46 protein-coding genes and 2 pseudogenes (1 of these 48 running past the window's edge) are annotated in these 57,671 nt (G+C 44.2%); 18 read left to right on the forward strand and 30 right to left on the reverse strand.

Annotated elements, in window-relative coordinates; genetic code table 11:
• A partial coding sequence (locus AB6E52_RS09070; RefSeq protein ID WP_372189954.1) for a transposase family protein occupies nucleotides 1-128 on the reverse strand: 128 nt, incomplete at its 3' end.
• A 578-nt stretch (nucleotides 129-706) separates the two neighbouring features.
• On the opposite strand from AB6E52_RS09070, the gene AB6E52_RS09075 reads away from it, so the two are divergent.
• The 5 genes from AB6E52_RS09075 (at nucleotide 707) to AB6E52_RS09095 (ending at nucleotide 7,662) form a co-directional block, all read left to right on the forward strand.
• Nucleotides 707-2,842, forward strand: coding sequence for an LruC domain-containing protein (locus AB6E52_RS09075; RefSeq protein ID WP_102320318.1), 2,136 nt, complete (start codon nucleotides 707-709; stop codon nucleotides 2,840-2,842).
• An 11-nt stretch (nucleotides 2,843-2,853) separates the two neighbouring features.
• Entirely contained in the window at nucleotides 2,854-3,489 is a 636-nt protein-coding gene (locus AB6E52_RS09080; RefSeq protein ID WP_102320319.1) for a hypothetical protein, read from the forward strand.
• Between the two features lie 206 nt (nucleotides 3,490-3,695).
• Nucleotides 3,696-4,010, forward strand: coding sequence for a hypothetical protein (locus AB6E52_RS09085; protein ID WP_017061706.1), 315 nt, complete (start codon nucleotides 3,696-3,698; stop codon nucleotides 4,008-4,010).
• Between the two features lie 123 nt (nucleotides 4,011-4,133).
• Nucleotides 4,134-4,982, forward strand: a complete 849-nt coding sequence (locus AB6E52_RS09090) for a sulfurtransferase (protein ID WP_017065718.1) — start codon at nucleotides 4,134-4,136, stop codon at nucleotides 4,980-4,982.
• A 385-nt stretch (nucleotides 4,983-5,367) separates the two neighbouring features.
• Nucleotides 5,368-7,662 carry a bifunctional diguanylate cyclase/phosphodiesterase gene (locus AB6E52_RS09095; protein ID WP_017068242.1) on the forward strand — a complete coding sequence of 765 codons (2,295 nt, stop codon included), beginning with the start codon at nucleotides 5,368-5,370 and terminating at the stop codon, nucleotides 7,660-7,662.
• Nucleotides 7,663-7,740: 78 nt separating this feature from the next.
• Here the strand turns inward: AB6E52_RS09095 and AB6E52_RS09100 are convergent.
• Both AB6E52_RS09100 and AB6E52_RS09105 read right to left on the reverse strand, forming a co-directional pair.
• A pseudogene (locus AB6E52_RS09100) lies at nucleotides 7,741-9,107 on the reverse strand (glycoside hydrolase family 18 protein).
• Between the two features lie 168 nt (nucleotides 9,108-9,275).
• On the reverse strand, nucleotides 9,276-10,283 hold the full coding sequence (locus AB6E52_RS09105; RefSeq protein WP_017061711.1) for a sugar-binding transcriptional regulator: 1,008 nt from the start codon (nucleotides 10,281-10,283) through the stop codon (nucleotides 9,276-9,278).
• Nucleotides 10,284-10,742: 459 nt separating this feature from the next.
• Here AB6E52_RS09105 and tal point away from each other — a divergent pair, with 459 nt between their 5' ends.
• Nucleotides 10,743-11,693, forward strand: coding sequence for a transaldolase (gene tal, locus AB6E52_RS09110; RefSeq protein ID WP_009845571.1), 951 nt, complete (start codon nucleotides 10,743-10,745; stop codon nucleotides 11,691-11,693).
• An 87-nt stretch (nucleotides 11,694-11,780) separates the two neighbouring features.
• Nucleotides 11,781-13,772, forward strand: coding sequence for a transketolase (gene tkt, locus AB6E52_RS09115; protein ID WP_009845572.1), 1,992 nt, complete (start codon nucleotides 11,781-11,783; stop codon nucleotides 13,770-13,772).
• 108 nt (nucleotides 13,773-13,880) lie between these two features.
• Here tkt and AB6E52_RS09120 read toward each other — a convergent pair whose 3' ends face one another.
• Nucleotides 13,881-15,443: a PAS domain-containing methyl-accepting chemotaxis protein gene (locus AB6E52_RS09120; RefSeq protein ID WP_017071362.1), complete on the reverse strand. Its 1,563-nt coding sequence runs from the start codon at nucleotides 15,441-15,443 to the stop codon at nucleotides 13,881-13,883.
• Nucleotides 15,444-15,608: 165 nt separating this feature from the next.
• Nucleotides 15,609-16,013, reverse strand: a pseudogene (locus tag AB6E52_RS09125) (Lrp/AsnC family transcriptional regulator); the annotation flags it as partial.
• 409 nt (nucleotides 16,014-16,422) lie between these two features.
• Here AB6E52_RS09125 and AB6E52_RS09130 point away from each other — a divergent pair.
• Together AB6E52_RS09130 and AB6E52_RS09135 are read left to right on the forward strand one after the other, a co-directional pair.
• Nucleotides 16,423-16,749 carry a hypothetical protein gene (locus AB6E52_RS09130; RefSeq protein ID WP_029235426.1) on the forward strand — a complete coding sequence of 109 codons (327 nt, stop codon included), beginning with the start codon at nucleotides 16,423-16,425 and terminating at the stop codon, nucleotides 16,747-16,749.
• 47 nt (nucleotides 16,750-16,796) lie between these two features.
• Nucleotides 16,797-19,553 carry an immune inhibitor A domain-containing protein gene (locus AB6E52_RS09135; RefSeq protein WP_102320320.1) on the forward strand — a complete coding sequence of 919 codons (2,757 nt, stop codon included), beginning with the start codon at nucleotides 16,797-16,799 and terminating at the stop codon, nucleotides 19,551-19,553.
• A 213-nt stretch (nucleotides 19,554-19,766) separates the two neighbouring features.
• On the opposite strand, the gene AB6E52_RS09140 is transcribed toward AB6E52_RS09135, so the two are convergent.
• Entirely contained in the window at nucleotides 19,767-20,942 is a 1,176-nt protein-coding gene (locus AB6E52_RS09140) for an MFS transporter (protein ID WP_017064421.1), read from the reverse strand.
• Nucleotides 20,943-21,185: 243 nt separating this feature from the next.
• Between AB6E52_RS09140 and AB6E52_RS09145 the strand changes: the two genes are divergently transcribed.
• The gene (locus tag AB6E52_RS09145; RefSeq protein WP_017061891.1) at nucleotides 21,186-22,076 is read left to right on the forward strand and encodes a LysR family transcriptional regulator; all 891 of its coding nucleotides are present in this window, start codon (nucleotides 21,186-21,188) and stop codon (nucleotides 22,074-22,076) included.
• 94 nt (nucleotides 22,077-22,170) lie between these two features.
• Here the strand turns inward: AB6E52_RS09145 and AB6E52_RS09150 are convergent, their stop codons facing one another.
• The 6 genes from AB6E52_RS09150 to AB6E52_RS09175 all read right to left on the reverse strand — a co-directional run bounded on the left by AB6E52_RS09150 (nucleotide 22,171) and on the right by AB6E52_RS09175 (nucleotide 32,179).
• Complete coding sequence (locus AB6E52_RS09150) at nucleotides 22,171-27,066, reverse strand: ATP-binding protein (protein ID WP_372134457.1); 4,896 nt, start codon at nucleotides 27,064-27,066, stop codon at nucleotides 22,171-22,173.
• A 70-nt stretch (nucleotides 27,067-27,136) separates the two neighbouring features.
• Nucleotides 27,137-28,162: an HD-GYP domain-containing protein gene (locus AB6E52_RS09155; RefSeq protein WP_102320322.1), complete on the reverse strand. Its 1,026-nt coding sequence runs from the start codon at nucleotides 28,160-28,162 to the stop codon at nucleotides 27,137-27,139.
• A gap of 310 nt (nucleotides 28,163-28,472) precedes the next feature.
• Nucleotides 28,473-29,237, reverse strand: a complete 765-nt coding sequence (locus AB6E52_RS09160) for an ABC transporter ATP-binding protein (RefSeq protein ID WP_017061894.1) — start codon at nucleotides 29,235-29,237, stop codon at nucleotides 28,473-28,475.
• 12 nt (nucleotides 29,238-29,249) lie between these two features.
• Nucleotides 29,250-30,200: an iron chelate uptake ABC transporter family permease subunit gene (locus tag AB6E52_RS09165; protein ID WP_017061895.1), complete on the reverse strand. Its 951-nt coding sequence runs from the start codon at nucleotides 30,198-30,200 to the stop codon at nucleotides 29,250-29,252.
• On the reverse strand, nucleotides 30,193-31,146 hold the full coding sequence (locus AB6E52_RS09170; protein WP_102320323.1) for an ABC transporter permease: 954 nt from the start codon (nucleotides 31,144-31,146) through the stop codon (nucleotides 30,193-30,195). Before AB6E52_RS09170 ends, AB6E52_RS09165 begins: the two co-directional genes overlap by 8 nt.
• Nucleotides 31,147-31,246: 100 nt before the next feature.
• Entirely contained in the window at nucleotides 31,247-32,179 is a 933-nt protein-coding gene (locus AB6E52_RS09175; protein WP_017061897.1) for a siderophore ABC transporter substrate-binding protein, read from the reverse strand.
• Nucleotides 32,180-33,107: 928 nt separating this feature from the next.
• On the opposite strand from AB6E52_RS09175, the gene AB6E52_RS09180 reads away from it, so the two are divergent.
• Nucleotides 33,108-33,317 carry a hypothetical protein gene (locus tag AB6E52_RS09180; RefSeq protein ID WP_004731601.1) on the forward strand — a complete coding sequence of 70 codons (210 nt, stop codon included), beginning with the start codon at nucleotides 33,108-33,110 and terminating at the stop codon, nucleotides 33,315-33,317.
• Between the two features lie 230 nt (nucleotides 33,318-33,547).
• On the opposite strand, the gene AB6E52_RS09185 is transcribed toward AB6E52_RS09180, so the two are convergent.
• Nucleotides 33,548-34,141: a hypothetical protein gene (locus AB6E52_RS09185; protein WP_017061898.1), complete on the reverse strand. Its 594-nt coding sequence runs from the start codon at nucleotides 34,139-34,141 to the stop codon at nucleotides 33,548-33,550.
• A 265-nt stretch (nucleotides 34,142-34,406) separates the two neighbouring features.
• Here AB6E52_RS09185 and AB6E52_RS09190 point away from each other — a divergent pair, with 265 nt between their 5' ends.
• Together AB6E52_RS09190 and AB6E52_RS09195 are read left to right on the forward strand one after the other, a co-directional pair.
• Nucleotides 34,407-34,568 (forward strand): hypothetical protein, encoded by a 162-nt coding sequence (locus AB6E52_RS09190; RefSeq protein WP_170962358.1) that lies wholly within the window; start codon nucleotides 34,407-34,409, stop codon nucleotides 34,566-34,568.
• Nucleotides 34,569-34,793: 225 nt separating this feature from the next.
• Nucleotides 34,794-35,333 carry a DUF3332 domain-containing protein gene (locus AB6E52_RS09195; protein ID WP_017061899.1) on the forward strand — a complete coding sequence of 180 codons (540 nt, stop codon included), beginning with the start codon at nucleotides 34,794-34,796 and terminating at the stop codon, nucleotides 35,331-35,333.
• A 112-nt stretch (nucleotides 35,334-35,445) separates the two neighbouring features.
• Here AB6E52_RS09195 and AB6E52_RS09200 read toward each other — a convergent pair whose 3' ends face one another.
• The 4 genes from AB6E52_RS09200 to AB6E52_RS09215 are packed head-to-tail and all read right to left on the reverse strand — an operon-like array spanning nucleotide 35,446 to nucleotide 39,359.
• Entirely contained in the window at nucleotides 35,446-36,105 is a 660-nt protein-coding gene (locus AB6E52_RS09200; protein WP_102320324.1) for a potassium channel family protein, read from the reverse strand.
• Nucleotides 36,106-37,206, reverse strand: a complete 1,101-nt coding sequence (locus tag AB6E52_RS09205; RefSeq protein ID WP_017068458.1) for an AI-2E family transporter — start codon at nucleotides 37,204-37,206, stop codon at nucleotides 36,106-36,108.
• A 22-nt stretch (nucleotides 37,207-37,228) separates the two neighbouring features.
• Nucleotides 37,229-38,248, reverse strand: coding sequence for a DUF2955 domain-containing protein (locus tag AB6E52_RS09210; RefSeq protein ID WP_102320325.1), 1,020 nt, complete (start codon nucleotides 38,246-38,248; stop codon nucleotides 37,229-37,231).
• On the reverse strand, nucleotides 38,238-39,359 hold the full coding sequence (locus tag AB6E52_RS09215; protein WP_102320326.1) for an HlyD family secretion protein: 1,122 nt from the start codon (nucleotides 39,357-39,359) through the stop codon (nucleotides 38,238-38,240). Before AB6E52_RS09215 ends, AB6E52_RS09210 begins: the two co-directional genes overlap by 11 nt.
• A 159-nt stretch (nucleotides 39,360-39,518) precedes the next feature.
• On the opposite strand from AB6E52_RS09215, the gene AB6E52_RS09220 reads away from it, so the two are divergent.
• A complete protein-coding gene (locus tag AB6E52_RS09220) occupies nucleotides 39,519-40,514 on the forward strand; it encodes an AraC family transcriptional regulator (protein WP_102320327.1) in 996 nt (331 codons plus the stop codon).
• Nucleotides 40,515-40,550: 36 nt separating this feature from the next.
• On the opposite strand, the gene AB6E52_RS09225 is transcribed toward AB6E52_RS09220, so the two are convergent.
• Both AB6E52_RS09225 and AB6E52_RS09230 read right to left on the reverse strand, forming a co-directional pair.
• Nucleotides 40,551-41,612 carry a sensor domain-containing diguanylate cyclase gene (locus AB6E52_RS09225; RefSeq protein ID WP_102320328.1) on the reverse strand — a complete coding sequence of 354 codons (1,062 nt, stop codon included), beginning with the start codon at nucleotides 41,610-41,612 and terminating at the stop codon, nucleotides 40,551-40,553.
• Between the two features lie 118 nt (nucleotides 41,613-41,730).
• Nucleotides 41,731-42,735 (reverse strand): Solitary outer membrane autotransporter beta-barrel domain, encoded by a 1,005-nt coding sequence (locus AB6E52_RS09230; RefSeq protein ID WP_102320329.1) that lies wholly within the window; start codon nucleotides 42,733-42,735, stop codon nucleotides 41,731-41,733.
• A 343-nt stretch (nucleotides 42,736-43,078) separates the two neighbouring features.
• Here AB6E52_RS09230 and AB6E52_RS09235 point away from each other — a divergent pair, with 343 nt between their 5' ends.
• Complete coding sequence (locus tag AB6E52_RS09235) at nucleotides 43,079-43,546, forward strand: hypothetical protein (protein WP_004731619.1); 468 nt, start codon at nucleotides 43,079-43,081, stop codon at nucleotides 43,544-43,546.
• Nucleotides 43,547-43,642: 96 nt separating this feature from the next.
• Here AB6E52_RS09235 and AB6E52_RS09240 read toward each other — a convergent pair whose 3' ends face one another.
• The 5 genes from AB6E52_RS09240 to AB6E52_RS09260 form a co-directional block, all read right to left on the reverse strand.
• Nucleotides 43,643-44,842 carry a carbohydrate porin gene (locus AB6E52_RS09240; protein WP_102320363.1) on the reverse strand — a complete coding sequence of 400 codons (1,200 nt, stop codon included), beginning with the start codon at nucleotides 44,840-44,842 and terminating at the stop codon, nucleotides 43,643-43,645.
• 115 nt (nucleotides 44,843-44,957) lie between these two features.
• Nucleotides 44,958-45,617: a DUF3299 domain-containing protein gene (locus tag AB6E52_RS09245; protein ID WP_102320330.1), complete on the reverse strand. Its 660-nt coding sequence runs from the start codon at nucleotides 45,615-45,617 to the stop codon at nucleotides 44,958-44,960.
• 81 nt (nucleotides 45,618-45,698) lie between these two features.
• A complete protein-coding gene (locus tag AB6E52_RS09250; protein ID WP_102320331.1) occupies nucleotides 45,699-47,078 on the reverse strand; it encodes an amidohydrolase family protein in 1,380 nt (459 codons plus the stop codon).
• A 237-nt stretch (nucleotides 47,079-47,315) separates the two neighbouring features.
• On the reverse strand, nucleotides 47,316-48,296 hold the full coding sequence (locus AB6E52_RS09255; protein WP_102320332.1) for a helix-turn-helix transcriptional regulator: 981 nt from the start codon (nucleotides 48,294-48,296) through the stop codon (nucleotides 47,316-47,318).
• A gap of 180 nt (nucleotides 48,297-48,476) precedes the next feature.
• Complete coding sequence (locus AB6E52_RS09260; RefSeq protein ID WP_065681706.1) at nucleotides 48,477-48,905, reverse strand: PACE efflux transporter; 429 nt, start codon at nucleotides 48,903-48,905, stop codon at nucleotides 48,477-48,479.
• 138 nt (nucleotides 48,906-49,043) lie between these two features.
• On the opposite strand from AB6E52_RS09260, the gene AB6E52_RS09265 reads away from it, so the two are divergent.
• Together AB6E52_RS09265 and AB6E52_RS09270 are read left to right on the forward strand one after the other, a co-directional pair.
• Nucleotides 49,044-49,946: a LysR family transcriptional regulator gene (locus AB6E52_RS09265; RefSeq protein WP_102320333.1), complete on the forward strand. Its 903-nt coding sequence runs from the start codon at nucleotides 49,044-49,046 to the stop codon at nucleotides 49,944-49,946.
• A 419-nt stretch (nucleotides 49,947-50,365) separates the two neighbouring features.
• Entirely contained in the window at nucleotides 50,366-50,710 is a 345-nt protein-coding gene (locus AB6E52_RS09270; RefSeq protein WP_102320334.1) for a thiamine-phosphate diphosphorylase, read from the forward strand.
• 127 nt (nucleotides 50,711-50,837) lie between these two features.
• Here the strand turns inward: AB6E52_RS09270 and thiE are convergent, their stop codons facing one another.
• Nucleotides 50,838-51,455: a thiamine phosphate synthase gene (thiE, locus tag AB6E52_RS09275; RefSeq protein ID WP_102320335.1), complete on the reverse strand. Its 618-nt coding sequence runs from the start codon at nucleotides 51,453-51,455 to the stop codon at nucleotides 50,838-50,840.
• A 262-nt stretch (nucleotides 51,456-51,717) separates the two neighbouring features.
• Here thiE and AB6E52_RS09280 point away from each other — a divergent pair, with 262 nt between their 5' ends.
• The gene (locus tag AB6E52_RS09280; protein ID WP_102320336.1) at nucleotides 51,718-53,661 is read left to right on the forward strand and encodes a methyl-accepting chemotaxis protein; all 1,944 of its coding nucleotides are present in this window, start codon (nucleotides 51,718-51,720) and stop codon (nucleotides 53,659-53,661) included.
• Between the two features lie 123 nt (nucleotides 53,662-53,784).
• Here AB6E52_RS09280 and thiM read toward each other — a convergent pair whose 3' ends face one another.
• The 5 genes from thiM to AB6E52_RS09305 all read right to left on the reverse strand — a co-directional run.
• A complete protein-coding gene (gene thiM, locus AB6E52_RS09285) occupies nucleotides 53,785-54,570 on the reverse strand; it encodes a hydroxyethylthiazole kinase (protein WP_102320337.1) in 786 nt (261 codons plus the stop codon).
• 30 nt (nucleotides 54,571-54,600) lie between these two features.
• Nucleotides 54,601-55,281 carry a thiaminase II gene (gene tenA / locus AB6E52_RS09290; protein WP_102320338.1) on the reverse strand — a complete coding sequence of 227 codons (681 nt, stop codon included), beginning with the start codon at nucleotides 55,279-55,281 and terminating at the stop codon, nucleotides 54,601-54,603.
• An 8-nt stretch (nucleotides 55,282-55,289) separates the two neighbouring features.
• Nucleotides 55,290-56,246, reverse strand: coding sequence for an ABC transporter substrate-binding protein (locus tag AB6E52_RS09295; RefSeq protein ID WP_102320339.1), 957 nt, complete (start codon nucleotides 56,244-56,246; stop codon nucleotides 55,290-55,292).
• Between the two features lie 114 nt (nucleotides 56,247-56,360).
• On the reverse strand, nucleotides 56,361-57,176 hold the full coding sequence (locus AB6E52_RS09300; protein ID WP_102320340.1) for an ABC transporter permease: 816 nt from the start codon (nucleotides 57,174-57,176) through the stop codon (nucleotides 56,361-56,363).
• On the reverse strand, nucleotides 57,169-57,671 hold the 3' portion of the coding sequence (locus AB6E52_RS09305) for an ABC transporter ATP-binding protein (protein ID WP_102320341.1). The gene runs 256 nt beyond the window's last position; the window shows 503 of its 759 coding nt (coding positions 257-759); its start codon lies beyond the right edge, outside the window; the stop codon is at nucleotides 57,169-57,171. Before AB6E52_RS09305 ends, AB6E52_RS09300 begins: the two co-directional genes overlap by 8 nt.

Below are 57,671 nucleotides of genomic sequence, written 5' to 3' on the forward strand. Positions count from 1 at the left end.
CCTTCAGCACCAGCAATCACTGCTGCAATTGTTAAGAAGATAATGTCGGTTAGCGTGTGCTCTATTTTCCAAGCTTGGCGAGGGTCTCGAATAACTGAAATATGGTCCAAAAGGCTTAATCCATTCATTATGGCTAAATATCTGCTGTTAAAAAACAGTATATGATCACACCTAAATCTGATCATCAAATCGATCTTGAATGTATTGAATTTGTTGTGACTTCAGTGTACAAATTAGTGGAAACATCACTTCACGCTACCCCTTATTCCATATGGGTTTTTCATGATCTTGCCCTGGGGTATTCCCTTTATGAATCAAACTCAGATTGTGAATTGATTAACAAAGGAAAGAGTTTACCGTTTGGAGGAGTAAAGGTTTATGGCAAGCATTTTCGATATGTCAGAATAAAAGCTAACGCTGAAAGCATTTTAGCATCCAAAGTGGTCTCAGATATTGTTCCATTCACGAGTGAATACATACAGAGCCTATTAGACAATCACTCGTAATTACCGCCTAAGCTCTTGTATCCTTAGCTCTAATCAAATAGAAATATAAAGGCCTTTGGCTATTTGGATGGCACACTTTCATATTGACACTCAAATTGGAAACTGAACTCGATAAATAATAAAAACCCATTAAATCAAATACTTAAAACTGGCACGTAACTTGATTGAATATCTAGACCTTCCATCACAAGGATGTAGATATGAGAATTACAACGTTAAGTTTGCTATTAAGTGCCCCTCTAGTCGCCAACGCAGCGCCATTCGATACCTGCCCTAGTCAAGCATACCTCTTTCAGTCGAAACCCGTTGAAGTTTGGGGTGTAAACCTAGTAACAGGTTCAACCACACTGTTAGAAGACGATACGGGTATGAATGCCAATATCAATGGTGTCGGTTTCGACTTTCAAGACAGATATATTTATGGCTATGACACCACCAACAAACGTTTAGTGCGTCTTGGTCAAGACTTCCAAGCAGAAGTTATCAATACCAGTGGCTTACCAACCGATCACACTTTCTATGTCGGCGACGTCTATGACCATGTTTACTACTTGTATCGTACAGGTAAGGGACTATTTACTGTTGACCTCTCTCCTTTAGACTCTGATCCGAATGCGACCGTCACGGTCAACAAAATCGCAGGCAGCCCTGCAACTGTAAAACTGACTGATTTTGCTTTCCATCCAAGTGATGGCTCTTTATATGGTATCGACAATAACTCGGGTGGCTTGTACAGCTTCAACCCAACTACAGGTGCAGAAACCTATATTGGTGATACCGGAGAAACAGGGACGTTTGGCGCAGGTTATTTTGATGTAAACGGCTACTATTACGTATCTCGAAATCAAGACGGTAAGATCTACCGTATCAACCTATCCCCAGATAACGCTGCAAACATCGCTGCAGGTGTCGTTCCTGCTGTAGAGTTCGTATCGAATGGCCCTTCTTCGAATCAAAATGATGGTGCTCGCTGTGCGAATGCGCCTGTCGTAGATGAAGATTCCAACATCGACTTCGGTGACGCTCCAGATACCTATCTAACGTTATTAGCAAGTAACGGTCCTCGACATGAACTAGATGGCGTGACTTGGTTAGGTACAGACGCGCCCGACGCCGATCTTGACGGCTACGTAACACCGCAATCGGATGAAAGCGTGGGTATTGATGATGAGTGGGCAAACGGTGGTATCGGTTTTGTTACCGCACTTGAAGCAGGGCTTGATTCAAAAGTAGTAATTGAAGCTTCAACAACCGGTTACCTTTCAGCTTGGATAGACTGGAACCAAGATGGCAGCTTCGATGGCGCCAACGAGCAAGTGTTTACAGATTACGCGCTCGATGCTGGTGAAAACGATCTATTCCTAAATGTCGACATCAACGCACTAACCGGTACTACGTGGGCTAGATTTAGATTCAGTCAACAAACCAACCTAAGTTACTTTGGCGGTTCAACCTCTGGTGAGGTGGTCGATATTCAAGTCGATGTCCTTAACGATGGCGCCACCGCTCGTTACTTCCCAAGTGCTTCTGGCTACGCAACGCTCGCGTACGAAGATAACTGGCCTTATAAAGCCGACTACGACATGAACGATGCTGTTCTTATGTATCGCATTACTGAGATCCTTAAAGATGGAAAAGTCGTTAAGTCCACTATCGACGGCCGCCTAGCTGCTGTCGGGGCAACGTACAGAAATGGTTTTGCTGTTCGACTTCCTAACCTAGACCCGAGCTTGGTGAGTAGTGGTAGCTCTTACATGAAACACAACGGTGTATTCACTGACCTTGACCTAGAAGATGGACGTAGCGAAGCAATCTTTGTTATCGCCAATGACCTGACAGAAAAAATCAGCACTGGCTGTACCTTCTACCGCACCAGTAATGGATGTAAAGAGGATGAGCAGTTCTCATTCCAAATTGGTATTACTTTAGCCGGTGACGGTGTGAGTACTGGCAGTTGGACCGATATGCCTTACGACCCGTTCATTTTTGCAACGCCTGGGTATTATCACGGTGAAAACCTACCTCTACATCCAGGGCGCAGCTGGGAGGTTCACTTGCCAGACCAAGCTCCAACCGAGGCATTTGATACCACTAACCTCTTTGAAGCTGGATTAGGCGTCGATGACAGTAATCCATCAACAGGTAAATACTTCAAAACAGCAGAAAACCACCCTTGGGCTCTCATAGTAACTTCGGATGACGAATGGGAGTGGCCTCTAGAGTACGTCGATATTGTTACCGCTTACCCAGAGTTTAAAGAATACGCAGAATCCGGCGGTGACACGAACCAAACATGGTACCAATCACCTGCAGACAACCAACGTTACGAACCATAAGGAGAGACGTTATGACTATTCACACTAAACAATATCGAGACAATCATTGCGTTGATTCAAGCCGCAATCTCTCTGAGGAAGAACGTATGTCTGTACAAAGCACTTGGAACATGAAGAAGTCACTAGCCGTTATTTTAGCTGCAGCGCCATTAGTATTAGCCGGCTGTGGAGGCGGCGGCGGTGGGGGCGGAAGTACATCTACGGCATCACCATCTACACCCTCGACACCTGCAACTCCGTCGAATCCGGTAACAGCAACGACTCCGGTAACAGCAACACCATCGCCGTCTCCCGTGACAGGTGCGGTAGCAGCGCAAAGCTATACGATGAGTGATTTAGTGGTACCTGACGGCTTTGACTACAACTCTGTTGAACAGTTTGATCTCAACATTGACATCAGCAGCATGTCGACAGACCGTTCTTTTGTGACCGTTTATAGCCGCTTTAGTACAAGAGATGACTCAACCTTGAAGCCGGATTACTCCAGCAAGGTCATTGCGGGCCCACTAGATAACGGTGTGTTCGCCTCCAACTTTGCAGCACCAGTAAACCATGACGCACTCTTGATAGAGATTTGGTTTTACGATGGTCAACCTCCATTACAACAAGTGGTTTCTAGCGGCGACTCTCAGATTGTCTGGCAGTAAATTGTTTAACAGCAGGTAACTTGTCGTTAGCGAGATCTCTGACGAAACAGAGTCAAAATGGATTGTTTGTAAGTAGGAAGTGAGCAGAAATGCTCACTTTTTTATTTTCGTCGAAGAGCAGTTAATTCAGCTTTCTTAGCGAGTAGCATTCACTTTACCACCAACCTCACTTATATTTTCAACATAACCTTCAAAGACTTACTCTCATGAAACAGTTAAAAATAGGTCTATTTATCTTAATGTGTGGCGTAGGCGTGTTAGTTGCCCTTGCCTATTTCCCGCTAACATCAGAGACGGGGCAACGTATTCAAGCCAAAGTAATTTCGAACACGCTTACTCAATCCTTAGATGGGCACAGGCGTTATCTGACGGTTCAGACAAAAGATAATGACGTATTTCGGCTCTCTATTGCTCCTACCACAGACTGCCCTATTGATTCTGTGGTCGCGCTTGATACATTAAACAATCAAATAACCGGACAAAGCAGTTATCAGTTCATCCACTGTCGAGCTGCACAGTAGCCATCGATGCAACAACGGTATTCGTAAAGCAACTGTATTCGCAAAAGCAACAGTAATCGCTCTACCACTGTATTCGCTAAAACAGTAAGAATCGCTAAAACAACAAGAATGGATATAACAATAATGAATCAGCCACTCATCTCACCACAACAACTTCAACAACGTTTGCTAGCAGAAGACAATATCATCATCCTCGACGCCAGCATCGAGTTTCAAATTCCAAGCGAGTCAGAAAAGATCAAAGGACAAATGATTCCTGGTGCTATTCGTTTTGACTACGACAAAGACTTTTGTAACAAGCACACTCTGCTTCCTCACATGTTTCCGAGCGAAAAACACTTCAACACTCGCGCAAAAGAAATTGGCATCAATCAAGACAGTACGATTGTGGTTTACGATAACTCCGGAACCTTCGCTTCTCCTCGTGCGTGGTGGATGTTTATGGCAATGGGACACAACGACGTATTCATCTTAGATGGCGGTTTGCCAGCTTGGATCGAAGCCGGTTACGCGACCGAGACTGACTATCGCACCGAAGTAAAAGCGGGCAATTTTGAAGGCCATATTCAAGACAACTACTTTGTCAGTGCTCAGCAGATTGAAGGTTACTCAACTGACAAGAGCGCAAACATTGTAGATGCTCGTTCTCAAGCTCGTTTCGATTCAGAAGTTCCTGAACCACGTGAAGGCTTGCGTAGTGGCCATATACCGAATTCTATTTGCCTACCATTTGCCCAAGTACTCAAAAACGGCAAGTTAAAGTCCCAAGAAGAGCTTATTGATATCTTTTCAACGCTAGAATTAACGCCTTCTCAACCTATGTTCTTTAGCTGTGGCTCTGGCGTAACAGCTTGCATCATATTATTAGCCGCTAAACTCGCTGGCTATAACGGTGAAATGGGTGTTTACGATGGTTCATGGACGGAATGGGGTGCTAACGACAAACTCCCTATCGCCGTGACTAAAAAGTAATTCAACTTCGCTTAATGCAACTATTAGAATATACTGCGCATGCATAAAGAGCTTACTGATAATGATGGCTCCACGTCTCATGAAGTAAGCCTCTATGTCGCAGTTAACGCTATGTTCATTTGAGACCAAGACTCGATTCACGCCGTTTGATTTGTAACCCACATCAACTTGCTAACCATAATTCGTGATTAATCATAAACTAATCGTTATCGACGTTATGAATACTAATTTTTCACTCAAGAATCTCTGCTCGTAGTCGTTACACTATTTAATCATTAATACTTTCATCATTGATGTTTGTATTTTTCGTTGCATGAATCGCGCTGACAACCCAATAGTTTGTCACTTGCAGTCTGTTAAAAGTAGTAACCAACAAAGGCACCTCATGGCTCTATTTAAGCAAAATATCTGGTCGCTGTACGCGTTTGTCGTACTACTGACCCTGATACTTTTCGCCGCGTTGGGAATAACAAACTGGAAAGCAAACAGAGACGACTTCATAGAGCAGCAACACATTCAGGTTGAGCTTTTTTCTAGCTCCGTCAACTCGCTGCTGACCAGTCAAGAAGCCTTGTTAGAAGTGGTTGGCCATCAACTGGCTCAACAGTCTGATTTCACACGTACTGCATCTATCCAGATTAGGCCAATATTAGACAAGCTACTTGAGACCCACCCTGCGATAGCAGCGTTTGGCTTGTTGAACACCGACGGTGATTACCTCTCGATTAGCTCAAATCTCGAACTTGCGAATCAAAGGAACTTGCTGCAATACGCGCCAACCAGAGGCTCCTTCCTAGATGCCCTATCAAGCAGTAGCATGGTGCTTGGCCGTACCTATTTTCAAGATTCGTTGAATAGCTTAGTCATCCCGCTGAGAAAATCCATTTCAATCGATGGCAAGAAAACCGATGCAGTAATGACCGCAGGGCTACGATTAGACGCAACGATCGTATTTGAAAATAATGCTCACGCCGGAAGTTTCAATACACTAAGCCTGATCAGAAAAGACAGCTATCGCCAGTTTTATTCAAGTGATATTGAATCTGAGAGTGCCTATTCCTCTCCAGTCGGCAAAGATGTCATACAGCGTATTGCAAGTATCTTTACCGACCACTTCGGAATTAGCGTACAAGAAGCGATGAATGGGCAAGAAACCTATTCTTTTGTCGTCGACGATGAAGAGTACCACTCTTTGATGAGCGCGAAATACATCCCAAACTACAAATTATGGGTGGTAGGACGTACGGATCTAACTCACGTCGATAGTATATTCATACAAGAGTTCAGCATTCTTTTCGTTGCCTTTATTTTTCTTCAGTTTGGTTTCTACTTTTTGGTTAAGTCGATTGCCAAGAATGAACAACGGACTCGTAGCCAACTCATTTATCAGGCGAACCATGACCCTTTAACCTCTCTGCCAAACCGTTTGTACATGCGTAGAAACATTGGTAAATGGATTGACGATGAGTCAGAGCCGTTTTCGCTGTTGTTTATCGATATCGATAACTTTAAATGCGTCAATGACACCCACGGGCATGACTTTGGAGATAAGGTTCTCAAACAGATCGCTTTGCGTTTGATGAGGTTCCGATCTCGCCTCAGCCTATTGGTACGTGAATCCAGTGATGAGTTTTTGTTCTTGACGCCCTTGTCGAATGAAGCTGAAATTAAACGACTCGCCAAGCGCATTATTGAAGTGCTTTCTCAACCTTATGAAGTTGAAAGCGCTCAGTTTTTGTTAGGTTGCAGCATCGGCGTAGCGCGTTTCCCAGAACACGGAAAAGATCTGGATAGCCTGTTACGTTCTGCCGATATTTCAATGTACAAAGCGAAACAGCAGCAAAACTCGTACAGTATTTTCACAACGGAAATGCAAGATGCTCATCTCTACAAAATGAAAGTAGAACAAAGGCTACGCATCGCTATCGAGAAACAAACGCTGTTCATGGTTTTCCAACCGCTGGTTCGTGCAAATGAAAGTATTCATGGTGTAGAAGCACTCGTGCGCTGGATTGATGAGGAATTGGGTTTTGTTCCGCCAGATGTCTTTATACCGATAGCAGAGAACACGGGTTTAATGCAAAAACTGGGGACTTTTATTATTGAGTCCAGCATTATGCAGATCGCCCACTTGCACCGAACAACAGAACAAAAAATCGGGCTGTCGATCAACATATCAGTGCGTCAGTTTTCTCATCAATCCTTCTCTGAGCACTTGTTCGCGACACTAGAAAAGTATCAACTCTCTCCTAGCTGTTTAACGCTAGAAATTACCGAGAGCTTGTTCATTGAAGATGTGACTTTGGTGAAACCGACTTTTGAAGCCCTCAAAGAGAAGAATATAAAGATCTCTTTAGATGATTTCGGGACAGGTTATTCATCACTAAGTATGTTGAAAGCACTGCCTATCGATGAACTTAAAATCGATAAGAGCTTTATTGAGAACATTGCTGTCGATCAGCAGTCACTCACCATGGTGCAAAACATCATCGCAATCGGTAAGAACTTCGGCATGGTGGTATTAGCAGAAGGCGTAGAATCAAACGAACACTTCGCAATTCTAAAGGCATGTGGATGTGACTTAATGCAAGGCTATTACTTCTCTCGCCCTATTCCTTATGATGAGCTGGCTACTCACCTAAACAAGAAAGTGACCGAGCACGCGGAATGTTCTGTTTAAGAACGTGAGTTAAATAGACGAGCTAAATAAGGTAGGCGGCTAAACACCTACCTTATTTTCTAGGTATTTTCTGTTCAGTTATTTATTCATTTCACTATGCATAACATCGATCAACTGCCCGGAAGGATCTCCTGATAATTCCCAAGTAAAAATGCCGCCTAGGTCTGATTTCTTCGCCCATTCTGCCTTTGCTTTAATAGAACGCTGATCTTCAAAAGATATGAATACTTTTTTATCTGGGTTCCACAAATAAGGTGCTTGAGCTTGCTCATCATACTTATACTCATAACCTTGTTTACTGCTGTAGTTATTCATAAGATCCCAAAACATGAAGTAACCGTTTTCACCGGTACCAAACTGCGCCCCTTGTTCAGAAACTAGGTCACCTTTAGGCAGCTCTCCAGCAAAGTCTTTTGTCCCTTGCCAGCCTCGACCATAAAAAGCCGCCCCGATCACGAGCTTCTCGCTAGGAATACCTTGCTCTATCATCTGATTAATGAAGACATCAGCTCCCATTCCCCACCAACTGCGCTCTGTGGCATGTAAGTTTGTTGTGTGACCTGTTTGAGTTCCCCAGCCTCCGAGGAAGTCATACGTCATCGCAAACATGTTCGTCAAATATGGGCTAGCTGCGTTCCAATCAATTTGGGCAGCCTTAGCGCCAACACCGACAGCCGTTGAAAGCTCATAATCTCTTTGAGTCGTCTTTGATAGAGCGTCCAAATCACTTCTGATTGTTTTTACTAAAAGAGTAAAAGCTTCACGCTCTAGCGCTTTTTGCTCATCCGTTAGTTTCGTCTCTGGGTTCCAAGGCGAAGTGGTTAAGCCGCCGCCTCCTGGGTATTCCCAATCAAGATCAATACCATCAAAGAAGTCGTATTTTTGGATCAATTCAACAGCAGTTTTTGAAAAGTGCGCAATGGCTTGAGGATCTTTCGCCATCGCATGGAAAGGTTCAGACATTGTCCACCCTCCAAATGAGGGCAAAATTTTGATATTTTGATTGTCGGCCTTCAGTTGAGCTAACTGGGCAAAGTGACCTTTATAGGCGACATCAACACCCACGTCTCCGAAATCGACTTCTAACGCAGCTTCTTTATCCACAATAATCGCGGTATATGGTTGTTTGTCTGCACATTGCTGCTGAATTTGTTTTTGGACGGGCTCACCAGCACCGCTATGAGGACCACACATGCTCAAGAAGGCGTAAATAATATGTGAGAGCTTGTCTGCAGGTATGTCGTCAACGGTATAAGGGTTGTCTTTATTCAGATATTGCCAATCCGCAAATACCCTGCGACGACTTTATCATCGGCATGTGCCTCAGGTGTGAGCATACAAGCCGTGGTGATTAAGCTAAGCGCAATGACGGAATTAGATTTAAAGATAGAACTTGATTGGTCACTGTTGCTAGAAATAGCGCGTGTGATAAATGACAGTTTCATAATTATCTCCTTTAGTGTGGCTTAACATTAAAGAGTGATAATTCTTTCAACCGCTGAACAAATTCACTATTCGAGTCATGTCTAATAGTTATCCCCCTTATTGCACTGGTTTCATCAGGAGAATTTCTATGATTACTCAAATAGTGAATTCAACGAAGCTTAAGTATCTTACGATTCACTGCTGTTTGGTTTATTCACGCTAAGTTGTTCGTCCAAGTTAAGTACCGTCAAAGCATTACTTACGCTGGTCGCTATCACATCGACCACACCGGTTCTTAGTGCGCCTAATAGAGCTAATGGCTTACTGTTCTCCGCTGCAATGGCAATGACTTCCGCTATTGGGCGAAATTCTTCCAAGGCCAAACCAATCACACGGTCACTCATTACTGTGTTTGCTGTTTTACCGTGAACATCGAAAAAGTCATAACCCGCAAAGTCACCGACGACACCTTGTAATAAACGAGATTGAACGACCTCACCTGCGGTAAACCAGCCTAAGTCGACCATATAGCTGTTTTCGCTCATATCACCGATACCGACCAAAGCGACATCGGCTTTTCGAGCGAGATCGAGGGTCTGCTTAACGGTGCTGTTTTCCATGAATGCGGTTTTTTGCGCTTTATTCTCGGCATAAGCGGGCGCGTATAAGGTTTCAGAAGATCCACCGTACTTTTTGGCTAACTGCCTGCATATATGGTCGGCATTAAACATACCGCCTCTTGGGTGAATACCGCCGATACCACACACGAATTTGCAGTCTCGTGGCGTAATGACGCCAGTGTGATGAGCAACAGACGATACGTTTCGCCCTTGTCCTACTGTCACTACCATGCCGTTTTTCAGTGTACTGGTAAGGTAGTTAGACACTAAACCAGCAACCTGTAATCGCTGCTTCTCTTCATTTGGTTGGTCTAGTGCCACAAGCGCACGCTTTACACCAAATCGTTCGATCAAACGTTGCTCGATCTTCGCACTAAAGACGGGGTGATATTTCACGGTGATCTCAACAATGCCCTCATCTCGGGCTTGCTTGAGCATTCGACCAACCTTTGCACGGGAGATAGAGTACTTTTTAGATATCTCTTCTTGCGTGGCACCATCTTGATAATAAGCAACCGCTACTTCAGTGAGGAGATCAGTGTTTTCTTCGGAAACATCTTGGATATTCTTACTCATATACCACTTAACCAATATTTAACAATTATTTTACCTGCTTGAAGAACAAATGTTCGATGCTTAAGCAAGTGATACACAAGTTTACACCCCGAACATATGTAACAGCAAGGTACATTTGCTCATAGTCATAACCATGGTTTTGTTGTTGATTAATTCACCTCACTTTGCTCGTTAAACGTTTGCTTGCATAGCCCATGATTACTAGAGCGAAATATATTTGACTGAAGTCACCATACAGTACTATTTACCGTTGACTTTGGGGCTAGATCGGATAAATATGGCTACATCATTTACTCATCGAGCGATCAAATGTTCTGTGCAAATGTTCGTTCGGAGAAAAATTTAAATTAATGTAAGTTTGGCTCACTGGTACAACCATTGAGAACTTCATTAGTTAGCTTGCAAATGCCCACACCTCTCCCATTAATGAGGTGTTATGCGATACATAGGATGATCAAAATGAGCAATAAATTAGAGCAACTTCGTAAACTAACAACTGTTGTAGCTGACACTGGCGATATCGAAGCTATCAGCAAGTACACTCCTGAAGATGCAACAACTAACCCATCTCTAATTCTTAAAGCTGCTCAAATTGCTGAGTACGCTCCTCTAATCGATGCTTCTATCGAATACGCAAAAGCGCAAAGCGGTGATAAAGCACAGCAAGTTCAAGATACTTGCGACATGCTTAACGTGAACATCGGTAAAGAAATCCTAAAAGTTGTACCTGGCCGTATCTCTACTGAAGTCGATGCTCGTCTTTCTTACGACATGGAAGGCAGCGTTGCTAAAGCTCGTCAACTTATCAAAATGTACAACGACGCTGGTATCACTAACGACCGCATCCTTATCAAACTGGCTTCTACTTGGGAAGGCATCCGTGCTGCTGAAATCCTAGAGAAAGAAGGCATCAACTGTAACCTAACGCTTCTATTCTCTTTCGCTCAAGCTCGTGCTTGTGCTGAAGCTGGCGTATTCCTAATCTCTCCTTTCGTTGGTCGCATCATGGACTGGTACAAAGCGAAAGAAGGTCGTGATTTCGAAGCTTCAGAAGATCCAGGCGTAATCTCTGTTTCAGATATCTACAACTACTACAAAGACCACGGCTACAAAACTGTTGTTATGGGCGCAAGCTTCCGTAACATCGGCGAGATCCTTGAGCTTGCTGGTTGTGACCGTCTAACTATCGCTCCTCAACTTCTAGCAGACCTAGAAGCAGCAGAAGGCGAAGTAGTAGAGAAGCTTATCGACTCTAACGGTACTAAAGAGCGTCCAGCAGCGATGACTCACGCTGAGTTCCTATGGGACCACAACCAAGATGCAATGGCTGTTGAGAAACTGGCTGAAGGCATCCGCAACTTCGCCGTTGACCAAGGCAAACTAGAAGACATGATCGCAGCTAAGCTGTAATCACTCTTACCAAATTCAAATAGGGGAACGTTCAGTTCCCCTACTTTTATCAATTTTGTTTTTCTTAATTTTTATTCGGAAGTTCTTATGAATCGCAAACATCTAGCTAACGCTATTCGTGCTCTAAGCATGGACGGCGTACAACAAGCAAACTCTGGTCACCCAGGCGCACCTATGGGTATGGCAGACATCGCTGAAGTACTTTGGCGCTCTCACCTAAACCATAACCCAGCAAACCCAGAGTGGGCTGACCGCGACCGTTTTATCCTGTCTAACGGCCACGGCTCAATGCTGATTTACTCTCTGCTTCACCTAGCAGGTTACGAGCTTTCAATTGAAGATCTTAAAAACTTCCGTCAACTGCATTCTAAGACTCCAGGTCACCCAGAGTACGGCTACGCACCAGGCATCGAAACAACGACTGGTCCTCTAGGTCAAGGCATCACTAACGCTGTTGGTATGGCAATGGCTGAGAAAGCGCTTGCAGCACAGTTCAACAAAGAAGGCCACGACATCGTAGACCACTACACTTATGCATTCATGGGTGATGGCTGTCTGATGGAAGGTATTTCTCACGAAGCATGTTCTCTAGCAGGTACGCTTGGTCTTGGTAAGCTGGTTGCTTTCTGGGATGACAACGGTATCTCTATCGATGGCGAAGTTGAAGGTTGGTTCTCTGACGATACACCTAAGCGTTTCGAAGCTTACGGCTGGCACGTAATCCCAGCGGTAGATGGTCACGATTCTGACGCTATCAACGCAGCGATTGAAGCGGCTAAAGCAGACCCTCGCCCTACTCTAATCTGTACTAAAACAGTGATTGGCTTTGGTTCTCCAAACAAAGCAGGTACGCACGACTGTCACGGTGCTCCACTAGGCGCTGAAGAAATTGCAGCAACACGTAAAGAATTAGGTTGGGAGCACGGTCCTTTTGAAATTCCGTCGGAAGTTTACTCAGAGTGGGATGCGAAAGAAGCAGGCGCAGCTAAGGAAGCAGCGTGGAACGAGAAACTTGCAGCTTATGAAGCAGCATACCCTGAGCTGGCAGCTGAATTCAAACGCCGCGTAAACGGTGACCTACCAGCTGAGTGGGAAGAGAAAGCATCGGCAATCATCGCTGATCTTCAAGCTAACCCAGCAAACATCGCATCACGTAAAGCATCTCAAAATGCTCTAGAAGCGTTCGGTGCTATGCTACCAGAATTCATGGGCGGCTCTGCTGACCTTGCGCCTTCTAACCTAACTATGTGGTCTGGTTCTAAGTCTCTTGAAGCGAACGACTTCTCTGGTAACTACATCCATTACGGTGTACGTGAATTCGGTATGACGGCTATCATGAACGGTATCGCTCTACACGGTGGTTTCGTACCATACGGCGCAACGTTCCTAATGTTCATGGAATACGCGCGTAACGCTATGCGTATGGCTGCTCTGATGAAAACTCAGAACATCCAAGTTTACACGCATGACTCTATCGGTCTTGGCGAAGATGGTCCAACTCACCAACCAGTTGAGCAAATCGCTTCTCTACGTCTAACTCCAAACATGAGCACATGGCGCCCATGTGACCAAGTTGAGTCTGCTGTTGCTTGGAAACTAGCAATCGAGCGTAAAGATGGTCCTTCTGCACTTATCTTCTCTCGTCAAAACCTTGCACAACAAGATCGTGACGCTGAGCAAGTAGCAAACATCGCTAAGGGTGGTTACATCCTGAAAGATTGTGAAGGCAAGCCAGAGCTTATCCTTATCGCAACGGGTTCTGAAGTTGAGCTAGCGGTTAACGCTGCTGCTGAGCTAACGGCTGAAGGTAAGAAAGTACGCGTAGTTTCTATGCCTGCTACTGATGCGTTCGACAAACAAGACGCGCAGTACCGTGAGTCTGTACTTCCATCTGACGTAACGGCACGTATCGCTGTAGAAGCTGGCATCGCTGACTTCTGGTACAAGTACGTTGGTTTCGGTGGCAAGATCATCGGTATGACAACGTTCGGCGAGTCTGCACCTGCAGGTGAGCTATTCAAGATGTTCGGTTTCACTACTGAAAACGTAGTAAACACAGCGAAAGAGCTTCTAGCTTAATCTTGAATACATTGTCTCGCCCTTCAATGGGTTGATGCATACAGAAAGCCCCGCATGAAAATACGGGGCTTTTTTTGTCTTTTCTCTCATTCGGATTAAATCTAACGGCTATTTTTCTTCGAAACGCTTTGCCAGTTGGTAGAACTCATTGACTCGTTCTTTTAGCTCTGTGGAGTGGTCTTTCACAGAATGCGTTGCCACTAAGTTTTGTTCTGCGGTCGAGGCGATAGACTGCATATGCAGATTGACTTCACTCGACAGCTCACGTTGCTTATGAGCAGAACTTTCAACAGACTGCATGAGTTCATTCATGGATTGCATTAGGTTTTCGACTTCCGACAAGCGCTCTGCACTCACCTTCGCAACATCACCACATGCGTCCGTTTGCTTACGGTTCGCCAGAATATCTTTTTGCCACCCTTCAATCGTCGTTAGCATGGTATCGATGCTCTCTTTGATCTGAACCGTAGCCTTTGAGGTTCGACCCGACAATGCACGGACTTCGTCGGCAACAACTGCAAAGCCTCGTCCTTGCTCGCCCGCTCTCGCCGCTTCAATCGCAGCGTTCAGGGCCAACAAGTTGGTTTGTTCGGCGATTCCACCAATCTCTTCCATTATCTTGCTTACGCTCTGCGCTTGATCGCTCAGTTGGTAAGTCGTTTGAGTCGCCTTTTCAGCCTGAGAAGCTAGGCTCTCTAAGTTTTGATGAGTTTGATTAATGCTTTCTTTAGCGCCAGCACAGGTTTGCAAAGTCACATCAACAATCTGGTGCGCTTCTTCTGTGCGAGAAGAGACCTCATTGGCGGTGACTTCAACCTCTTCAGTCGCCTCTCGTACTTGAAGAATGTCTTTTGTTTGTTGATCTAAGGCTTCTGATACTTCAAATGACGTCGCATTTAGGTTGTCAGCCAAATCTTGTAACGGCTTGGCTGAGTCTGTCATGCGACCTAATACGGTGTGGATTCTTGCAGACAATAGTTTTAAGTGAAAATCGGCAATAGAGAACTGACTATTACCTGAATAAACAAGACGACTAACACTATCGAATTTAGATTGCAGCTTTTTCAACTGCAGTGGAGTATCAATCAGCTCTTGTCGGAAAAGCAGTGCTAATGCTGAAACAGGAAGTAGGCTCAACAACCATTGTGATACTTGCCCTACTTCAATGAGATTTGAAATTAACGGCGCAGCCAAAGAGCCTAGCAACACGGCGTAACGAACACTGTCACTGATCTTTAATGACCATTGGCGACCCGACTTTTCAGCCTTCAAGAGGCCTTGGTAAGCCTTATCTGCAACTTGTATCCATTCATTCTTTGGCTTAACACGAACAGATTGGTAGCCACTCACCTTACCATTGTCGTAAATTGGAGTTACATAAGCATCGACCCAGTAAAACCCACCAGATTTGGTTTTGTTTTTTACGATGCCACGCCAAGCTTTACCTTGCTTTAGGTTAACCCACATATCAGCAAAAGCGGCTTTCGGCATATCGTTATGCCTGACGATATTGTGGTGTTGCCCTAGCAATTCTTGTTGGCTGTATTCCGCTATGCGACAAAAAGCATCATTACTGTACGTAATCACGCCTTTTAAATCAGTGGTAGAGACAAGTTGTTCGTTTTCGCTGAGGAGCGTTTCACGAGATTGAGTAGATGAGCTGACAGTCATTATATTAACTTAGGTTAATTATTATTTTAGGCGAGGAATATATACAATTATTAAAGTTATGACAAAATGTGAACGTCACATTTTGTGTAAATGCCTGCTATTTATACAAATATGAGCTAAGTACCTCACAAAGCTAATAACTTCACTATCTTCTCATGCCAACAGTCACGACTCATCTAAGTTTACGGCAGTGGTAAATTTCACGGTTCTCATTGAGACAGAGGTATGGAATTTACGAATATTCAGATCTTTGCGTAGTACTCGCTCCACAAAGTCTTCGTAGGCTTGAATGTCTTTGACCGTCACAATCAGCATGAAATCAAAGCTGCCTGATATCTGATAGCACTGCGTGACCTCTTCTGCCTTTGAAATAGAATGGCGAAAGATTTGGTAAATATCCCCTCGATCACGCTCCATTTCCACGGACACAACCAAAGTCATCTTACTGCCGGTCAGTTCTGGATTAATGATGGACACACCACCGACAATCACGCCCTCTTCTCTCAGCCGTTTCACTCGCTTTAAGCAAGCAGGCGGTGACAACCCGACCAGCTCTGCTATTGTTAAATTTCACGTCATTTAAACACTGAAAGTTACTCTCAATACCCTAATTATTGATATTTTGAGTAAAAATAATTTGAGCATGGGTATTTACTAATGACTCAGTTATTACATGCGTATTTTAAAACACCGAGAATAAAAAATCATCTTATTAGTTAGAACCCAACGCCTTGTATAAAGCGCCCTCCAGAATAATAACCACGACCTAATCAATGTTATTAAACATCCAAACTATCAACTATTCATTCAACAAAACCCATTAAATAACTGACAATAGAATAAATAACACTCCTTATTTTATATTAACTCTAAATGTTGAAACCGGAACGAATAATTAATTGTAATAATTATCCATTTGATTGGTAAAATTTATAAATATATTTTGTTACATAATCAAAACTGATGGCTTGATATAATAATGTCACACAAAACAATGGCTTTAATGGGTCTAATTTTTTCCTCACTGTCACAGGCTTCCACTATTGAGAACGACGAACTATTACTGAAGTCATTGATTAAACGAGGTGTTATCTGTTCAGGCTTAACCTATGAGGAAAATCAAGAAGCTTTGCGTATCTATCTCAACGCTAAAAAAGTGAAGAGCACTCCGTTTGATTCAAAAAATAGAAAAGAGACAACCAATACAAAAGAGATAGAAAGTAAAAAACATACAACAAACACACGTCAGTTAAATAAGGCACCACAAGAGTGTATTAGGCCAAACTCGGACAACAGATCTGAATAAGGCAAGTTGATACTGATATCGACATGGAAATACAAAAAGGAAATATAATGAAAATGATGAGAAAAACATTGTTGGCTTCAGCAATGCTTACTCTATTTAGCGTCAGTGGTTATGCAAAAACACCTATTGATTTAGGCGTAGTTAATGAAGACAAACTCATTGAAATGCTAGTTAGACAAGGCTTAGTCGACCAAGATGCAACCGATGCGGCAAAGCGCGATGCGCTTGACCGTTACTTGAAAAATAAAATCAATTCCGGTTTCAAAGGCGATGCTCAATTCGGAAAAAAAGCACTTGAGCAACGCGCAAAAATACTCAAAGCCATAGAAAAAGGGTCTGGCGTTAAAAAAGCGAGTGTCTTTGCTTTAGAAGTCGGCACCAAGCGCACCGATAAAGTACTCGCTCTATTGGTCGATTTCCCTGATTTGAACTGGGATGACAACAAGTTGACCGAAGAGCACACGCAGATGCTCTACGAGAGCTACAACCCTGAACATTATCAAGAGTTGTTGTTTTCAAATTCTGGCTACACAGGGCCAAATGGCGAAAACCTAATCTCGATGCGCCAATATTACCAAAGCGAATCAGGCGACAGTTACAGCGTTTCAGGTCAAGCGGCAGGTTGGTATCGCGCCTCTAAGCCTGCGTCATTCTATGGTGGCAACTCCCCTACCACCGACAACGACCTAAACGCCCAAGAACTGGTTCGTGAAGCGCTGAATCAACTGGCTCAAGATCCGAGTATCAACCTTGCCGATTACGACATCGAAGATCGTTACGATTACGACGGTGACGGAAATTTCCGCGAACCCGATGGTGTGATTGACCACCTGATGGTGTTTCATGCATCGGTAGGCGAAGAAGCCGGTGGTGGCGTGTTAGGCCCTGATGCGATTTGGTCTCACCGATTCAACCTTGGTCGCACTCATGTACTGGAAGGTACTTCTAGCTCGCTTCCAGATCGATTTGGTGGCCAATACGCGGCGTTCGATTACACCATTCAACCGATTGATGCGGCTGCAGGTGTTTGTGCCCACGAATATGGCCATGATTTAGGCTTACCAGACGAGTATGACACGCAATACACAGGCAAAGGCGAACCGGTTTCTTACTGGTCAATCATGTCTTCGGGCAGTTGGGCTGGTCAAATTGGTGGTACACAACCAACGGCATTCAGCTCTTGGGCAAAACACTTCCTACAGAAATCGATTGGCGGACGTTGGGTTAACGATGATCAGCTCTCGATTGATGACCTAGAAGACAATCCACAAGTGTATACGCTGTTCCAAACAACGGATAACAGTCGTCCTAACATGATCAAAGTGGATCTTCCTGAAAAGCAGATTGAAAGTCTGAAACCCTTTGAGGGCGAGTATTCATTCCACTCTCAAAAAGGCGATGATCTGAAAAACAGTATGACTCGCAAGTTGATGATCCCAGCGGGTGATTCTGCACTGCTGTCTTTCAAAACTTGGTATGAGATTGAAAAAGACTACGACTTTGCGCGCGTGCTAATCAACGGACAAGCCATTGCAGGAAACATTACCTCAATGGACGATCCATACAACACGGACCTCGTTCCTGCTATTGGCGGCGAATCTGGCGGATGGGTCGACGCTGAGTTCGACGTTTCACAATGGGCAGGCCAAGAAGTGGAACTGTCTTTTGAATACATCACCGATGGCGGCTTAGCAATGGAAGGCTTCTATTTAGATAACCTTGCTGTTGTTGTCGATGGTGAAGTGACCTCAATAGACGATGGTGAAAGCAACTCCACCTTCGCCCTTAATGGTTACAAGCTGAGTAATGGATTCCATCAAGCGCAGCACTACTATCTATTGCAATGGCGCAGCCACATGGATGTTGATGAAGGCCTAGCGAACATCAAACGCATGGGACAACTGATGTCATTCGACCCTGGCTTGATCATTTGGTACGTCGACGAATCACTAACCGACAACTGGGTAGGTAAACACCCTGGTGAAGGTTGGTTAGGCGTGGTCGATGCAGACCAAAATGCCATGGTGTGGGCAAACTCTGGTGAAGCGGCTCAAACACGCTACCAAGTTCGAGACGCAGCGTTTTCACTCAAAGATCATACTCCAATGCGTCTTGTAAACAGCGACAACGATGTACTCGAAGATACCAGTTTGGTTGGCAATGCTAGCTTCTCGGATGACCAAGATTACACATCGCCTCAAGCACCAGATTCAGGACGCATCCTGACGGAGTTTGGTTTAGCGGTCGATATTGTGAATCAGAGTGATAACAACGAATACGGTGTGGTTCGCTTATCTAAAGTAAGCCAACACAACATCGTTCCTACTGCGAACTTCGAGCTTAATGTGACTGGTCTGACTGTTTCTGCAAACAACTTCAGCTCAGACCAAGACGGTGAGATCACCCATTACCTGTGGGACTTTGGGAACGGCACAACAAGTAACGAAGTGGCACCAACTTGGTCTTATGAACAGGCCGGTGAATACACGGTGAACTTGACTGTTGTCGACGACAAAGGCGCTACCGCTTCATTTAGCTCCGTAGTGAGTGTTGAATCTCCAAACGCCCTTCCAGAAGCGAGCGCGAAGTACATTCACTTGGGCCGCTGGGTAACCATGTGGTCTACAAGTTCAGACAGCGATGGTCGTATTGTTGATACCGAGTGGACACTTCCAAACGGAAAGGTGAAACGAGGTCGCACATTCACGTCAATCTTCCCTTCATACGGAAAGCACGAGGTGACACTGAAGATAATCGATGACCAAGGTGGGATTACCACTAAGACAATTTTGGTCGACCTGTAAATCATCGCTGGCTCTGTCATGCGTATTTACAACACAAGCTTAAGTACTGTTGTCACAGGATATAAGCCAAGACAGCAGTTTTAAGAAAACGTTATTATTTAAGCCATAAGAAAAAGTCCTACCTTATTGGTAGGGCTTTTTATTGGTCGCAGTTTGAGATACTAGGGTTTTAATCACAGTAACGAAGTTACTGAACCACCATTAGATGATCCATTACACAGGCTGCTTTTGAATACGCGATTTACGAGCACTGAATGCGAACAGCAAGATAACAGCTAACACGAATGGTAATACGTAGATATTGAGGTTCTGCCACCCTGCTGTCGATTCTAGCCAGCCAGAGAGCATCGCTGTAATCGTCACACAGCCAAAGACAATAAATTCATTAAACGCTTGTGCCTTAGCTTTATTCTGCGATTGGTAGGACTGACTAAACAAACCTGTTGCCGCGATAAACATAAAGTTCCAACCGACACCAAGCACAACTAGAGCCGCTCTGAAGTGCCAGATAGATTCGCCATGAATGTTAATCGCGATACAGACGACGAACAGAACCCCGCCTGCCAAGATCATCATTCTTGAGCCAAACTTCTCGATAAGTGAACCAGTAAAGAATGCAGGAACAAACATCCCCAATACGTGCCACTCAATGACGCCCGCTGCTTTGGTAAAGTCAAAGCCACAACCAATCATTGCCAATGGCGTTGCTGTCATCAGGATATTCATCACCGCATAAGCGACCATGGCAGCAAACACTGCGCCAATAAAGTTAGGCGCTTTTACTATCACACTGAGAGGATCGGATTTAGGTGCCTGACTATTAAAAGAGACTTTTGGAAACTGAATTGTTTGTAAGATGAGTAACGCAAGAATGTTCAATCCAATCAAAGAAGCAAAAGCACCAATGTACAAGCCATCTTGCGACCACTGTTGCGACATAATCGCCAAATTTGGTCCTAATACCGCGGCTAAAACGCCACCAGCCATCGAGATAGAGATCGCTCGGTGACGGGCATTTTCATCACACACCTCGATTGCAGCAAAACGATAAAGCGTGCCAAAACCTATGCCTATCCCAAGTAAGAACGTAGCGAAACAAAACAGATAGAAATTTTGCTGAGACAGTGCGTAGGTGGCAAGACTAGCTCCTGTAATGCCAACCACATTACCAATGCTAAATCCTCTCTTTCTCCCTAACTTGCCTGAAATTAAAGATGCTGGAATAGTGGCTGCCATTAGACCCAAAAACTGCAGTGCAACCGGCAAGGTGATCATGCTGACACTGGGTGCAATCTGCTTACCGATCAAACCAATCACAGAGATCAGTAATATGTTACCCGTCATCAACAAGGCCTGACACAGTGAAAGCAGCCAAACATTTCTATTCATCTTCGTTCCCAAATATGAGCACAGTTGGTCAATAGACCAAAAATTCAACAAAGTCGCAACACTTTGTTACTCATAGCAACTCTACAAAGCGACCAATAGACCAATATAAAGTGCTACCACCACATGACTTTGATTAGCGTTACTTAAGACGCTAGAGTTGAAATTATCATTACTTAAGATAATAATAATTTTCTGTTATTTATTGGCTTTGTTATTTATAGGCTTTAGTATTTGAAGGTGAGTATGATTAATCCACTTTGGCTCAATACGTTTAAGACTCTGGTTGAAGTTGGCCATTTCACCCAAACGGCAGAAAAGTTGTATATGACACAACCTGGAGTCAGCCAACACATCAAGAAGCTTGAACAAGCTTGTAATTGTGACCTGCTATCTCGAGAAAACAAGAGCTTCGAACTGACCGAACAGGGTCGGATTATGTATCGCTATGCGATCAAACTAGAGAAAGACCAAGAAGATCTTTTTGAGTCTCTGAGTTTTGATAACCCTTATGCTGGGCAATGTCACTTGTCTTGCTCTGGCTCACTCTCTTTGCGTCTGTATCCCAAGCTTCTTGAACTTCAACAGCAACACCAAGAGCTCAGCATTAACTTAGAAGCCGCTCCAAACAAAAAGATATTGAATGACCTAAGCGAAGGCACTACCGATATCGGCATTGTTAGGCATTCCCCGAACGACAGCTACTACCAAAGCCAAGTCATCGGCAAAGAAGCACTGTGTCTTATTGTTCACCACAGCCTTGCTGATTTAGAGATAACGCCGCAAGTATTGAATGACATTGGCCTGATTGCCCACCCAGATTCTGCACATTATCTGTCTTTGTATTTCGACCTTTGCGGAGATAAAGACTTAGCGAACATCAACGTTAATGAGATACCAAGATCTGGCTACATCAATCAGCTTCACCAGATCTTGCTACCCGTATCAAAAGGATTAGGTTTTACCGTGTTACCGGCTGGCGCGGTTGAACACTTCCCAGATAGAGACAAGCTACACGTTGTGCCGCCAAAGGTAGAAGTAGAGGAAACGCTGTATCTGGTTCAAAAACGAAACCGAAAACTGCCGCACCGATACGATACGGTTGTTGAGCTAATCAAACAGAACGTGAGTCGTTAGTTCGGTATAGATAGATTTAAAGCCTTTAGCTAGCTGGTTATTTCGCTATAAGAGCTAAAGGCTTTAATGTTGAAGTGATATTTATAAAAGACAACTACTCAGAAGCGCCAAACCCCTCTTTTGCTCGTTCAAAGTCATAATTATCTAACGCACTTCGAACATCTTTGAGAACAACAGAATGTGGATACTGTGCCAATAACTCAGTCACATATTGAGTTGCATCGTTATCATAAGCATCCAGCAGTGATAGCAACTGAGCATGCTGTTCTGACGTGATGCTCGGTGAATCAGAGGTATCAGCAAGACTCGCATCGGCTTCTTCAGTACTTGTCGTATTGAATCCCCCAACACCAGACACATCAAAGCTGATCTCAACTGCTTTAATCAGTTCGATTAACCCAAGTTCGCCTTGCTTAAGATCTGCTTCATCACACGCCTTGTTATGCGCTTTGCTTTCTAAATCACTGAGTAACTCTGCCAATCGCAATCCACCAATCGAAGCTGCCATGCTTTTTAAGGTATGTAGATTACGCTCTAACGTCTCCCAGTCGCCTTGTACTACGTTATCAAAAGCATCCGACATAATGTCTGGCGATCCTTGGCAGAACCTATCAAGCATTTTGGCTTGCAGCTTCACATCATGATAAGTCAGTTGCTCAAACCTCGACTGAGAGAAAACAGGCGGCTCAATTTGGGGATCGGAGTGCAATTCCGCACTCTCACCAGAATCACCTGTCTGGATCGCATCTGAAGAGGTGTCTGATGGCGCTCGACCTTCAACTAAGACCTCAGGAACAATGTATCGAGTAATCAAAGACATCGCTTTATCAATAACAATAGGCTTATCCAAGAAGTCCGTGATGCCCGACGCCCTCGCTCGTTGTTTCGCATCAGCAAAAACATTGGCTGACATTGCAATAATCGGTACATCTATATCGAATTCACGAATCAAACGGGTAGCTTCAAAGCCGTCCATAATCGGCATTTGAAGATCCATGAAGATTATTTCGTAGTCGTTGTTTTTAGCTAACTCCAGCGCTTCCTTTCCGTTTTCAGCAAGATCGGCATTTAATTTAGAGCGACTGAAAAATGCTAAGGCGAGATCTTGGTTCAGCTCATTGTCTTCAACCAATAGCACTCTTTGCCCTTTGAACTCTATCTGATAATCCAGTTGCAACTCTTGAGCTTTGAAGTCGGCTAACGCATCCGAGCTTGAGCGTGGCAATGTCAGTACAAAGGAGAACTCACTGCCTTGCCCGTAAACACTCTCTACCGTAATTTGACTGCCCATCGCATGAACTAATTTCTGGCTAATGTTGAGCCCAAGCCCTGTACCGCCAAACCGACGTGTCGTTGTGGTATCCGCTTGGCTAAAGGCTTCAAACAGCTTGTGACGGTTCTCATCCGAAATGCCTATCCCGGTATCCATCACACTCACTCTCATGGTTAGGCTGCTGTCGTTCGAGTCAACATGCTCCACCGTTAACGCTACGCTGCCTTTTTCCGTAAACTTAATCGCGTTGCCCACAAGGTTGAGTATGACTTGGAACAACCTCAAGGGATCGCCTTGCAGTGGCGTGTCTAACTCTGGGTCGATGACCATCGACAAATTGAGTTGTTTCTCAGCTGCTTTCGACTCCATTAGTTCAATCACATCTTTAAAGGTCGTTACGGGATCAAACGGGACGTTATCAATAACAAGTTGTCCAGCTTCTATCTTTGAGAAATCAAGGATGTCATTGATGATACCGAGTAACGAATGGCCAGAACGGTGCACTTTCTCAATGTAATTTCGAGCGACAGGATTAGATATTTCGCCAATCGCCAGATAAGACAAGCCAATAATGGCGTTCATTGGGGTTCTTATCTCATGGCTCATATTGGCTAAGAATTCCGATTTAGCTTGGCTCGCCAAATCGGCTCTCTGTTTCTCTTCTTCCAATTGTTCGTTAAGGCGCTTCATTTCTGAAATATCGAATGCCCAAAATAGTGTGGCGACTTCACCATCAATCTCAAAAAGATAGTAACTGACCAAAGCAACAAATCGGGTTCCATCAGACTTTCTGAGTACTAACTCCCTATTTTCAACTTTACCGTTAAGGTCGAGCTCTTCATGCACGCCATCACGAACGCTCAGCGAGTCATGGATAGCGGCAACGTCGATAGAAGACAACGCCTGATCTTCCACGCCAAACAAACGTTTTGCCGTATCGTTCGCGTAACGAACCTCTTCTTCAAATACCACGCTGGCTGCAATTGGAGAGCTATTTAGCATGTTGTAGAGTTGGTTCTGCGCCTTTTCCAGAGCTTCGGTTGCTTCCTTAGCAATACTGATCTGCTTCGCTAATTTACGATTCCAGAAAATAATAAGAAGAAGGATCACCAGAGAGAACACCGAAATGGTGTAAACCAATTGATAATTAACTCTTTCTATCGCTTTTGGCGCCGCCCACTTCGCCGATATCTTTTGATGTTCTTCAGCAGAAATACTCTCAATCGCCTTATTCACAATCGAATAAAGCAAAGGCTCAGATTTGATGACATGTAAGGTGGGTGAAAGGAAAAAATCAAGTCGTCCGACAATTCCAATCTCTCGATGACCAAATGAATCAATGAGGTAATTGAGGACATCAACAGTGTCGACCATGCCGTCTAAGGTTTTATCATCCAATCGGTTGAGCCCATCGGCCGTGGATTCTACCTCTACCCACTCAACGTTCGGGTACTTATCTAAAATCGCGTTAGTATTTGCCGCATTCTTCAATATACCGATTTTCCAACCATCAGCTTCTTCAAGTACCAAGCTACTAACGTCTCTTCTCGATGCAATGGCCAAACGACTTGAAAACAAGCTTTTAGCTGCTTTGACGTTATCTCCTAACGAACGATTCTCTTGAGCTGCTGAGACCAGTTCCACTTCATGATGATCAACCAAGCTTCGGGTCTCAGACCAATTCGCCACGTCAACATGCTGAATACTTAGCCCTGTTTTTTGTTCAATCAGCGTTAGATAATCATCAATCATCCCGATGTATTCACCGGTATTGGATACCGCTTCATAAGGTAACGAATTCGGATCGATACCTATACGTACATCCGGATTATCTTTAATCCACGCCCTCTCTTTTTGGCTTAGATTTAGGATCTCTCCAGTCAAGTTACTCGCTTGATAAACATCCGCAATATAGCGTTTCGCCGCATCTCCGAATGAACTAAATTGTTCGACAGATGGAAAATAAACATAGTTCCGCTCTAACGAATTAACATCAAAGTAGAAAGTCATCGAACCAGAGTTGATACTCCCTCCCTTGGTCCTATAATTCGCCACCTTGGTGACTGATGAAAAGTGAGAGGTATTTTTCTTCTCTCCATATTGATCAACTAGGTTGCCTATGTACCAAGATTTGATCGGGCGACTATTGTTATCCGCTTGTGCGGTGATCACCTGAAAAGAACTGTCCGTGTCGAAAATTTCAAACACTTCCGTCAACTCTTCAAAGCGGTCGTTGACGATAAAATACGCAGATATTTGCGCGATAATATTCGCTTTTTTAAGGACTAGGCTTAAATCACTCTGAACCTGCATCTCGATAATTTGGTTTAAGCCGTCATCCTCCTGTTTAAGCCTTTTAATTGCGGCATTGAAGCTATCTCTGATTTCTTCACTCTTAAAGTCCACATAGATCGGATACTCAACTTTATACTCGTCATGTAGCGTTAGCTCTGCCATTTCAATAAAACGAGTATTGGTGATAAACCACTCTAGCACTCTTCGTTCAACCATTAGCAGGTCAACATTTTGAGCCCTCAACTGCGAGAATGCTGATTCAAGATCTTCGTAATCTTCAACACGATCAATGTCTAACTTACTCTTCAGAACTTCAACAGAGTTTTTAATTGTGGATGTTTCGTCGAACAATAACGCCCCTAATGATAGGTCTTTTGGGGATTGAAGTTGGAGTTTGCGGCGAGTTAGTGAAACAGGAACAAACTCAACATTAAAAACGTTATCACTTAAAAAGTGCGCATTAGGATCATCAAACTGAACACCAGAAAAAAAGGCTATAGAATTATTGTTATCGATGGCTTTTTTAGCGGCGCTAGGTGGAAGTGTGACAACGTCACCTAGTTTATATCCCATGTCATTCAGTGCACGCTGAAGAATGTCGTACTGTAGCCCGACTGCGGTGCTGTCTGGGTAAATATACGGAGGGTTACCAAAGCCAAACACGCCTTTTAGCGGCACTCGATAGGGGGAACTGTCTAGCCACTTCGATAAAATCTGGTTCTTGTTATCAACGTCGAAGGTTTCAATCTGTTTGTTGATTAGCGTCAGCAGTTCTGGTTCATCGGTTCGAATCACCATTGATGCTTCAAACCTTTTCCAATGCTCCAGAACATAATTTACCGCTAAATCATGAACGCCAATCTTTTTCGCAAGATCCATAGTGGTGATAGGTTCACCGACCATGCCTTCGACATCCCCGGCCCCTAACGCACGTACTGCATCAATAACGTTATCAAAATTCACTCGCTCAATAGAACTCAATTTGACACCGGCTCGCTCCAAATCGATATTTTCGTTAACCATCGCAATACGGCGTTTATTATTTTGATCTAGGTTTCCATCGAGTTTGTTGTCGATGGGAACAATCACTGCGACCTGATAAGGAATATAGGGAGCACTCGCAAGAAAACGGCCACCTTCACTTGGGTCGAACTGTTGGAATGGAAATACATCGCCTCGCCCGTCGACTAACGCGGCTTTAGCCTCGACACGCGAGTTAACTGTGACAAACCGAACATGAACACCAAAACGCTGTTCAAGATCTAATGTCCAATCTTTGATGATCCCAGAAACCTGCCCATCATCATCGATGAATGAGTAAGGATAATGGTTGGCCAAGACAACAAAAGTTACCGTAGGTTGGTTTCCCAACCACTGATTTAACTCAGTATCTGTTACCTCAGCAGCATTCGTAGATCGCATTAGCAGCGACCACACCACAAGTGTAATGACCAGAAAAACAACCAAACGATTTAGCGACAACATCAAGCCATCACTCATCTCTAAATTTCTCTTTAATTGCTAGAATCTCAGGTAACTTCAGAAAAAACACATCAACGATAGTTGGATCAAAATGTTTGCCTTTCTGTTCTTCAAACAAGTTCAGCGCCTCATCAATACTCCAAGCTTTTTTATAAGGGCGCTCTGCGGTCAGGGCATCAAACACATCAGCAACAGCCGCAATTCTTCCAACCAATGGGATACCTTCACCAGCTATCTGGTTTGGATAACCACTGCCATCCCATTTTTCGTGATGATATTGCGCCACCTGAATAGCCATACGCATCAGTTTGGAATCACTCTGCCTACCAAGTATATCAACACCATATTCGACATGCTTTTGCATAATTGTCCACTCGTCGGCGTCCAATTTACCCGGCTTGAGTAATACGCTATCAGGAATACCGATCTTGCCAATATCATGCATTGGTGCTGCATCACGCAACGTCTCGGCATCTTCGTCAGTCATTCCCAAGGCTTTAGCTAGCACTTCACAGTAGTGACTCATACGCTTAACGTGCATGCCTGTTTCATTGTCTTTAAATTCAGCAGCTCTACCCAGTATGTTCAGTGTTTCTAGCTTACCGAGATTGATATCTTGAGTTTTCTCTTTTACCTGACTAAACAACGCGCGTTGTTGGTCATAAAGTGCGATATGCGTTTTCACACGCTGGAGTGCAATTGCAGGGGTTATCGGCTTGGTTAGGTAATCGACAGCCCCCAAGGAGAGCCCTTTTACTTCGGCTTCTGGACCAATTGTGGCGGTCACGAAAATGATAGGAATGTGAGCCGTATTCGGCTGAGCTTTAAGTTGGCGGCACACCTCGTAACCATCGATGTCAGGCATCATGATATCAAGGAGGATAAGGTCTGGCTGCGGCACCATCTTCGCAATTTTGATACCAATTGTGCCGTTAATCGCTACTTTCACTTGATAAGTATCTTTGAGTATTGCCGTTAACACATCCAAGTTACTTGGGGTGTCATCCACGACTAACACTATAGGTTTCCGACTCATTGATACCTCGTATACAAATCAAACAGTTATAACCCTAGTGTAGAACGGTTTCCAGAGGTTAAGTAGAAAAAAAAACAATTGATTTTCAAAAATGAAGAGTAGATCTGTGAGTGACTTCAAACTGGCGTTATTAGAAGTACGACCAGTCAATATTACGTCAGTTAAGTTATTATTATACAAGGGGAATTACCTTTGCATTGCAACATTTCACTAACAACACAGATACTATCCGAAAACAAAAAGAGCTCCTCATATGGGAGCTCTTTTCGTTCAACGGCTAGAAAGCAAAACAACCGAGTTATTCAGTAATCTAACGACCAGAATAATACATACAGATTCGAACACCATCGAACTCACGAATCTCAAATGGGATCTCGTAGATAGACTCCATCACTGATTTTTCAACCACTTCCGAAACCTTACCCGACTTAACCACTTTGCCTTTCTTCATCGCAACAATGTTATCTGAGTAACAAGAAGCGAAGTTGATGTCATGAATCACGATAACGACCGCTTTATTGAACTCATGCGCTAAACGACGCAACGTCTGCATAATTTCGACCGAGTGTTTAATATCAAGATTGTTCAGAGGCTCATCTAAGAACACATAATCCGTATCTTGCGCCACAACCATCGCGATAAACGCCATTTGACGCTGACCGCCACTCAACTCATCAAGGTATTTGTTTTGGATGTCAGTAATGCCAAGGTGTTCTAGTGCTGTATCGACGATCTTATGATCTTCGTCTTTCAAGCGACCTTGAGAGTGTGGGAAACGACCAAAACAGACCAATTCACGAATCGTAAATCGCATGTTGATGTTATTTGATTGTCTTAACACGGCAAGGTGCTTCGCTAGCTCTTTGGTATCCCACTCAGCCAGTAACTTATCGCCAATGACCACTTCACCCGCGTCGCTGTCTGTTAAGCGGCTCGCCATTGAAAGCAGTGTACTTTTACCCGCACCATTTGGGCCAATGATAGAAGTCACTTCGCCTTTCGGGAACATAGCACTGGCATCATCAACCACGAGTGACTTGCCATACTTCTTACTTAAACCTGTTAATTTAATCACTACTTACTACCTTTACTGAATTCTGGTGCGTAACAACAAGAACATAAAATACAAACCGCCGACCAAGTTAATAATCACACTCACAGTGGTTTCAAACGCCATCACTTTTTCGATAAACCATTGGCCAGAAACCAATAGCACGATCGCTAGTAAGCTGCTTGCGATGATAAGCACACGATGCTGATAAGATCGGAATATCTGGCGAGCTAAGCTTACGGTGATCAAGCCAAAGAACAGCACAGGGCCAACCAGAGCCGTAGACACCGCGACCATCACTGACACAATCACCAAGGTAATCTGAGTCAATCGCTTGGTGTTCACACCCAGGCTTGTCGCGTTATCAACACCAAGCCAAAGTACATCAAGCTTAGGCGCTAACAACCAAAGGCCAAGCAAGCTCAAACCTAATGGAATAAGGCTGAGGTAAACCAGTTCGCCTTTCACATTATTGAAGCTTGCGAACATCACATTCTGCAGCACCGCGAATTCATTGGGATCAATCAACATCGCAAGGAAGTTCGCTAAGCTCGAGAATACGCTGCCACACACGATGCCTATTAAAAGCAGTGTGAAAACGTTATTTCGCTTGCTCTTAAAGTAGAAATGGAACAAAGCAAACGAGAACAAGATCATCACAGTTACAGACATCGAAAAGTTTGCGATTGAATCAATCACCCAGAAACTGGTACTGCCAAACACAAACAGAAGTACCGTTTGAACCAGCATATACAAGCTATCAAAGCCCAAGATGGATGGGGTTAAAATTCGATTATTAGTAATGGTTTGGAACACCAATGACGATGCAGAAATCGCCACCGCCGCCAACACAATTGACAGTAGTTTAGGTAGTCGCAGAGACAAGAAGAACTCGTAGTTATCCCACGTCAGCCCCTGCCCGATGAATAGCGCTGTCATACCCAAAGACGCGATAGCCAGAATCGCAATTTTTACTGAATCACGCATTCGACTTGTCTCTCATGATTAGGTAAATAAAAATCATGCCACCAAAGATGCTGATTACCATCGAGATTGGAATCTCATAAGGGAAGATGACGATTCGAGCTAGCAGGTCACAAGCCAACACCAAGATCACCCCCCAGTAGGCAGTCCAAGGCAGAATCTTCTTCATGTTATCGCCCATCATCAGCGACACGATATTCGGCACGATAAGGCCAAGGAATGGGATAACACCAACGATCATCACCACAGAGGAGGCACTGATAGCCACTAACGCAACACCAATGAAGACGATCTTCTGATAATTCAAACCGATGTTTTTCGCGAAGCTCTCACCGATGCTCGCCGCACTGAACTGGCTCGCGAAATAGTAAGCCAATACACAAGCAGGCACCGCGAGATAAAGGATTTCATAGCTGCCCTGCAACACGCTCGCAAAGTTCGCCATAGTCCATGCCGACATGGTTTGTACTAAGTCGTACTTATAAGCAATAAAGGTTGTTAGAGACGAAACAACGTTGCCATACATAATGCCAATCAAAGGCACCAATACCGCGTTCTTAAACTTGAGGTGTTGTAGGAAGCGAACCAATAGCATGGTGCCAAACACTGCAAACGCGAAGATAAAGCCTAAGTAGCTCCATTGCGCAGCATTGCCTAGCACTAGAATGCCGACAATGTAACCCAACATCGCACAGTCAATGGTGCCCATCGTCGAAGGCGCGGCAAACTTGTTCTGTACGATTTGCTGCATGATCAAGCCAGAAACACTCAATCCCGCTCCGGCAAGCACGATCGCGAATAGTCGAGGAATCCGACTAACAATATAAATAGAATTGGCGTGTTGGTTGCCATTGAAGAAGTCACTAAAACTGATTTCAGCGACTCCAATCATCAATGACGCAACGCATAACACAACAAGAAATACAGCAGCTGCAATGGGTTTCAACATAGGAATAATACTAAAGATAGGTCTCGGGTAGCCCGTATAAAAAAGTGAAAAAGGGCTTATAAGAACACTCTTATAAGCCCGAAAATCTGATGGTTAGTAACTATTGAATCGTACGTTCAATGTCACTAAGCATTCTATGAATCGCTGTCACACCGCCACCAGCCAAATACCAAGCACTTGAATCAAGGTAAACGATATTGCCGTGCTGCGCTGCAGGTGTTGCCGCAACCAGTGGGTTATCAAACAGTTGTTGTGCGCGTCCTTCTGATTTACCAATCGCTTTTTCGCGGTCAAGCACGTAAAGCACTTCAGGTTTTGCATCAGCTATGTATTCAAAAGAGATTAGGTTGCCGTGTGTTCCTTTAATCGGAGCCACGGTTGCACTCTTTGATTCCACGAAACCAAAGTCATCAAAGATGATTGAGAAACGGCTGCCTTTGTTGAACATCGCAATGTTGTTACCGTTGTTCATTAGCATCATTGCTGAAGTTTCGTCAGACGCTACTTTGTCGTTTACCGCTGTGATAGAAGCTTGAGTCTCTTTAATGATCGCTTCGACTTCAGCTTGCTTACCAAAGATGTCGCCTAGCACACGCCAGTTTTGCTGAGCATCAGCCCAGTACTTGTCGCCTTCAATAGAAAACATGACAGTAGGAGCAATTTGTGCCAGTTTGTCGTAAACCTTAAGCATGCGGTTTTCCGCGATGATGATGTCAGGCTTCAACATGTAGATAGCTTCAAAATCAGGTTCGCTTAAAGAGCCTGTATTTGCCGTCGTATCTTTGTACGAAGCTAGGTAATCAGGCAGCAAGCTATGAGGCGCGCCAACTGGCTGTACACCAATTTTATCGAGCACGTCTAAGCTACCGTGACCTAGAACCACCACTCGCTGTGGTACTTCAGTAAACTGCGCTGTGCCTTTCACATGCTCAATGGTGACGGTTTCCGCATGCGCGGTCATCATGAATGATGATGCTAGAACGATGGCAAGCCCGCTCAATAACTGGCGAACTGAATTGATTGTTTTCTTCATGTTTCTTCCTTTGCCATTGATACAAACCACCACTCATGACAATGAAAGTCACATTACTCATAGACGAGCATGGGGCGTACACAACTGCTAAATAACGATAATTTAAAGTCTGTCATTGGATTGACAACAAACTTGTAACGCAAGTGAGAACTATTATCAATTATATTTGCACTAAATTGGCGATACAACAACTTTATTATTCAGAAATGTAAAAGTGAGTATTCATATTTTGCGTAGTCAGGAGAGGTATTAGGAATCAGAAATATCAAAAAGACGCGAAGAGGAAAATACTCATCAACCTGAAGAAAAAAACAGATGGGGAAAGCACCCAAAAACCCTGTAATTACAACGCTGAACCCCAAAATCATGGATTGTAATTTACAATGTAAAGATCATATACAACAGAGACTTAATCATCACCAAATTAGCTGATCAATTAAACCCACTAATGACAACGAATACGAACAGCTGAAAAGCCAAGACTCAGTCAGATATCATGGTCAAATCCCTGACCTTCGCTCATTTAACCTTCAGTAACCGATGGTAAATCACCCAAAAATATTTTTGAATTTAATAGAAAATAGGGTTGTAATTTTGAAAACTAGGCGTATAGTTCGCCACCTGGCTCTAATCTATAGAGCTGTTAATGCTAAAGTAAGTCCAAGTTCCACATAGACAGTTCTCGATTCCCTCGTTACACCATCTCTGCGTCAGCTTTCACCCAGATAGTCATTCAATAGCTTTTAAATTCGATCCTACTACCGATCGATCGTCATTTGCTCTTTTGTCAGCGAAGTCAGAATAGATCGAGCACTTAAATACAAATGTAATAAACACAAGGCACAGTTATGTCACGCAGAACAACACGACAAACCCATTGGTACCAACTATCACGCGAAAAAACAGTCAATAAACTAAAAGGTAATAAATGCTCAAGATTAAAATAGATTTACACAAAGAAGAGATTTCATGGGTCACCGAGATTCGACAGCTCAATAGCGATATACTCCACCGCCACATATTGCCCAAGCTACAACATCACAGCTATCTCATCGACTTTGAATTTAATGAACGAGAAAGCATCGGAACTATCGTTTCAGGCAACGGAAACACCCTAGGACATTTCACACTCCTATAGCATTTCCCAAAGGCTACAAAAGAAACACCATCTAGTCCCAAAGATGTAAAAGATGTCACCCTCAATTCGCTCTAGCAGAACAAAATAGAGTAGAAGTAAAACAGATCTGAAACCTAGCCCTTTTTGCATTTCACACGCGGCTAACGCTAGCTAGGTTATCGTACTTCTATTGAAACCAACTTATATCAAACTCTAAATCACCATTGAGTCATTATCAGTGCATTCATGGACTAATAAGTTAACGGCATCGACCTTAACTTCTGATCAAGAGTATATAAGTGTTCTGCAGCTTGCATGTGTTGAGGGTAATCACTGAACTTCTCACGATTCTCCTCATTCATCTTACATGTCTCATCCACCAGCATTAACTTCCAATACAGCTTCGTTGTATGCAACATCGCCAGTAACGGTTTGAACACCTCTTTCTCATAAGCTTGAATCAACTCTTCAATCAACTCGTCACGTTCGTCTTCGCTTGCGATTGAACCCTCGGTTGCCGACAACACTTTTTGATACTTCAGGTTTTGTTGCAGCTTATCCATGACCGTTTGGTTTTCTTCCGCTAAGTCAACAAGCTTCGACTTAATGATGTTTACCCAATTCGCTTGGCTCAGTACTGTGTCATCAACGCTGGTAAAATCTTCTCGTATTTGTCGTTCAACATCTTTTTGAGCTTTCTTTAAAACCGCACGCACCTTTTGGAAAGGCAGCTGATACTCCTTACTTAGCTCGATAATCAGTTTATGAAAACCACCATTTGGAAGGTGTAAGTTTTCTTTAAACGTCGCCATTGCAGCTTCTTGCTGTTCGGTAAGGTGAGTCATTCTGTTTCCTATTCTTTATCACTTATGGTGCTGAGCCCGCGATCATACCATTATTACCCTCGTTTTTTCGGTAACTTGATCAGTTACACCTCGCTATGCCGTTAAATTCTCTCAGCCCTTTCTCTTTTGGCTAGTTATTAACCCACTTGGCATAAAATGGTAAATCTCTATCGGCGAAAGTTCGTACATTACGCGCTCAGGGGATATCGCCAGACAGGAGTCGTTACTTACATATGAAAGACAAGCGCGAGAAATGAGAAAACAGATGACCTATTCAGAATACAAAGAATCCGATTTGCATAAGTGCGTGAGCATTGGTTCAGAAGCAATGGTATCCATTGCCAAGTTTGCCTTTAAAGCCACTACCCTTTTATTTCGATTTTTCCGCTGGCTTGTCGTATCGGCTTATACCTACGTGATGAAGTAATTCTATATGGGAGTCGTTGTTTTCATTACGACTTATCTAAATACCCCAAAGCGCGCCCTATTAGGTCGCGCTTTTTTTGTGCCCAGTTTTATACCTAGCTTGATGCCAAAAGTCCGAGTGCATTTTATATCGTCAGTGGCGCTAAATGGTAAAACTGACCATCGAATAAAAACCATACTACACCTGTTCCAACGAAACAGACTTCTAACTTATACAGGTACTAAAATGAAAAAGATTGCACTTAAAATTGTAGGACTAACGGTTTTGGCTTCTGCGCTAACTGGTTGTATCGGCAGCAACGCCGTAACAGGGAAAGTGATGAAATTTAACGTTGAAGTTGTCGATAACCGCTATGCCCGTGCAGGTGTAAACTTCTTATTAGCGCCTGTATACGGTATTACTACCGCAGCAGACTATGTGGTATTCAACTCACTTGAATTCTGGACAGGTAAAAACCCTATCAGCGGTTCACCACACGTATTTGATACAAAAACAGACACGCACTTCAAAGTGAACGATGAGCTGGACCCAAGCCTGAAAGAAGCCCCTGTCGGCCCAATTTCTAACAATCGCACCATTGAAACGGGTGAGATGATTAAGATCGACGAAAACACGATTCAAATGGACATCGTCTATACATCTGGTGAAACAGCGACTCTAACGGGCATCAAAGACGGTCAAAACGTTACCTATTACATGGATGGTCAGCTTGTATCGCAAACAACTATCGCTGAATTAGAGAAGATTCAAGGCACTGAAGCTTAAGGTTCATCGCCCACACAGAGTTCAAACTTAAAGAGACTTTTGAGCTCATAAAATAGAACAAGCCCGGCGATTGCCGGGCTTGTTTGTATGTGCTCTATTATTTGTAAATGCTCTATTGGGACTGAGACTGTGCAAGTCGAATGCTCACCAAACTCGCCACCATGATAGCTAAGTAAAAGCTGCCGATAATGGATTCCATAAACACAAAGAATTGAGCAATAGGCAGAGCTGGTGATATGTCGCCGTAACCAACCGTAGTCAAGGTGATAAAGCTAAAGTACATCGCATTAAACAAGTTCGTCAGCCAGACTTGCTCTTCTAACCCTTTAAAGGCATTAGGAAAGATCTCTAAAATTAACAAGTAGATGGTCGACCAAGCAAACCCTAGCAACAAGTAAATACAGATGGAGCCGATGATGTGATTGGGTGTCACCGTTTTGGCTTTCATCACCTGCTTCAACGCCGAGTAAATGTGTGAAAACAAGAACACAGCCAACGCCGATAGCGTCACTATCGACAGGTTATAGCCTTCCAAAAATGAAAACACGCCAGACACGAGCGCCGTAATCAATAACAGCCCATACCAAGAGCGATACAAGGCTCGCTCTTTATGAATACCGGCAATTGAACTCGCCAACGTAATAATGATAAGAAATAGGATTGTTTTCTGGCCTTGCGGATAAAACTGCTGCATCACCGCGCAACCAAGAAACAACACCAACAGTGCATAGAATAAGAAGTAGAAGTTGTCGTCTTTAGAGACTGGCTTCATCTATTTTCCCTCGACCTCTGCAGGTTTTTTCTCAGTTTCTTGTTGGTTTTTCTCTTCAAGTCCAAGCCACGCCATCATCAGCTCATAGCTTAAACTCAGTATCACAGCACCGACAAACAGACCGACGATGCCTGACATCGCCATTCCGCCCAGTGCACCCAATAGAATTACCAACATTGGAATGTGAGAGCCACGGCTCAGCAATACTGGCTTTAAGATAGCGTCACTGCCGCTCACCAAAATACACCACACTAAGAACAAGCTCGCCGCCAGTGTCGATTCAACGCTGAACATGTAGATGATCGCCGGTAATAGAGCGAGAATCGGTGGAAGTTGGATTATCGCAATGAGCAGCACAGCTAGCGCCCAAAACGCAGCTGCTGGAACGCCTGCAATCACCAAACCGATTGCCGACATCATGGATTGAATCACAGCCACACCAATCACACCTTGCACAACGCTTCGCACGGTCGATTTAGAGAGCTCTACCAACTCTTCACCTTTACCGCCCGTTAAACGCGCCACTAAGTGAGTCACGCCGGTTTTGCATTTATCGGCATTACTCATGAATGCACCCGCAATGATGGTAGAGATGATGAACTGAATAAAGCCGCCACCTAACGAGCCAAGAACAGAAGCCGCTTTCGTCGCAAACTGTTTAAGTTCATCCGCATACTTTATGAAAGTGCCTTCAATATTGTTGGAGGCGGCAACCAAGGTTGAATAAACCTTCTCACCTATGAATGGAATATCTTGTAAGGACTCTTTCGGTTTAGGCAATGACAATGTGCCATCTTGAAGCCCTGTCATCAGGTCAGTCGCGCTGGTGTAGATACCAGAAGAAAGCGCCGCCAAAGGAATAAATAGAAGAATCACACCAATAAAGCTCAGCAATGCACTGGCTTTACCTTTCGACATCCCGGTTTTATTTGAAATTGCGACCGCCACTGGATACAACGCAGTCGCAATGATCGCACCCCATATCACCAAAAGAATGAATGGGCGCAAAATCGAAAAACACCAATACACGAGCATGGCAATCGCTGCGATCTTGATGGCAGCGTCTATCGCCTGTTTTGAAAAATCATCGGTTAACTTCATGAGACGTCCTTGTTAGACAAAATTAAGGCTGATTTTGTAGAAACTTCCAATTCCGTGTTTCTAGGAATAGAGAAGCCAAAATCATATATATGCCAATTAACACTAATTGGAATATGCGTATAAGAGTGTTGCTATCGATGTCACCGGAGCTCATCAACGTGCTACCAACCAGTACGAGCAACGTACTAAATGCAGTGGCGAAAATAGGTGCTTTTTCGGGAACCGTGTAGATCTTGGTAGCCATAAGAATGGCAATAAGTCCTATAAACAAAGAATAGAAGACAATGTTGGGTACTATAGAAAGAATTGAAAAAGCAGCAATCGCCAGCAATCCCCCGATACCGTTACTTATCACCAAAAAAGCGCTCAACTTTATCGACTTCTCTGACGTAATCATCAACGATAACAACGCAATGAACATCATTGTCAGTAAAGCTTCAGATATTTGAAAAATAAAGAAAAAGCACACCACTGGATAGGAGATAATCATCGCCCTAAAGGCCGCATACCAACGCTGTTTCTTTTCGAGTGGCGCAGCAGCGAAGCCTGAGAACGCCGATTTTGGCTCAGGGAAAAATACATGCACTAACGCAAAAAGCATGACTGAAAACACACCAGAGGTCGCTAAGCCAGAGGCCAGCATTACTGACACGCCGGGGTTATCAATCGCCATGAATGGCAACATCAAAACCGCAATCAACAGTATGGTGGCAAACAGGTTCCATTTTGGGTCGACAAACAAGTAGTAACCCCACAGCATCATTAACCCCACTAAAATCAGCAATGGGATTGGATAATGGGTAATTCCTCGCGACAGTAATAAACCTAACCCCATTGTCACCACAACGGCCAAGAGCAATTCGTAGACCGTTTCTTTATGGAGATTTGGTTTATCAATTAAGAACTTAGCTGTGAACACTGGCGCCACAAACGCAAGCGGCCAGTTTATCCACGCCGCCAAGAAAACAGCCAACGTGACCCCGACCGTAAATCGCAGGATCCGTTGCTGTGTTTGCTGGTCAGGAATCGGCTTATCGGACATAAGACAATACGCTAATCAAACGAATCCATACTTTGCCTATCGCGTTGAATACAAAGTTATCGCCGCTATAAACAATCACATCCGCTTGGCCACCCACTCGGAGCATGCCTGTCACTTCTTCATTATCAAATTCAATGGTTATGGGAAGCATCTGTGTTTGGCGCAACCAACCCGTTTGTTGGCTAGCTTGAGCAAGCTTACCTGCATGGTCATTTTGCCCCCAATCAACACCCCAATCGATACTACTTACGCGCCCTTTTACCACTTTGCCCGGTGCGAAATCTAACGCCACTTCAACTTCATCACCGACCGTTACATTACCTAGGCTGTTCTCTCGATAATAAGCTTCAATCCAAATATCTTCGGTTGAAACAAAGGTCATGATTGCTTGCCCTGCTGATGCATAGAAACCTTCAGACAGGCTAAAGTTAGAGACACCACCTTGTGTCGGTGCAGTAATCACGGTGCGCTCTAGATTCAATTGAGCTTGTTCAAGTGCCAGTAACGCCGCTTTCACTTGGCTATTTTCTTCGCCTTCTTTACCCATTTGTTTCTTAGCACGGTCAAGGTCAGCTTCTGCATTCACAACCGCCGCACTAGAGGTCGCTAATGCTGCTCGCGCTTTATCTGCATCTGATTTAGAAACGACACCTTTATCGGCCATCTCTAAAACACGCTTAGCTTGCAGTTTGGTATTTTGTCTTTCAACAATGGCTGAGGTGAGTTTCGCTTGTGCTGAAGCAATGCTCGCGGTTTGAGCGCCAACATTTTGACCTGCGATCTCTAAGTTTTGCTCAGCTTGTTGTACTGCAATGAGGTAGTCAGAATCATCGAGAATCGCTAGCTTATCGCCTTGATTAACTAGTTGGTTAGGTTGAACCAGAATATCGAGTACTTTACCCGACACCTCAGGCTTAATCGGAACGATATAACCTTTTACACGAGCATTATCAGTAATAGGGATGATGCGGTCTGAAATGACACTGAAGATCAACATGAATGCAACAAACAACAATAGGTAATTTGTGACCTTTCTTACTTTGTCTTTTCCATTTTCTTGCTGGCCAACTTCTTCATTGGCTTCTTGCCTATTCCCTTTGGTTTCTGACATGGGACTCCCTTCTAGATAACTAACATCAACAAAATTAATACTTTAAAAATAAACCCAGCGATGGAAAACTCAAGTAAATAGGGTTAGATTTAGTAAACAAAACGTTGCAAATGATATGCACGTCTAATAATGCAACAATATATACAGGATTGTATTCCAATGACCACTAGTCACTACCAAGTCCCGGTAATTCAAACGAACTACGCTAAAATTCTGGTTCAGGTTTTTTCTGACTATGGTCTTGATTTACATCTGTTGCTGAAAGATTCCGGTTTACCACCCGACCTTATCGAATCAGAAAGTGATTTTGTGCCATCAGAATCCATTAAGCGTTTGATTTATCTTACATCGGCACAACTCGGCGTATCTCGGTTCACCGATATTCTTGGACTCGCATTTCGACGTCGAATCATCCCAAATGTCTTGCATCAATTTACCGAATTCGAAACCATTGGTGATGCACTAAAACAGATCAATTCAATCTTTGCCTACGACTCCCCAGGCAGCAAAGTCGAGTTTATTCAAGAACACGGTCAGAGCTGGTTTTGTCGAACCGCCCCCGAAGACAATTCCCCTATGTTTCAATGGGGGGAAGCTTTTGCGATTACATATATCATTGAATTAATAACCATTTTATCCCAATCGCCATGGTTACCTAATAAAGTGCGTCTGCAAGGACATGACATCGATGTAGTCAAAACACTGGTGCCAAGTAGCTGTCAACTGTTTGTTGAACAATCGTCGACAGCTGTACTTATTCCTGAAGAAATATTACAACTCCCAATTCGCCTAACCTCTAAAGAACTCAGTGCTAAACCGACACTGATTGAGTGGCATACCAGCTTTACCGATAGCGTTTACGAGCTTCTAAAGCCGTACATGAAAGAACAAGATCTCTCTCTCGAAGAAGCCGCTGAGCTACTCAACTTTTCGGTGCGAACGTTCCAACGCAAACTCAAGAACGAAAACACCACTTATCGAAAAATCAAAGAGAACCTGATGTTTTCTGTGGCTTGCGAACTGATGGAAGAAGGCCATACGCTGACCTACATTTCTAGCCAACTCGGTTACACCAACATCTCGCATTTTTCTCGTGCGTTTAAGCGTGTGTCTGGTCTTACGCCGAAGATTTACCAACGCTCAATCTCGGCTTAGATATCGCTCGATTGATTAACCAAGCGCGGCCTGCATCTAACCAAGGGCAATTGGAGTAGCACAGCCCGAGCTAGAGCTACACACTCGATTTCGCCCATTACCTTTAGCACGATAAAGCGCCTTATCCGCACTGCGATAGGTCGCTTCGGCTTGCGCCTGTATTTCAGACACACCACTGCTCACAGTCAGGTTCAGTGTTGTTCCTTTGGAAATCACTTCTTTCAATCGATACATCGCCTCAAACGCTTCTGCCAAATTAGTTTCGGGCATCAAGATAGCGAACTCCTCGCCGCCGACTCGCGCGACGATGTCAGTGTCTCGGCTGTTGTTTCTCAACAGTTCTGCGACCTCTTTCAACGCTGAATCACCTTGGTCATGACCATGATTATCATTGATGGCCTTGAAATGATCTAAATCGATCAACGCCAAACAGGAATGTGTATAACCATAGCGCTCCGCTAAGTTTGAATAATGGTTAAGATCTTTATCAAAACGGCGACGGTTCCAGCACCCTGTGAGAGAATCTGTGTCCACCAACATTCTTAATCGACGTTCTAATACTTTGCGTCGACTAATATCCGTAAAGGTCACCACATATTTATTATTGTGCGACAGTATTTCAACTAACTTTTCGACAACCACATTCACAGTAAAATGTTCACCAAGTCGACTGACTCCACTCAACTCACCCTTCCATCTCTGGTTTTCCTTGAGTGAGCGAGTAATGGTAGATATTAAACTGCTGTTATTCATAAAACAGAGATCAGAAATCGGGCGAGACTCGACTTGATTAAAGGCATAACCTGAAACCCGAGAGAACTGTTGATTCACTTGTATGACCCTCAATTGACTATCGAGGACAATAAAACCAGCGACGCCATCAATGATCGCTTCCGACAAGCTATTCTTGCTTTGAGCCATTTCATGTCGATATAGGCGTGCAGTAATGAGGGTGCTGAGAAAAAACAACGCGCACACAGAAAAAGCCATGACTGCCGAAGAAGCCATACTCAATAACCACAAGCTAACTGCCATATTAAGGGCAAGTGTAGACACCACGTATAGCGGCATTTTTCGGTCAAAACTTAACTTATTCATAGTCTGCTCTAGTGATGGGCGAATGACTATGATGGCTAAGTTTCCACTAAGATATTTACCATTTTGCGACACATACAAATTCAAATTATATGAGTACTTTGAAGATCAACAACTTATGCTAATTATTGAGTAAGAATAGCAAGCTACCGCCACTGAGTGAGCTGCCATAATTGAAGTTAATTCCAATCCCGAAGTTGTCAAAAAAGTAAGAGTCATAAGGCACATCAAATACTAATCCTGCCCCAAATTCATAGTAATAGTGCGTATCTAAAGGAGCCGTCAAATCACCCGCGACATCGATTCTTGTTAAGTTATAGTGGATTTGAGGGTTATTCAGCGACCAAGCATCGAGCGCTACATTTTGCCTAAACTCTAGTTCATTAATGAATCGCATCCCTTCTGGGTTACCGATATCGCCATCGTTCGCTTCGCCCCAGCCTGTTCCATAAAAGTAACGAACTCTTGAAGACACATTCCAACTGCCCCACTCCTTTGGTTGCAAGTATTGAAGTTTGACTGAAGGTTCTGCAACAAGCGCCCATGCTGATGTATTCAACGCGTAGCCGTCTAGCTGAGATTGAAATGCTTGAGAGTAGCTGTTGTTGTATTCGTATTTATTGCGGTAATAGAGCAAGTGAGTGCCTAAGCCATAGGCGATAGACCAATGTTGGTTTAAATGGTTTTGCCCTCCCAAAAAGCCATACAGGCCTAATACTGAGTCTTTATTCGGATTCACACGACGATCAGAGGTCACATCTGATGAGATCTCAATATCCTGTTCAGAAAGCGCATAAGACCCTCGCACAGACCAAATAAGGTCAAAGTCAGGGTCATCCGTTTTAATCACGGAAGAGTAAGGGATGGAGCCCACACTCACTTGGCTTCGAGTATCGATGGTTTTATCGGATCCAAAACCACTGTCGTTTAAGTTGATAAACGAATTAGGATCAAAATCCACAAAGCCAATTGAAATGGCATCGCTGTCAGTCAGCGCAATTGATACAGAAAATATCTTCTCTAAGCGATTCTGAATCAATTCATTGGAAGCATAGGCTGAGGAAGAACTGAGACCCATTAAGAGCAGAATAATATAACGGGGATAGTACGATAGGGGTGAAAGCATTAAGTTGACTCCATTCAAACTTATGCTTTAAGTGTAATTGGTAACTTAACTAATTCAATCAGAGAGTTAACGGTGTGGTTGATACTGCTCTCAGTTCCAACTGCAAGAGCGTTGCTAAATCGATGGCTCCCCAAAGTTCTTCTACGTCTTGGATTCTAAAATGAATAATCATATGCGCCTCTGTCTAAATTGGAGTCTTATCTTGGATCATTCTTAAAACCCTTACTTACCATAATGCGCCAAACTGACTTTAAGACCTGTTTCGCATATAAAACAATAAGCGGTTGAAAATTATAGGATTAACTCCTAAGTTTTTTATAACCCTTTACTCAGGAAGAAGTAGATGAGCAATATAGAAAAAGTATATGGATTTAATACGCCCCAACGACTCTTTGTCGGATACACGCTTGCGGTACTCGTCGATTTAACCGTTCTTAATTTTTTTGATGAATACTGGGACTTCGTCAATATCGAGTCTTTCACCATCTCATTTGCAGCTGCGATTCTGCTCCAGCTATTGCTCAAATTGTCTATCGGTTTAGAACATAAGCTGGCTGATTACTTCAAATCTAAACCGGGGACTGCGCCTAAGATTTATCGCGGTTTATCCAGTTACGTGATTCTAGTGGGCTCTAAGTTTGTGATGCTGGAAGCCATCAATATCTTGTTTGGAGACAAGGTAGATTTCACAGGCCCTTGGAATGGTGTCGTAGCGTTCTTCGCTGTGGTATTCACGATCTTGGTCGCAGAGATTATTGTTTCAAAGATCTACTTCGCACTCGATGACACGCCCAAAGCCGAAAAAGCATAGCCGCTTTTCTTTCACATCTAAGACAAAAAAGTGAGCCTATCAAGGCTCACTTTTTACATCTATTCTTTACGTTTCAGCGATTAACAAGCAGAGCTGTTAGATAAAGACTCTCGCTCTAACACCGAATACCCAAGCGCTGCTTTCATTGGAGAATGCAGGATCCTTTATGTACTGGATGTCAGGCGTTACTTGGAAATGGTCACCAAACTGCATGTTGTAGTAGATCTCTGCTGTCCACTGCTCTGTACTACCGCTTATAGCTTTCGCATCAGCTGCAAAAGAATCACCATTCACTTCCGCCCAGTTTAGCGCTACACCAAGGTTGTTGGTCGGTTTTCCTAATCCAAAGTACCCCATACCAACAGAAATAGACTTATCGTAAAGGGCAACATCCCCTTCAGAGAAACCACCTCGCACAAACGGCATCACTTGATCAGTCATGAACTGGCTCCATGAGAAGTTAACGCCCGAGCCACCTTCCGCAGCAAGGCTATTACTGTGGCGAGTATCGTCACCAAAGTCCCAGAACGTCACATGGAAGTTATCGGTATAAATCAGTTCTTGTGAAGCCGTCCAACCTAATTCAAGTGTTGTAAAGTAAGACGCATCACTACCAAAAGCGCTATCAAAGCCATCAAAAATATCATCTGACTGACCATTTGCATCAGCGATACCACCGACCACATAAAAGTTTTCGCCTAGCATATGACCGGCAGAAAGGGCCAATACACCGTCATCCGGCAAGCCCATCGCACCGGAGCCTGTCGAGAATGCCAAGTTAGTAAAGCCAGACCACGGGCTTGCTAGAGCGTAAACATCCGCATAGTTCGTTACATCCTGCCAACCGACAACAATAGTCCCTTTGCCATCATTGATTTTTTGCTTCCAGTTTAAGTCCGTAACACGAAACCCTTGGTCACTGTATGCAGGGCCAATTGCACCAACATAGCCAAGAGGGCCGAATGAATAGTCTTTTGGCGCAGTATCACCATAAGCATGCCTATGTTCCACCTTCCAAACCAGGCTACCTGAGTTCTGTGTGCCCTTACCTAATAGATGCCATGAACCGTATAATCGTGCCACACCCGACGATGCATCAACGCTATCGCCGCCAACCCCATCCCCAGAGGTCAGCCCCAAAGCAAAGTAATCTGCACCAAATGTAAAACCATCTTCAGCTAATGACTCCCTCCAAGATTTCTTTTGTGCTTTCTGCTCTGCAATTGTATTTTCAACAGAATCTGGGCCTTCAAAGTTAGCGCCGTAAACAACGCCGCTCATTGTGCTCGCTGCCATCACAATTGCCATACTTACTTTAGAGAATCTTGAGTTCATCATGTCACCAGTGCTTTTTAAGTTAGTTTTATTTTAGTTATTACTCACATTGAAAATTGTCATTTGATGACAACCATTAATTTTCTTTTTCATAATAGTCTTCGATCATCGAAGCTTTCATTTCATAACCCATAGTGAGGTTACTTTTGCCATCGACTAGGAAGACCTCTTCAGTCACTTTGTTCGAGCTAAAGTCACCTTCTACCCACACTGGATACTGAACGTTCTGTACCTGAAAGCCTTCAGGAAAAGACACGCGCACAATCTGGTTTGCAGGAGGCGGTGGCATGTGGATGCACGCACCCGCCACAGGCACTAACAGAAACTCTGTTGCTGTCATTCCCTCTGAGAATTCCAGTGGAACGATGAAACCGGGAACTCGTACTTTCTTGCCATCAAACTCTGTCGTAATAGCTTCGGCGTTTGCTTTCATGGTTTGCATGTATTCATCACGCAGTGCGATCATTTCGTCTGCGTCCACGCCTTGCTCTTTTAGCGTTTGTTTAAATAATAAAGCCTGTTGTTGAGCTTGCTCTTCCTCTGATGCACTCATTGCTATCACACCTTGTAATAGATGCATTTGTTGATCGGTTAGATCCGGTATTTCTACTTTCATTTCGTGAGACTCTGAGTTCAGATCTTGCCACTCAAGATTCATCGCTGTTTCAGCAAAAGTAGGTAAAGCAACGGCCGTAAGTGATGCCACCGACAGGATAAGAGAAAGCATTTTTTGCATATAGAACACCTTGGAGAGGGGTGACCTACCCAAATAGGTCACCCATTAAAGCTTAATTTTTAACTGAGTTGTCGAACTGAGTTACAGCGTGTTTTTGTAGACTTTGCCGTCTTTCATGATGACTTTGATGGTATCGATTTCAGGGCTGCGCGGCTCTGCATCAAACCATTTTTCGTTTGCCCCAATCACTGACAAGTCTTCAAGTGGGTTGCCTTCAACAATAATGATATCGGCGTATGCGCCCGCTTCAATCACGCCTAACTTACCCTCTGGGTATGGGTCCATCACGCCAGATAACTTAACGATCTCACCGTTTACCGATGTCATCCCTTTCAAAGTGAAGAAGTTGCCTAACTCTTTACCTGCAAGGAAGATCGTGTGGTCGGTTTGTTTGATACAAGAAACCACGTCACCGACACAGTCTGTGTGGAAACCCCATTTCGGTTGGTACTTGTTTACATTCGAGATGTAGTCTTTGAATGCTTTGGTTGCCGACTCCGCTTTACGCTTAGAGGCTGGGTTCGAGTTAATCGCTTCGATCTGTGTCAGGTAAGGTGAAAACGCGGTCATGTTAGTTGTGATGTAGGCGTCTTTATCTTCCATCTTGTCGGCGATATCGCCATCGAACATGAAACCGTGCTCGATCGTTTTAACACCCGCATCCAAGTTACGCATGATCGCTTTTTTGCTGTAAGCGTGAGACATCACGTAAGAGCCATACGCATCAGCAATTTCAACGGCGGCTTCAATTTCTTCCGCAGACATCGCATTCAGCTGCCAAGGGTCAAATGATGATGCCACACCACCTGATGACATGATCTTAATTTGCGTATTGCCTTGCTTGAAGTTTTGGCGAGCAGCCGCTTTGATTTCGGTAATACCGTCGGCATTAAAGCTGACGCTATTTCGCGCCATACTGGTCGATGAACCAAAGAAGTGTTGGTTAGCCGTGGTTAGGTTACTGAAATCGGCATGCGAACCCGTCGGGCCAATAAATGCGCCTGATGTGTAAAGTCGTGGGCCCGGCAACATGCCTGAATCGATAGTCTTACGTAAGCCAGTATTCAAGCCACCAGCATCACGCCACGTGGTGAAACCCGATTGAAACGCGGCGTTCGCGTTGACTGTCGCTCGCGCGGCTAACTCTTCGATCGTTCGGTTGTTTTCGTGGTCGCTTAGGTTACCGCCGTTAAGCAATAAGTGTCCGTGGCCTTCGATTAAACCTGGCATTAACGTTTTGCCTTCGCCGTCAATCACTACAGCGTCACTAGCCTCTATCGGGCTCGCAGAGATTTGTTTGATAAGATTGTCTTCGACTAATACATGATGGTCTTCGTACAATTTGTTTTCAGTACCATTGAACACATCGACGTTAGTAAATAGCGTTGATGCTGCATTTGCAGAAAGAGCAAATGAACACGAAAGAGCAACAACAGAGAGCTTTAAGCCTGCATTTTTCATTTTTACACCTTGATTCCGTTTGTTAGTGGCGTCCACTTCCCATAACGATTCCGTAACTACTAATGAGTGTCATGAGGTTTCAAAGATGTTTTTATTGGTCGCGAAACTCGCTAAAAAAAACAACTCATCCACATTCAATAACTTAGTAGTGATATTGCCAGTATTCAAGGTTGATAAATGGCCATTTGGTGACAATAAATAATTCTGCGTGCAGGCTCCTGTTTTTACTTACTGGTTTTAGCTGTGCTCTTTTCGGTACTGTCTTGGCGTCATGTTCATCTGTCGTTTAAAGGCTCGGGTAAAGTGGGAAGAATCGGAATAGCCCATCTTCGCGCCTACTTGTGTGATCGATAAATCGGACTGCTTAAGCAATTTTAAAACCTGCTCAAGAACCATCTCTTCAATCAAGGTTTTGTAGACCACCCCTTCACTTTCCAACCGACGCTGGATCGTTCTGACATGAATATTCAGAATCTCAGAAGCTAAGCTAATTGGGAGTTTCCCCATCGTGAGATAAGGTGTAATAACAAGCTTAAAAGCGCTCAAGAATGAGCTAGGTAAAGGCTTAGTGAGATCTGATACTTGAGCAATTTTGGGTAAAACAATCGGTGCAAGCATGATGTCTTCAGGGATCTCAAAGGCAGTGACCGGTCTATGCGTATAAAACTGAGCACTGCCCATTTGTGGTAGAGATTGAAAGCATTCGAGATCGCCATTCTGAATGCCAACCTCAGACGGCTTCCAACGACCTTGCGTTAATACTGAAAGTAGCTCGTTGATGAAAATAACAGAGAACAGTTCAGCGAACTTAAACCAAGGTGCGTTAGTAAACGGCTTCTCACGAACCAACCACCACTTGCCTCCGGATTGCTTGGTATAGACATTCGCACCATTGGATACGAGCTTCAGCTGCTCACCAAATTGGTCTAGCGCGCTTTTCAATGAATCCTGTTGGCTTAGCTTAACTACAAACCTTGGCACATAGGTTTGCTTACAAAAGCTCCACATAAAAAGCGAAAACTCTTCTCTCGACGCCGACTCTCCCATAATCTTGACCACGTTTTTAACTGTTGTCTCAGGGAGATAATCGTAATGGTCATTACTGGTGAGAATATCATTAGGGATTTGGGCACTGCGTAGTAAGGTGTAGATATCACCATCAATATGTTTGAACAGTTCCGCGAACAATTCGACTTCTTTCTTATCGACAACTGTCATTATCTGAGGAGTATTTGGCATCCTTTCCCTTATCTATTCATTCACGAACTCAAATTATCACCTTTTTTAAGATAGCAGAACAAACGCCGCGTTACCTAGACCTACTAACCGGATGTCTCCGTCAAAATAAAGAATAAACAAACGGTTAGTAGCCAAACTCGTGTTTACTGACTTGGTAGATTACTGAACGGCTAAGTCCGCTCTGCGTACCCAGAATGCTCGTATATGATCATAAATCAGATTAAACACAAACGCGTAAATGGTAATAAAAATGGTCACGCCGATATCCATTAAAAATGCCTGCCAAATCCCCACATCAAGTAAGTAAGCCATAACTGGGATCGTCGCCACCAGCAAGCCTGCCTCAAATAGCACGACATGAAAAACACGTAACTTGAGCGAACGCTTTGATTTTTCACCCGTGAAGTAGCGATCAAAAATGCGGTTGAAACAGTAGTTCCAAATCATCGCGATGGTCGCAACAACTATCATGGTTCCTGATAAGGTATTCACATCATGATCAGTAAATATCGCTAAGCCTATAATTGATAGTGTTACGGCCAATACTTCAAATAACACAGAGTGAAACACTCTTTCTAACGTACTCATACATTCCTCTAAATAATCTATTACGTGTTGGATTAGCTCGGATTATGTCATCGGAAATAATAAGAGAAAGTTAACAGCCATCACGATTAGTGATAGCCTGAGCATTATCATCCCATTTGGTATTGAGCGAGAGGTAACATGTACAGTTTTGAGCAACTAAAAGTCTTCGTCACCGTGTGTGAAAGTGGCTCTTTCTCTGCCGCCGCTCGCAAACTGAAACGCGCTCAGTCTGGAGTCAGCCAATCGATAGCGAATCTCGAAATAGCCATCGACCAAGAGCTGTTTAACCGAGAGAAAAACATCCCCGTTTTGACCAACACAGGTAAAGCGTTATTGCCTGTCGCTAAGTCGATTCTCGACCAACAAAAGTACTTCGACCAAAAAGTAGAATCGCTCACACAAGAAGATGAGCACGAACTGATCATTGCGGTTGATGAAAGCATCATAGATAAGAATTTCATTAAGATAATCAGCTCACTGGCCGATCAGTTCCCAATCACGCACTTCGATATTATTACGACCTCAACCTTCGATGTGGAAGACCTGGTGAGACGTGGCAAAGCGCAGATTGGCATCATCTATGCGGATGGTGAACTTAAAGTGGATATGGACTTCTTCTTACTGGGCCAAGCCCGCTTTCTTACGGTTAGCTCCGCCACCCACGAACTCAGCCAAATGTCGGTAGTACAAGACTCAGATCTAAAGCGCTATCGCCAATGTGTGCATCGCAGCTCAAAACAACGCGAACTGTGGTTCACCTACGGTATTAGCTCGATGCTTTGGTACGCCAACAACCACAAGACCATTGTTGATCTCGTTGAACAGAACGTGGGTTGGGCTAATGTGCCCGAGATGATGGTGATGGAAGGCATTCAAAAAGGCGACCTTGTGGCGTTGCCTGTTTCGCACGAGCATGGTGGTTGGATTACTCCAGTGGGTTGTTTGGTGTCTCGCAGCCACATCAATGGCCCAGTGCTCACTAGCCTTATTGAAAAGCTTAAGGGGCACTCACTGCAATACAATCAATGGCAAGCCAACTAAACTCCCCCAATTCTTGAGTTCAGCCTATTTCAGCAACGGAATCCTAAGTCAATGACGGTGGTGCTTTCTCCACCGCTACCTCATTTCTGCTTATCTTGCCGATAAATATCTTTGTCGTGTGGATAAAACACCCTAGTTGATGTCCAAAAGTGACCTAACTACACTGCGATCCCAACCGGGTGTGTCTTTTCAAACGAATGTAGACAGACCCAAATCGCTCTTTAACATCATTGACCCAACTTCAAATCTCCTAGATAAGCGCTCAGCCTTGCAGTTGCTTATGCCGGTTTCAAATAGATCACTTTTTGAATATTAATTCGCACCCAGTTTATGAGCGCTCTTTGAGTGCTTTTTTATATCTAAATGAACCTTTTGGAAAATTTGTCGTGAACGTTTTAAGAAATATTTGCCCTGAGAAAATGGGCAAAGAGCGTAACAAACGAGAGTATGATTTACGCGTACTTAATTGTGTCAGTGAAAGCGAATATGAATCGCGTATGGCAGTTTGGAATAGCTTAACTTTGGTTGCTACTCCGTCTGTTTCAGAAACAAAAGGCTTCATCGATGAGGCTTTCAACAAACTTCAGCAAGACTTGAAAGAAGCAAGCCGCGAGTTATCGATTAACTACACGGACTTCATCGCAATGGCGCATGAAGAGATCAACTACATTAAGGTGTTTGTTGCTGATAAAACAGCACAATACGGTTGGTACGCTGCGATCGTTCTTATGGTCATCGGCACGGTTGCTCTTTGCATTCAATAGCCAAACGATGTGTTAGATAGAGCACCTTAAATGCTCTATCGATAAGCACACCTAGCACGACTCCCTGCTTGTGCTTTAACTAGAAAACAGATGACCAACCTCATTTGTTTTCTAGTTCTACTCCCCTTCAATCTCCCATCAGAGATAGCAGATCCTGCGTCGCTTGTTTTGGATCTTCAGCGTGACATATCGCAGATACCAGTGCTAACCCATGAATACCGCTCTCAACTAACTGCGGGATGTTCGATTCGTTAATTCCACCAATACCGACAATCGGTAGCTTCGTTGTTTCCAAAGCCATTTGAATGCCTTCATAACCCCAGTGTTTCTTTAGATTCGTCTTGGTCGGTGTGTCAAAAAGCGCACTGAGGCCAATGTAATCGATCGGCAAACTATCGGCTTCTTGAAGCTGTTGCTCAGTTTCGATCGACAGACCAAGAATCTTGTCTGGGCCAATCAACTGACGGGCTAACTCTGCAGGCATATCCGATTGCCCTAAGTGCAAACCATCGGCGTCGACAGCCAATGCAACGTCCACTCGGTCATTGATGATCAGCGGAACACCGGAGCCAGCCAGAATCGACTTAACCGCTTGTGCTCGTTCAATGAAGGCTCTTACGTCCCCATGTTTTTCTCTTACTTGAACCATAGTAACGCCACCCGCGACCGCTTGTTCAACCACGAACTTAAGCGTTTCTAAATCTTGTTGGTCATCCGTTACTAAGTAGAGCTTATAAGGGTTCATTTCGTACCTTTGGAGTCGATGTCTAAAATTGGCGTTGCACCATTTTACCGACAAATCACATCATGTGCATGGAAGTTAATACTAAATTAGCTCAATGACACACGCACCATCAGATACGCAACTCGTTGAAAGCGTGCCGAAAAATCTGAATTTTTTAACTAAAGCGTTACTTATTACACAAAGAATTCACTTCAAGCATGCCCAGAACGCTGTTTTATGAAATACTCCACCGTGAAGGAATCAGGTAAATATAGGGATAGTTATGCGCCACCTTTCTATAGCGCTCAAGATCAAGCTGGGTTATGCCATCTGCTTGCTCTTTTTCGTCATTTCAGGCTTTGTGAGTTACAAAGGTATCCAAACCTTGTCGAACGGCTTTAGCCAATACAGTGAGCTCAGCCAAAAAGCGACATTATCAAGCAACATTCAAGTGCACTTTCTTCAGATGCGTTTAGCTTCTGAACGTTACTTAGAGTCATTGGATGAACAGTACGAAACGAATTATCAATCAAGCAAACTTGCGATTGATGATCTGCTCAACAACTTAATCCAATCCACCACCAAAACCGATAGCCTAGCTAGCCTGCAATTAGTGCAAGACAGCGTGGCGGCCTTTGATGTGGCTTATGGGTCAATGAAACAGAGCCAACTGCTCATTGACCAACTGGTCAACGTTGAGATGGTCAAACGAGAAACCAACGCACTGAAAGCAGCTCAGAGCTTGTTGTATGAGTCATACAATAACAATGATCCAAACGCGAGCTTATACGCGGGCATGTTGATGGAGAACTTCCTCGCAGCCAAGATCACCGTACTCAGTTACTCAAACAACAACGACCTCAAAACCTACGAAGCCGGTAAAGACATCTTTGAATATGCTCTGCCAGGTATCGAGGGCGATATTGAGTCTCTTAAATCATCTCCTTATCAAAGTGAACTGATTGAAGATTTCTCTAACCAACGTGAAGCGTACGCGAAAGGCTTTGAACAAGTTCACCAACAGATGCTGGAGAACACTCAAAGAACCGCTACCCTCGCCTCTATTGGTGACAGCTTAGCGATTTCGGTAGCTGATGCTCAGAGCATTCTAGAACAACAGAAACAAGCCTTAACACCAGAACTGCAAGCCAGCGAAAAGCGCTCGATTCAAATCATCATATTGCTGACGGGTGTCGCTTTAGTTATTGGCATGACGAGCGCCGTGTTGGTGACTCGCTCTATTACTAAAGGCATCGCACAAGTTAAACAGATCACCAACGAGCTTTCTCAGGGCAACCTGAATGTGGAAGTGAACATTGAGAGCAAAAATGAGATTGGCGAACTGCTGACTAATATGGAGATCACCATTGAATCTCTGCGCGATATTGTTGGCCAAGTGAACCGTTCTAGCGTGCGTATTGGTGAGATGTCGGAGTCACTCAATCAAGTGACCAATAACAGCTCGACCAACGCAACACAATTGAATAGCGAGATGATAAATATCTCTTCTGCCGTTGATCAATTGGCTTCCAGCACATCAGAAATTGCTGCAAGTGCTAACCACGCGTCTCAAGTTGCTAACCAAGCAACCGAGAATGTGGCGATGGGACTCAAAGAAGTAGACAAAACACTGCATGAAATTGGCAGCGCCGATGAAAGCATGCAGGTCAGCAGCCAGAAAGTGACTGACCTACACAAAGAGTCGATGAACATTGGTGCCATTCTTGAAGTAATCAAAGGCGTTTCTGAGCAGACCAACCTGTTGGCATTGAATGCGGCTATTGAAGCTGCGCGCGCAGGTGAACAAGGTCGCGGATTTGCAGTAGTAGCCGATGAAGTAAGAACGCTCGCTAAACGTACCCAAGACTCTGCTAGCCAGATTGATGAGCTCATCACCTCACTACAACGTGGCGCTAAAGATGCGTTAGAGTCTATCAAAGAGAGCCACAGCACGGTTTCAGACGCTTCAACGCAGGCGCAGCAAGCTTCTCAGAACTTACATGTGATTAATCAACACATCCAAGATCTGAACCAAGCCAACAGCCAAATCGCGGTGTCGGTTGATGAGCAGGATCGTCTTACCAAATCACTGGGTGAAAACGCGCAAGGTGCAAACACTATTGCTCAAAGCAACCAAGAGTCGGTAAGCAGCATTTCAGGTGCAGCGAGCGACTTAACCGAGGTTGCTCATCACCTAGAGAGCCAAGTTAACCGATTTAGAACCTAGCCAGCCAGTCTATACACAGCTGACACAGTTCCAAACCAGTAATAAAAAGCCCCCTACACATAAGTGTCGGGGGCTTTTTTAAGTTAATCTAACTCTAACTTGTGGCTTAGAGTTAGATTAGCCCTACTGAATCTTCAAGCGTTGAATCAGAGTCTCTTCGTCTAACTGATACAACTCATCAAGCAAGTTAATTTGCAAGCTACCTGGGCCGCGAGAGTTTTCAGCCGCGATTTCACCAACCACGCCTAATACCGCTGCTGCAGCTAAACCACTATCATCACCAACAGCCGCGAAAGCACCCGTCAATGCAGTTAAAGTACACCCCATACCCGTCACATACGGCATCATTTGGTGTCCATTGTTTAACGTCACCACGCTGTCTTTGGTGACAACGTAATCTGTCTCACCAGATATCACCACATTTGCACCGTATTCAGCCACTAAGCACTGTGCAGCACCTAACGCAGCATCACTGCTATCAAGCGCATCAACGCCTTTGCTCTGCGCTTGCTCGCCCGCTAACGCGATAATCTCAGACGCGTTACCACGAATGATCAATTTATCCGCTAAACGTGCAATTTCACGAGAAGTCTCGGTACGCAGTGTACTTGCGCCACAACCCACAGGGTCAAGCACCACAACCTTGTTGTTCGCGTTCGCTTGCTCAGCAGCAAAGCGCATTCTTGGCGTCCAAACACTGTCTAACGTGCCAATGTTAATCACAAGCGCGCCAGAGAAAGACATCATCTCTGCCAGCTCTTGCTGTGAGTGCGCCATGATAGGCGAAGCGCCAATCGCTAATAACGCATTGGCCGTATTGTTCATCACAACGTAGTTGGTGATGTTCACCACCAGTGGTTTTTGCTCTCGTACTGCGCGTAACGATTGAATAATTTGTTCAGTTAGCATGGGATAGATCCTTATTCGTTAGAAGTCACTTTAAACAGCTAGAGAATCATTAAGAGCGTTCAGCCCTTGCTGCCAAAAAGCCACTTCCATACGCGTTGCGGTTTTGAAGATATGAACGATGTTCTGACCGCGCTCGCTGTTGATATCAATTTCAGCAAGCAGCTGATTGAAGTATTCTGCGCCCGTTGCCACGCCAGATTGGAACTCTTCTCCGCCGTAAAGCTGAAGCCAGCTCGCGTATGGGTTGCCTTCTAAAACAGTATCGCTGCTTTCTAACAACGCTTTACCGATCACAGCGTAACCAATGGAACACGGAGCCAGTGCCGCATAAAGATCGACAAGATCACCCGTCATGCCTGCATCCAGAACGTAGCGCGTGTAAGCAACTGTACCGAAATCTTCCGGTTCGTTTTCTAGGTCAGATTCGGTTAAACCCCACTGACCACAGTAAGTCACGTGGTGAGAGATTTCAGAATCTAGCAGAGCATGAACACTTGGCAGTGCACGACGCATATCAGCCAGTGTTTTCGCCTTGTAAATCGCCAGTGCATAAGCGCGAGCGTACTGCTTCAAGAACAGAAAATCTTGCTTCAAATAATGCAGAAAACACGGCTGAGCAAGAGTGCCGTTTGCCAGCGTTTTAACAAAATCGTGCTCAGTGTACTCTTGCCAATCTTGTTGACAGGCTTGGATTAAGTCTTGGTATTTCATAAGATTCCTTAGTCAAAAGTCGGTACGTAGTCAGCGGCTTTTGGTAGTGATTTGATAATGCCTTTGTCGAACATGAACTGTGCGTAATCGTCGTAACGTTTTAGATCAACCGCTGAAGGGCGAAGTGCAAAACGAGTCAGCGTGTCATTCCATGCGCGTTGATTGAGCTCGTTGTTCAACGTATCTGGTGAATACGCAACAAACTCGCTCCATGACTCTTGTGGGTGGTTCACGATGTAAGTTGTCGCTTGCTCTAATGCTTTGTTGAACGCTTTGATCGCTTTATCATCGTGCTGCTTTGCGTTCGCAACAAAGATCAGCTCATCGTAAGCTGGCACACCGTGCTCTTCTGGGAAGAACGCTTTTGCTTTAAAACCTTCAAGGGCTAGCTGGTTAGTTTCGAAGTTACGTAGGCCACCCCAGATTGCATCTACCTTGCCTGATGCCAATGAAGATGAAAGTGCCCAACCGACATTGATGGTTTGCACGTCTGTAAACGCAACATTTTCTTGTGCTAGCATGGTGCCGATAGTCGCTTCTTCGTTACCCGCAATCGCGATACCGATCTTTTTGCCTTTCAGATCCGCTAATGAATCGTTCTTGCCGTTATCCAGTACCATTAGCGTGTTCAGTGGCGTCGCGATAAGGGTTGATGCACGAACTAAAGGAAGACCCGCTGCCACATCCATGGTTAAACTTGGTTGGTAAGTTACCGCTAAATCAACCTTACCTGCTGCGACAAGTTTCGCTGGCGTGCTTGGGTCTGCTGGTTCTTGGATTTCAACCTCTAAGCCTTGGTCAGCAAAGTAACCACGCTCTTGAGCAATCACAATCGGGCCGTGGTTCGGGTTTACAAACCAATCCAACATCAATGTCAGTTTCTTTTGTTCAGAGTCCGCTAGAGCATGACCTGAAACTAACGAAGCAAGCAGTGCCACTGCACCTATCAATTTTGTATTTTTCACGGTTAACCTTTCCTTTTGAGTATTATTATTGTGTTTATAGAGCTAATTTTTAACGAAGTTTTGTTTAGATAAATAGCGTGAGCGAAGCTTTATTAAACAAGTGTTATCGAACCATCACTGGTTCTCCCAAGGGATAGCTTTTTTGAGTAACTTGTCTGTGATGAAGTAGAGCGAGATAGACAGCACCGCCAAGATGAATAAGGCAGCAAACATCTCATCAATGATCATGCGTGCGTTGGCTTGCAGCATTAGGTAACCCAGCCCTTCACTCGAACCAACCCACTCCCCGACGACTGCGCCAATTGGAGCAATCACCACAGCGACACGAATGCCAGACGCCAAAGTTGGCAGCGCAGCAGGCAGTTGGATATAACGCAACAATTGCCATTTCGATGCACCCATGGTCTTAGCAAGATCAAGATAGCCCGTCGGAGTATTTCGCAGGCCGTCGTAGCAACAGGTAGTTACAGGGAAGAAGATAATGATCGCCGCCATCACCACTTTTGAGGCGATGCCATAGCCAAGCCACAACATCAATACTGGAGCAATCGCAAACACAGGAATCGCTTGGCTAGCGATTAAGATAGGTAACAGCCAGCGTTTTAGTGGTTCAAACATCAACATCTGTAGGGCGAAAAATAGCCCCATCGACAAACCGAGTAGCAAGCCAAGTAAGATCTCTTGCGCAGTCACCCAAGTGTGTTTGAGCAATACATCGTAGCGTTCGAATAGTTTAATAAAGACTTCTGCAGGCGCTGGCAGAATGAAGCCTGGCATCTCGAAGATAACCACCACCAGTTGCCATAAACCGAGAATCACGGCGCTGCTGATAAGCAAACGCATAACGGGATTCATCTGACGAGGACGTGTAGTGGTAGTCTGTACGTTAGCTGAACGAGCCACAGCTTCGCTTCGCGTTAGATCATTCATAATCTCGCTCCAACTGATCTAAGATCGCTTGTTGCAACTCAGCACATTCACCGTCTAACACTCGTGGTGTTGATGTGAGAGGCACAGACAGTGACTGTGCATTCGCAGGTGTGCCTTGCAACACATACAAGTTATCCGCCAAACGCACCGCTTCTTGTGGATCATGAGTAATCAACACAACGGTTTTATCTCTTAACAATTCACACGCTAAACTTTGCAGCTTGTGTCTCGTTACCGCATCCAGCGCAGAGAACGGCTCATCCATCAACACGACTGGCTTGTCTTGCATTAAGGTGCGAGCCAAAGCAACACGTTGACGCATGCCTCCAGACAATTGATCCGGCATCGCATTCGCATAATCAGCCAAACCAACCGCAGCTAACAACTCTAGTGCTTGATTGGTTTGCAGTGCTTTATCAGAAACTGGATTTTGAAAACGATGACTCAGGCAAACATTGTCGATGACCGATAGCCATGGCAGTAACAAGTCTTGCT

Source organism: Vibrio sp. 10N.247.311.13, from assembly GCF_041467595.1.
Taxonomy (GTDB): domain Bacteria; phylum Pseudomonadota; class Gammaproteobacteria; order Enterobacterales; family Vibrionaceae; genus Vibrio; species Vibrio crassostreae_C.

Bases quoted from the DNA above. Each gene is read 5' to 3' on its own strand.
- AB6E52_RS09075 (WP_102320318.1), top strand. From the start codon at position 707: ATGAGAATTACAACGTTAAGTTTGCTATTAAGTGCCCCTCTAGTCGCC.
- AB6E52_RS09080 (WP_102320319.1), top strand. From the start codon at position 2,854: ATGACTATTCACACTAAACAATATCGAGACAATCATTGCGTTGATTCA.
- AB6E52_RS09085 (WP_017061706.1), top strand. From the start codon at position 3,696: ATGAAACAGTTAAAAATAGGTCTATTTATCTTAATGTGTGGCGTAGGC.
- AB6E52_RS09090 (WP_017065718.1), top strand. From the start codon at position 4,134: ATGAATCAGCCACTCATCTCACCACAACAACTTCAACAACGTTTGCTA.
- AB6E52_RS09095 (WP_017068242.1), top strand. From the start codon at position 5,368: ATGGCTCTATTTAAGCAAAATATCTGGTCGCTGTACGCGTTTGTCGTA.
- AB6E52_RS09105 (WP_017061711.1), bottom strand. From the start codon at position 10,283: ATGAGTAAGAATATCCAAGATGTTTCCGAAGAAAACACTGATCTCCTC.
- tal (WP_009845571.1), top strand. From the start codon at position 10,743: ATGAGCAATAAATTAGAGCAACTTCGTAAACTAACAACTGTTGTAGCT.
- tkt (WP_009845572.1), top strand. From the start codon at position 11,781: ATGAATCGCAAACATCTAGCTAACGCTATTCGTGCTCTAAGCATGGAC.
- AB6E52_RS09120 (WP_017071362.1), bottom strand. From the start codon at position 15,443: ATGACTGTCAGCTCATCTACTCAATCTCGTGAAACGCTCCTCAGCGAA.
- AB6E52_RS09130 (WP_029235426.1), top strand. From the start codon at position 16,423: ATGTCACACAAAACAATGGCTTTAATGGGTCTAATTTTTTCCTCACTG.
- AB6E52_RS09135 (WP_102320320.1), top strand. From the start codon at position 16,797: ATGAAAATGATGAGAAAAACATTGTTGGCTTCAGCAATGCTTACTCTA.
- AB6E52_RS09140 (WP_017064421.1), bottom strand. From the start codon at position 20,942: ATGAATAGAAATGTTTGGCTGCTTTCACTGTGTCAGGCCTTGTTGATG.
- AB6E52_RS09145 (WP_017061891.1), top strand. From the start codon at position 21,186: ATGATTAATCCACTTTGGCTCAATACGTTTAAGACTCTGGTTGAAGTT.
- AB6E52_RS09150 (WP_372134457.1), bottom strand. From the start codon at position 27,066: ATGCGATCTACGAATGCTGCTGAGGTAACAGATACTGAGTTAAATCAG.
- AB6E52_RS09155 (WP_102320322.1), bottom strand. From the start codon at position 28,162: ATGAGTCGGAAACCTATAGTGTTAGTCGTGGATGACACCCCAAGTAAC.
- AB6E52_RS09165 (WP_017061895.1), bottom strand. From the start codon at position 30,200: ATGCGTGATTCAGTAAAAATTGCGATTCTGGCTATCGCGTCTTTGGGT.
- AB6E52_RS09170 (WP_102320323.1), bottom strand. From the start codon at position 31,146: ATGTTGAAACCCATTGCAGCTGCTGTATTTCTTGTTGTGTTATGCGTT.
- AB6E52_RS09175 (WP_017061897.1), bottom strand. From the start codon at position 32,179: ATGAAGAAAACAATCAATTCAGTTCGCCAGTTATTGAGCGGGCTTGCC.
- AB6E52_RS09180 (WP_004731601.1), top strand. From the start codon at position 33,108: ATGCTCAAGATTAAAATAGATTTACACAAAGAAGAGATTTCATGGGTC.
- AB6E52_RS09185 (WP_017061898.1), bottom strand. From the start codon at position 34,141: ATGACTCACCTTACCGAACAGCAAGAAGCTGCAATGGCGACGTTTAAA.
- AB6E52_RS09190 (WP_170962358.1), top strand. From the start codon at position 34,407: ATGACCTATTCAGAATACAAAGAATCCGATTTGCATAAGTGCGTGAGC.
- AB6E52_RS09195 (WP_017061899.1), top strand. From the start codon at position 34,794: ATGAAAAAGATTGCACTTAAAATTGTAGGACTAACGGTTTTGGCTTCT.
- AB6E52_RS09200 (WP_102320324.1), bottom strand. From the start codon at position 36,105: ATGAAGCCAGTCTCTAAAGACGACAACTTCTACTTCTTATTCTATGCA.
- AB6E52_RS09205 (WP_017068458.1), bottom strand. From the start codon at position 37,206: ATGAAGTTAACCGATGATTTTTCAAAACAGGCGATAGACGCTGCCATC.
- AB6E52_RS09210 (WP_102320325.1), bottom strand. From the start codon at position 38,248: ATGTCCGATAAGCCGATTCCTGACCAGCAAACACAGCAACGGATCCTG.
- AB6E52_RS09215 (WP_102320326.1), bottom strand. From the start codon at position 39,359: ATGTCAGAAACCAAAGGGAATAGGCAAGAAGCCAATGAAGAAGTTGGC.
- AB6E52_RS09220 (WP_102320327.1), top strand. From the start codon at position 39,519: ATGACCACTAGTCACTACCAAGTCCCGGTAATTCAAACGAACTACGCT.
- AB6E52_RS09225 (WP_102320328.1), bottom strand. From the start codon at position 41,612: ATGAATAAGTTAAGTTTTGACCGAAAAATGCCGCTATACGTGGTGTCT.
- AB6E52_RS09230 (WP_102320329.1), bottom strand. From the start codon at position 42,735: ATGCTTTCACCCCTATCGTACTATCCCCGTTATATTATTCTGCTCTTA.
- AB6E52_RS09235 (WP_004731619.1), top strand. From the start codon at position 43,079: ATGAGCAATATAGAAAAAGTATATGGATTTAATACGCCCCAACGACTC.
- AB6E52_RS09240 (WP_102320363.1), bottom strand. From the start codon at position 44,842: ATGGCAGCGAGCACAATGAGCGGCGTTGTTTACGGCGCTAACTTTGAA.
- AB6E52_RS09245 (WP_102320330.1), bottom strand. From the start codon at position 45,617: ATGCAAAAAATGCTTTCTCTTATCCTGTCGGTGGCATCACTTACGGCC.
- AB6E52_RS09250 (WP_102320331.1), bottom strand. From the start codon at position 47,078: ATGAAAAATGCAGGCTTAAAGCTCTCTGTTGTTGCTCTTTCGTGTTCA.
- AB6E52_RS09255 (WP_102320332.1), bottom strand. From the start codon at position 48,296: ATGACAGTTGTCGATAAGAAAGAAGTCGAATTGTTCGCGGAACTGTTC.
- AB6E52_RS09260 (WP_065681706.1), bottom strand. From the start codon at position 48,905: ATGAGTACGTTAGAAAGAGTGTTTCACTCTGTGTTATTTGAAGTATTG.
- AB6E52_RS09265 (WP_102320333.1), top strand. From the start codon at position 49,044: ATGTACAGTTTTGAGCAACTAAAAGTCTTCGTCACCGTGTGTGAAAGT.
- AB6E52_RS09270 (WP_102320334.1), top strand. From the start codon at position 50,366: ATGGGCAAAGAGCGTAACAAACGAGAGTATGATTTACGCGTACTTAAT.
- thiE (WP_102320335.1), bottom strand. From the start codon at position 51,455: ATGAACCCTTATAAGCTCTACTTAGTAACGGATGACCAACAAGATTTA.
- AB6E52_RS09280 (WP_102320336.1), top strand. From the start codon at position 51,718: ATGCGCCACCTTTCTATAGCGCTCAAGATCAAGCTGGGTTATGCCATC.
- thiM (WP_102320337.1), bottom strand. From the start codon at position 54,570: ATGCTAACTGAACAAATTATTCAATCGTTACGCGCAGTACGAGAGCAA.
- tenA (WP_102320338.1), bottom strand. From the start codon at position 55,281: ATGAAATACCAAGACTTAATCCAAGCCTGTCAACAAGATTGGCAAGAG.
- AB6E52_RS09300 (WP_102320340.1), bottom strand. From the start codon at position 57,176: ATGAATGATCTAACGCGAAGCGAAGCTGTGGCTCGTTCAGCTAACGTA.